This is a genomic window from Pseudomonas sp. RIT-To-2, from assembly GCF_029623465.1.
Taxonomy (GTDB): Bacteria; Pseudomonadota; Gammaproteobacteria; order Pseudomonadales; family Pseudomonadaceae; genus Aquipseudomonas; species Aquipseudomonas silvicola.
Genome location: NZ_JAPYKM010000005.1, coordinates 166666 through 223030, shown reverse-complemented (window position 1 = coordinate 223030; position 56365 = coordinate 166666). Strand labels below are relative to the sequence as shown.

56 protein-coding genes (2 of these 56 running past the window's edge) are annotated in these 56365 nt (G+C 63.0%); 19 read left to right on the top strand and 37 right to left on the bottom strand.

Annotation, left to right across the window (positions count from 1 at the left end; genetic code table 11):
• A protein-coding gene (locus QBK88_RS07035) for a TonB-dependent siderophore receptor (RefSeq protein ID WP_277961477.1) crosses the window boundary here: on the top strand, positions 1 to 1051 show its end. It extends 1430 nt beyond the left edge of the window; only the last 1051 of its 2481 coding nucleotides appear in the window; its start codon lies beyond the left edge, outside the window; the stop codon is at positions 1049 to 1051.
• 71 nt (positions 1052 to 1122) lie between these two features.
• Here the strand turns inward: QBK88_RS07035 and QBK88_RS07030 are convergent, their stop codons facing one another.
• Together QBK88_RS07030 and QBK88_RS07025 are read right to left on the bottom strand one after the other, a co-directional pair.
• On the bottom strand, positions 1123 to 1761 hold the full coding sequence (locus tag QBK88_RS07030) for an NADH:ubiquinone oxidoreductase subunit N (protein ID WP_277961476.1): 639 nt from the start codon (positions 1759 to 1761) through the stop codon (positions 1123 to 1125).
• Between the two features lie 173 nt (positions 1762 to 1934).
• On the bottom strand, positions 1935 to 2174 hold the full coding sequence (locus QBK88_RS07025; protein WP_277961475.1) for a DUF2789 domain-containing protein: 240 nt from the start codon (positions 2172 to 2174) through the stop codon (positions 1935 to 1937).
• Positions 2175 to 2255: 81 nt separating this feature from the next.
• Here QBK88_RS07025 and QBK88_RS07020 point away from each other — a divergent pair, with 81 nt between their 5' ends.
• Both QBK88_RS07020 and QBK88_RS07015 read left to right on the top strand, forming a co-directional pair.
• Positions 2256 to 2741 carry an NfeD family protein gene (locus tag QBK88_RS07020; protein WP_277961474.1) on the top strand — a complete coding sequence of 162 codons (486 nt, stop codon included), beginning with the start codon at positions 2256 to 2258 and terminating at the stop codon, positions 2739 to 2741.
• A gap of 3 nt (positions 2742 to 2744) precedes the next feature.
• On the top strand, positions 2745 to 3503 hold the full coding sequence (locus QBK88_RS07015; RefSeq protein WP_268147072.1) for a slipin family protein: 759 nt from the start codon (positions 2745 to 2747) through the stop codon (positions 3501 to 3503).
• Positions 3504 to 3510: 7 nt separating this feature from the next.
• Here QBK88_RS07015 and QBK88_RS07010 read toward each other — a convergent pair whose 3' ends face one another.
• The 15 genes from QBK88_RS07010 to QBK88_RS06940 form a co-directional block, all read right to left on the bottom strand.
• Positions 3511 to 4938, bottom strand: coding sequence for an efflux transporter outer membrane subunit (locus QBK88_RS07010; protein ID WP_277961473.1), 1428 nt, complete (start codon positions 4936 to 4938; stop codon positions 3511 to 3513).
• Complete coding sequence (locus QBK88_RS07005; RefSeq protein ID WP_445764904.1) at positions 4935 to 5909, bottom strand: efflux RND transporter periplasmic adaptor subunit; 975 nt, start codon at positions 5907 to 5909, stop codon at positions 4935 to 4937. Before QBK88_RS07005 ends, QBK88_RS07010 begins: the two co-directional genes overlap by 4 nt.
• Positions 5825 to 6034, bottom strand: a complete 210-nt coding sequence (locus tag QBK88_RS07000) for a DUF1656 domain-containing protein (protein WP_158152773.1) — start codon at positions 6032 to 6034, stop codon at positions 5825 to 5827. Before QBK88_RS07000 ends, QBK88_RS07005 begins: the two co-directional genes overlap by 85 nt.
• On the bottom strand, positions 6031 to 8118 hold the full coding sequence (locus tag QBK88_RS06995) for an FUSC family protein (protein ID WP_277961472.1): 2088 nt from the start codon (positions 8116 to 8118) through the stop codon (positions 6031 to 6033). Before QBK88_RS06995 ends, QBK88_RS07000 begins: the two co-directional genes overlap by 4 nt.
• Positions 8115 to 8567 carry a MarR family transcriptional regulator gene (locus tag QBK88_RS06990; protein WP_277961471.1) on the bottom strand — a complete coding sequence of 151 codons (453 nt, stop codon included), beginning with the start codon at positions 8565 to 8567 and terminating at the stop codon, positions 8115 to 8117. Before QBK88_RS06990 ends, QBK88_RS06995 begins: the two co-directional genes overlap by 4 nt.
• 223 nt (positions 8568 to 8790) lie before the next feature.
• A complete protein-coding gene (locus tag QBK88_RS06985) occupies positions 8791 to 9801 on the bottom strand; it encodes a Gfo/Idh/MocA family protein (RefSeq protein ID WP_277961470.1) in 1011 nt (336 codons plus the stop codon).
• Positions 9802 to 9908: 107 nt separating this feature from the next.
• Positions 9909 to 13385 carry a cellulose synthase complex outer membrane protein BcsC gene (gene bcsC / locus QBK88_RS06980; protein WP_277961469.1) on the bottom strand — a complete coding sequence of 1159 codons (3477 nt, stop codon included), beginning with the start codon at positions 13383 to 13385 and terminating at the stop codon, positions 9909 to 9911.
• Positions 13373 to 14479 (bottom strand): cellulose synthase complex periplasmic endoglucanase BcsZ, encoded by a 1107-nt coding sequence (bcsZ, locus tag QBK88_RS06975; protein ID WP_277961468.1) that lies wholly within the window; start codon positions 14477 to 14479, stop codon positions 13373 to 13375. Before bcsZ ends, bcsC begins: the two co-directional genes overlap by 13 nt.
• A gap of 4 nt (positions 14480 to 14483) precedes the next feature.
• A complete protein-coding gene (bcsB, locus tag QBK88_RS06970) occupies positions 14484 to 16760 on the bottom strand; it encodes a cellulose biosynthesis cyclic di-GMP-binding regulatory protein BcsB (RefSeq protein WP_277961467.1) in 2277 nt (758 codons plus the stop codon).
• On the bottom strand, positions 16757 to 19351 hold the full coding sequence (gene bcsA / locus QBK88_RS06965) for a UDP-forming cellulose synthase catalytic subunit (RefSeq protein WP_277961466.1): 2595 nt from the start codon (positions 19349 to 19351) through the stop codon (positions 16757 to 16759). The genes bcsB and bcsA overlap by 4 nt, the downstream gene beginning before the upstream one ends.
• Positions 19348 to 20070, bottom strand: a complete 723-nt coding sequence (gene bcsQ, locus QBK88_RS06960; protein WP_277961465.1) for a cellulose biosynthesis protein BcsQ — start codon at positions 20068 to 20070, stop codon at positions 19348 to 19350. Before bcsQ ends, bcsA begins: the two co-directional genes overlap by 4 nt.
• Entirely contained in the window at positions 20067 to 20309 is a 243-nt protein-coding gene (bcsR, locus tag QBK88_RS06955; protein WP_268147046.1) for a cellulose biosynthesis protein BcsR, read from the bottom strand. The genes bcsQ and bcsR overlap by 4 nt, the downstream gene beginning before the upstream one ends.
• Positions 20279 to 21904: a cellulose biosynthesis protein BcsG gene (bcsG, locus tag QBK88_RS06950; protein WP_277961464.1), complete on the bottom strand. Its 1626-nt coding sequence runs from the start codon at positions 21902 to 21904 to the stop codon at positions 20279 to 20281. The genes bcsR and bcsG overlap by 31 nt, the downstream gene beginning before the upstream one ends.
• On the bottom strand, positions 21901 to 22083 hold the full coding sequence (gene bcsF / locus QBK88_RS06945) for a cellulose biosynthesis protein BcsF (RefSeq protein ID WP_268147042.1): 183 nt from the start codon (positions 22081 to 22083) through the stop codon (positions 21901 to 21903). Before bcsF ends, bcsG begins: the two co-directional genes overlap by 4 nt.
• On the bottom strand, positions 22080 to 23621 hold the full coding sequence (locus QBK88_RS06940; protein WP_277961463.1) for a BcsE family c-di-GMP-binding protein: 1542 nt from the start codon (positions 23619 to 23621) through the stop codon (positions 22080 to 22082). Before QBK88_RS06940 ends, bcsF begins: the two co-directional genes overlap by 4 nt.
• A 431-nt stretch (positions 23622 to 24052) precedes the next feature.
• On the opposite strand from QBK88_RS06940, the gene QBK88_RS06935 reads away from it, so the two are divergent.
• Positions 24053 to 24391 carry a tryptophan synthase subunit beta gene (locus QBK88_RS06935; protein ID WP_277961462.1) on the top strand — a complete coding sequence of 113 codons (339 nt, stop codon included), beginning with the start codon at positions 24053 to 24055 and terminating at the stop codon, positions 24389 to 24391.
• A 71-nt stretch (positions 24392 to 24462) separates the two neighbouring features.
• Here the strand turns inward: QBK88_RS06935 and QBK88_RS06930 are convergent, their stop codons facing one another.
• From QBK88_RS06930 to QBK88_RS06920, 3 genes are all read right to left on the bottom strand, one after another.
• Positions 24463 to 24738 carry an HU family DNA-binding protein gene (locus tag QBK88_RS06930; RefSeq protein ID WP_158152762.1) on the bottom strand — a complete coding sequence of 92 codons (276 nt, stop codon included), beginning with the start codon at positions 24736 to 24738 and terminating at the stop codon, positions 24463 to 24465.
• A 188-nt stretch (positions 24739 to 24926) separates the two neighbouring features.
• A complete protein-coding gene (locus QBK88_RS06925) occupies positions 24927 to 26075 on the bottom strand; it encodes an FAD-dependent oxidoreductase (protein ID WP_277961461.1) in 1149 nt (382 codons plus the stop codon).
• Positions 26076 to 26103: 28 nt separating this feature from the next.
• Complete coding sequence (locus QBK88_RS06920) at positions 26104 to 26271, bottom strand: rubredoxin (RefSeq protein ID WP_027616797.1); 168 nt, start codon at positions 26269 to 26271, stop codon at positions 26104 to 26106.
• Between the two features lie 111 nt (positions 26272 to 26382).
• On the opposite strand from QBK88_RS06920, the gene QBK88_RS06915 reads away from it, so the two are divergent.
• The gene (locus tag QBK88_RS06915) at positions 26383 to 26988 is read left to right on the top strand and encodes a chorismate--pyruvate lyase family protein (RefSeq protein ID WP_445764901.1); all 606 of its coding nucleotides are present in this window, start codon (positions 26383 to 26385) and stop codon (positions 26986 to 26988) included.
• Entirely contained in the window at positions 26988 to 27878 is an 891-nt protein-coding gene (ubiA, locus tag QBK88_RS06910) for a 4-hydroxybenzoate octaprenyltransferase (protein ID WP_277961459.1), read from the top strand. Before QBK88_RS06915 ends, ubiA begins: the two co-directional genes overlap by 1 nt.
• Positions 27879 to 27882: 4 nt before the next feature.
• On the opposite strand, the gene QBK88_RS06905 is transcribed toward ubiA, so the two are convergent.
• Complete coding sequence (locus QBK88_RS06905; protein WP_277961458.1) at positions 27883 to 28275, bottom strand: hypothetical protein; 393 nt, start codon at positions 28273 to 28275, stop codon at positions 27883 to 27885.
• A 149-nt stretch (positions 28276 to 28424) separates the two neighbouring features.
• Between QBK88_RS06905 and phoB the strand changes: the two genes are divergently transcribed.
• The 3 genes from phoB (at position 28425) to QBK88_RS06890 (ending at position 31932) form a co-directional block, all read left to right on the top strand.
• On the top strand, positions 28425 to 29114 hold the full coding sequence (gene phoB, locus QBK88_RS06900) for a phosphate regulon transcriptional regulator PhoB (protein ID WP_158152756.1): 690 nt from the start codon (positions 28425 to 28427) through the stop codon (positions 29112 to 29114).
• 42 nt (positions 29115 to 29156) lie between these two features.
• On the top strand, positions 29157 to 30491 hold the full coding sequence (gene phoR / locus QBK88_RS06895; protein ID WP_277961457.1) for a phosphate regulon sensor histidine kinase PhoR: 1335 nt from the start codon (positions 29157 to 29159) through the stop codon (positions 30489 to 30491).
• A 100-nt stretch (positions 30492 to 30591) separates the two neighbouring features.
• The gene (locus QBK88_RS06890; RefSeq protein WP_268147024.1) at positions 30592 to 31932 is read left to right on the top strand and encodes a hemolysin family protein; all 1341 of its coding nucleotides are present in this window, start codon (positions 30592 to 30594) and stop codon (positions 31930 to 31932) included.
• 92 nt (positions 31933 to 32024) lie between these two features.
• Here the strand turns inward: QBK88_RS06890 and QBK88_RS06885 are convergent, their stop codons facing one another.
• The 9 genes from QBK88_RS06885 to QBK88_RS06845 form a co-directional block, all read right to left on the bottom strand.
• Positions 32025 to 32927, bottom strand: coding sequence for a M23 family metallopeptidase (locus tag QBK88_RS06885; RefSeq protein ID WP_277961456.1), 903 nt, complete (start codon positions 32925 to 32927; stop codon positions 32025 to 32027).
• A 33-nt stretch (positions 32928 to 32960) separates the two neighbouring features.
• Positions 32961 to 33302 carry a hypothetical protein gene (locus QBK88_RS06880; RefSeq protein ID WP_277961455.1) on the bottom strand — a complete coding sequence of 114 codons (342 nt, stop codon included), beginning with the start codon at positions 33300 to 33302 and terminating at the stop codon, positions 32961 to 32963.
• 216 nt (positions 33303 to 33518) lie between these two features.
• Positions 33519 to 34433, bottom strand: coding sequence for a response regulator (locus tag QBK88_RS06875; RefSeq protein ID WP_277961454.1), 915 nt, complete (start codon positions 34431 to 34433; stop codon positions 33519 to 33521).
• A 161-nt stretch (positions 34434 to 34594) separates the two neighbouring features.
• Positions 34595 to 35356, bottom strand: coding sequence for a phosphate signaling complex protein PhoU (gene phoU, locus QBK88_RS06870; RefSeq protein WP_268147016.1), 762 nt, complete (start codon positions 35354 to 35356; stop codon positions 34595 to 34597).
• 117 nt (positions 35357 to 35473) lie between these two features.
• Positions 35474 to 36307: a phosphate ABC transporter ATP-binding protein PstB gene (gene pstB, locus QBK88_RS06865; protein ID WP_277961453.1), complete on the bottom strand. Its 834-nt coding sequence runs from the start codon at positions 36305 to 36307 to the stop codon at positions 35474 to 35476.
• A gap of 18 nt (positions 36308 to 36325) precedes the next feature.
• The gene (gene pstA / locus QBK88_RS06860) at positions 36326 to 37996 is read right to left on the bottom strand and encodes a phosphate ABC transporter permease PstA (protein ID WP_277961452.1); all 1671 of its coding nucleotides are present in this window, start codon (positions 37994 to 37996) and stop codon (positions 36326 to 36328) included.
• A 17-nt stretch (positions 37997 to 38013) separates the two neighbouring features.
• Entirely contained in the window at positions 38014 to 40299 is a 2286-nt protein-coding gene (locus tag QBK88_RS06855; protein WP_277961451.1) for an ABC transporter permease subunit, read from the bottom strand.
• Positions 40300 to 40439: 140 nt separating this feature from the next.
• Entirely contained in the window at positions 40440 to 41426 is a 987-nt protein-coding gene (locus tag QBK88_RS06850; protein WP_277961450.1) for a phosphate ABC transporter substrate-binding protein PstS, read from the bottom strand.
• A gap of 204 nt (positions 41427 to 41630) precedes the next feature.
• Positions 41631 to 42920 carry an MFS transporter gene (locus tag QBK88_RS06845; RefSeq protein ID WP_268147006.1) on the bottom strand — a complete coding sequence of 430 codons (1290 nt, stop codon included), beginning with the start codon at positions 42918 to 42920 and terminating at the stop codon, positions 41631 to 41633.
• Between the two features lie 369 nt (positions 42921 to 43289).
• On the opposite strand from QBK88_RS06845, the gene QBK88_RS06840 reads away from it, so the two are divergent.
• A complete protein-coding gene (locus tag QBK88_RS06840) occupies positions 43290 to 43691 on the top strand; it encodes an acyl-CoA thioesterase (protein WP_008366910.1) in 402 nt (133 codons plus the stop codon).
• A gap of 74 nt (positions 43692 to 43765) precedes the next feature.
• Positions 43766 to 44668: a D-hexose-6-phosphate mutarotase gene (locus tag QBK88_RS06835; protein WP_277961449.1), complete on the top strand. Its 903-nt coding sequence runs from the start codon at positions 43766 to 43768 to the stop codon at positions 44666 to 44668.
• A gap of 68 nt (positions 44669 to 44736) precedes the next feature.
• Here QBK88_RS06835 and QBK88_RS06830 read toward each other — a convergent pair whose 3' ends face one another.
• The 7 genes from QBK88_RS06830 to QBK88_RS06800 all read right to left on the bottom strand — a co-directional run bounded on the left by QBK88_RS06830 (position 44737) and on the right by QBK88_RS06800 (position 49163).
• Entirely contained in the window at positions 44737 to 45276 is a 540-nt protein-coding gene (locus QBK88_RS06830) for a DUF3299 domain-containing protein (RefSeq protein ID WP_277961448.1), read from the bottom strand.
• A gap of 76 nt (positions 45277 to 45352) precedes the next feature.
• Complete coding sequence (locus tag QBK88_RS06825) at positions 45353 to 45598, bottom strand: GlsB/YeaQ/YmgE family stress response membrane protein (RefSeq protein WP_158152742.1); 246 nt, start codon at positions 45596 to 45598, stop codon at positions 45353 to 45355.
• Between the two features lie 91 nt (positions 45599 to 45689).
• A complete protein-coding gene (locus QBK88_RS06820; RefSeq protein ID WP_277961447.1) occupies positions 45690 to 46772 on the bottom strand; it encodes a 5-(carboxyamino)imidazole ribonucleotide synthase in 1083 nt (360 codons plus the stop codon).
• Positions 46773 to 46781: 9 nt separating this feature from the next.
• Positions 46782 to 47273: a 5-(carboxyamino)imidazole ribonucleotide mutase gene (gene purE, locus QBK88_RS06815; protein ID WP_158152740.1), complete on the bottom strand. Its 492-nt coding sequence runs from the start codon at positions 47271 to 47273 to the stop codon at positions 46782 to 46784.
• Between the two features lie 308 nt (positions 47274 to 47581).
• Complete coding sequence (locus tag QBK88_RS06810; RefSeq protein ID WP_277961446.1) at positions 47582 to 47749, bottom strand: hypothetical protein; 168 nt, start codon at positions 47747 to 47749, stop codon at positions 47582 to 47584.
• On the bottom strand, positions 47746 to 48171 hold the full coding sequence (locus QBK88_RS06805) for a hypothetical protein (protein WP_277961445.1): 426 nt from the start codon (positions 48169 to 48171) through the stop codon (positions 47746 to 47748). Before QBK88_RS06805 ends, QBK88_RS06810 begins: the two co-directional genes overlap by 4 nt.
• Positions 48172 to 48242: 71 nt before the next feature.
• Positions 48243 to 49163, bottom strand: coding sequence for a LysR substrate-binding domain-containing protein (locus QBK88_RS06800; protein WP_277961444.1), 921 nt, complete (start codon positions 49161 to 49163; stop codon positions 48243 to 48245).
• Positions 49164 to 49331: 168 nt separating this feature from the next.
• Between QBK88_RS06800 and QBK88_RS06795 the strand changes: the two genes are divergently transcribed.
• The 8 genes from QBK88_RS06795 to QBK88_RS06760 all read left to right on the top strand — a co-directional run.
• Positions 49332 to 50756, top strand: a complete 1425-nt coding sequence (locus QBK88_RS06795) for an aspartate ammonia-lyase (RefSeq protein ID WP_277961443.1) — start codon at positions 49332 to 49334, stop codon at positions 50754 to 50756.
• A gap of 464 nt (positions 50757 to 51220) precedes the next feature.
• Complete coding sequence (locus QBK88_RS06790) at positions 51221 to 52057, top strand: ABC transporter ATP-binding protein (RefSeq protein ID WP_277961442.1); 837 nt, start codon at positions 51221 to 51223, stop codon at positions 52055 to 52057.
• Positions 52058 to 52095: 38 nt separating this feature from the next.
• On the top strand, positions 52096 to 53082 hold the full coding sequence (locus QBK88_RS06785) for an ABC transporter substrate-binding protein (RefSeq protein ID WP_268146991.1): 987 nt from the start codon (positions 52096 to 52098) through the stop codon (positions 53080 to 53082).
• Positions 53083 to 53111: 29 nt separating this feature from the next.
• Positions 53112 to 53888, top strand: coding sequence for an ABC transporter permease (locus QBK88_RS06780; protein WP_268146990.1), 777 nt, complete (start codon positions 53112 to 53114; stop codon positions 53886 to 53888).
• Positions 53888 to 54652, top strand: a complete 765-nt coding sequence (locus QBK88_RS06775; protein WP_277961511.1) for an SDR family oxidoreductase — start codon at positions 53888 to 53890, stop codon at positions 54650 to 54652. The genes QBK88_RS06780 and QBK88_RS06775 overlap by 1 nt, the downstream gene beginning before the upstream one ends.
• A gap of 13 nt (positions 54653 to 54665) precedes the next feature.
• Positions 54666 to 55205, top strand: a complete 540-nt coding sequence (locus tag QBK88_RS06770) for a cupin domain-containing protein (protein ID WP_158152734.1) — start codon at positions 54666 to 54668, stop codon at positions 55203 to 55205.
• Between the two features lie 6 nt (positions 55206 to 55211).
• Positions 55212 to 56084 carry an alpha/beta fold hydrolase gene (locus tag QBK88_RS06765; RefSeq protein ID WP_277961441.1) on the top strand — a complete coding sequence of 291 codons (873 nt, stop codon included), beginning with the start codon at positions 55212 to 55214 and terminating at the stop codon, positions 56082 to 56084.
• On the top strand, positions 56081 to 56365 hold the 5' end (the start) of the coding sequence (locus tag QBK88_RS06760) for an IclR family transcriptional regulator (RefSeq protein ID WP_268146984.1). The gene runs 540 nt beyond the window's last position; only the first 285 of its 825 coding nucleotides appear in the window; it begins with the start codon at positions 56081 to 56083; its stop codon lies beyond the right edge, outside the window. The genes QBK88_RS06765 and QBK88_RS06760 overlap by 4 nt, the downstream gene beginning before the upstream one ends.

Below are 56365 nucleotides of genomic sequence, written 5' to 3'. Positions count from 1 at the left end.
CACCCTGCTAGGCGTGGATTACCAGCGGCGCAAGACGGTGGTGGACTGGACCAGTGGCTCACTGGCACCCATCGATGCCTTCAACCCGGTGTACGGCAATTCGGCCATCAGCTATTACAGCCCCACCAGCTACCTTCGCCGCCTGCAGCAGACCGGCGTATACCTGCAAGACCTGATCAAGCTGGACAAATGGCGCTTCTCACTGGGCGTGCGCCAGGACTGGGTGAAGACCTCGGACGAGAACCGCATCGCCGAATACAACCGCCCCCTCGGCACTACCATCAGCGACCAGCGCAGCAAGCTGACCAGCCGCGCGGGCGTGCTGTACCTGTTCGACAACGGCTTGGCGCCCTACATCAGCTACTCGGAGTCGTTCAACCCCAACTCCTACTCCGATGCCAGCGGCAATCCCTTGCCGCCTACTGATGGCAAGCAATGGGAAGCGGGGCTGAAGTACCAGCCACCAGGCTCGGAGAACCTCTACACGGCTTCGGTGTTCCGCATCGACCAGGAGAACCTGGCCACCAAGTTGCCGCAGGAAAACTTCTACCGTGCCGTCGGCGCGGTGCGTTCCCAGGGTGTGGAGCTGGAGGCCCACCTGCAAGTCACCGACAACCTGAAACTGCTGGGCAGCTACACCTTCACCGACCTGAAATACTCGAAGTCGATGGTCAGTACCCTGAGTACCGCCGACAACATCATCGAGAACAAAGGCAACTCACCCACCCAGGCGCCACGCCAGATGGCCTCCATGTGGGCGGACTACAAATTCAGCAGCGGTGCGCTTGACGGCCTGCGCCTAGGCGCGGGCGTGCGCTACGTGGGTTACAGCTGGGCGGATGCCGAGAATACCGAGAAAGTGCCGGCCTATACCCTGTACGACGCGTCGGTGGGCTACGACCTGGGCAAGCTGGGCCTCAAGGGCCTGGACCTGCGCATCAATGCCAACAACGTGACCAACGAACACTACGTGGCCACCTGTGCCAGCTTGAACTTCTGCTACGTGGGCGAAGAGCGCAACGTCGCCGCTACCTTGAGCTACCAGTTCTGACGGGGAGTTGTGACGCGGTCAGGTCCGCTATAAAGCAGCGGACCTGACCGCGCCAGGGCCAACGCCGATGTTCAGACGTTGTACTCGGTCTCCAGCGCATCCAGTTGGTGGTCAAAGGCTCGCAAGCGGGTCGACCAGGTGTACACCAGCACTTCCATCTCCCGGTCGACCCCTGCGCTGGCCTTGATGCTGGTGCGCGGGTCGCAGAAGTCCAGCAGGTAGCGCTGGCGTGCCAGGGCCGTGGCCACGCTGGAGAGCTCGCGGGCATCGTCCAGCCAGTGCCATTGGCTGTCGTGAATCTCGTCATCCAGTACCTGGCATTGCAGCTTCAATGCTTCAAGGGATTTCTCCAGGGGCGTGCCCGCCAGGTCGCCCATCACCTCCTGGAAGGTACGCCCCGGTTGCCAGTAATTGCCCCAGAAATAGCGGTCGAACACGGTTTCGACCTTGCGCAGGGCAACCTTGGTGTCCCAGATGCGGACCAGGGTATGGCCCTGGGTTTGCCGTCGCCGTTTCAATAGCGCGTTTTCATGGGCGGACCAGGCCAGCACGGCGAGCGCCAGCACGCCGATCAACCACAGTGCGCTATTGAAGAAGACCAGGGCACGTTCGATCTGATGGGCCTCGATGACCCCATAGAAGTAGGTGGCAGTGATCAAGCCGAGCGCCGAGGTGGCGCACCAGAAGCCAGGAGCATAGGAATCTTTCATAGTTATTATCATCCCATTGACCCGGGGCCAGTGATGACTGAAAGAATCCGCGTGAATGCCGCCGCGCGGTCTTGGGCAGACCACATGAACCCCATGAATCAGAGCATAGGACAGGCTGCGGCAATTGCTGGCAACGCCATTGAAATCGGGGGGGCAACGGATAAGCGGCAGGGTCAGCCCACCTTGTGCAGCAGCTCGTTGAGCTGGTCGATCACTACAGCCCAATCGGCGTCCTCAAGAATCTCATCACGCAGGAAAGCCGCCTGGCTGGGTGTCCAGAAGAAAGCTTCGTCCAGTTTGAGGCCAGGCTTGAGGGGCGAATGGCTGGTGACGAATTTTTCGATCCCCACCGGGTCGGACGCCAGGCCCAACTGTTGGAACAGCGCCGGCAGGCTGTGGTTTGGCGATTCCATGTGGGTACCCTCGTCGTCAACTAAACTTTCAGTAAAGGAAACTTTGGCACATACGTCGAGGGCAATCCCCCGGAGGTGAAAGTGGGCACAGTGATCGTGCTGACCGTGAACCAGGCTGCTGTCGGCCTGATCCTGTTCGGCCTGGTGATGCTGGCCATCGAAGCGCTGCTGCCCTCATACGGCGTGCTGGGCGTGGTGGGGCTGATCGTGCTGTTGCTGGGCGTGGTGACCCTGGTCGATGCCCAAGGCCCGAACATCATGGTGTCCGGCTCGCTGTTGCTGGCGGTCGCGGCGGTGGCCGGAGTGCTGATCGTCACCATGCTGGCCATGGCCATCAGCGCGGCGCGGCGACGGCCGGTGGGCGGTGACAGCGAACTGGTGGGCAAGGTCACCGCGGTGTCTGCGTTGCAGTCGGACAACCCCTGCGCCGGCTGGGTGCAGTTGCAGGGGGAGCAATGGCAGGTGCGCTGCGATGCACCGCTGCAGGAAGGCGAACAGGTCAAAGTCGTGGCACGCCGGGGCGTGCAATTGGAAGTCGCTGCGGCGCAACCGCCGTCAGGAGCCTGAACCATGTTCATCGAAGTCGGTTACACCGCGGCAGTCGTGGTGCTGGTACTGGTCGCCCTGTCGACGTTTCGCATCCTGCGTGAATACGAACGTGGCGTGGTGTTTCAGCTGGGCCGCTTCTGGCAGGTCAAAGGGCCTGGGCTGATCATCCTGATTCCCGTGGTACAGCAAATGGTGCGGGTAGACCTGCGCACCATTGTCCTCGATGTCCCCCCACAGGACGTGATCACCCGCGATAACGTCTCGGTCAAGGTCAACGCCGTGCTCTACTTTCGCGTGCTTGACCCGCAGAAAGCGATCATTCAGGTTGAAGACTTCCTCATGGCCACCAGCCAGCTGGCGCAGACCACCCTGCGGGCAGTGCTGGGCAAGCATGAGCTGGACGAGCTGCTGGCCGAGCGCGAGCGCCTGAACATGGACATCCAGCAAGTGCTGGATGCCCAGACCGATGTATGGGGTATCAAGGTGGCGAACGTGGAGATCAAGCATGTGGACCTGAACGAGTCCATGGTGCGGGCCATCGCCAAACAGGCCGAGGCCGAGCGTGAACGGCGGGCCAAGGTGATTCATGCCGAGGGCGAGTTGCAGGCTTCGGAAAAGCTCACCCAGGCAGCTGAAATGCTGGGCCGCCAGCCAGGGGCGATGCAGCTGCGCTACATGCAGACGCTTTCCAGCATCGCCGGGGACAAGAGTTCGACCATTGTCTTTCCGCTGCCCATCGAGTTGCTCAAGGGCATGGCAGACCTTTCCACCAAGCCTTGAGCCACCATCAAGGCGTGCGCCCGCTCTCCCAACCACCGCCCAACGCCAGGAACACATTGATCTGCTGCATGGCCACCTGGGTGTTGGCCGCCGACAGTTGGGCAGTCACGTCGGTGTAGGTCTTGGTCGCTTGCAGGTCAGCCAGGAAGGATTCGCGCCCCGCCATGTAGAACCGGTGGGTCTGGTCGGCTGCCTGGCGGGCCGACTCTTCGGCTTCGGCCAGGGCATCACGGCGCTCCAGTAGCGCGGTGTACTGGGCAAGGCCAGTCTGGGCTTCGCGCACGGCATTGAGCACCACGCCATCGAAGTGCGCCAAGGCTGCCTGGGTGGACACTTCGGCTTCACGGACCCGCGCACGCGCCTGGTTACCCGGTATGGTCCAACTGATCATCGGGCCAAAGCCCCAGCGGTTGGCGGTGTCTTCACCCAGGTCTTTGAGGAAGCCCACCGAACCCACGGTGGCGCCAATACTGATGTTCGGGTATAGCTGACCGGTGGCGACGCCGATTTCAGCGGTGGCGGCCGCCAGCTTGCGTTCGGCCTGGCGCACGTCGGGACGGCGCTTGAGCAAGGCCGCGCCGTCACCCACCGGCATCACCTGAGCGATTTTCGGCAGTTCAGCACAGTCGCTGGTACCGGCCGGCAACTGGTTCACCGGCTTGGCCAGCAGCATGGCGAGCTTGTACAGCCCGGCCTGGCGTTCAGCTTCGAATTTGGGGAGGTCGGCGCGCAACGACTTGAACTGCGTCTGAGTGCGCGTCACTTGAGTTTCATCACCCCGGCCTGCGTCACGCAAACGCTGGGTCAGCTTTACACCCTGCATTTGCAGGTCCAGCGACTTCTCGGCGATGTGGCGCTCTTCGTTGGCGGCGCAGATTTGCGTATACGAGCGCACCACCTCGGCCACCAGGGTGATGCGCGCCGTGTCGGCAGCAGCCTGGGCGGCGTCGGCATTGGCCTGAGACGCCTCGACACCGCGCTGCAACGTGCCCCACAGGTCAAATTGATACGAAGTAGTCAACGACAGGTTGCCGACGTTGGCCACCGGGATCTTCTCGCCTTGCAAGTAGGACTCCGCCGATTCCTGCAGGCGCTGCGCGCCCGCCTCGGCCTTGGTGGTGAAACCACCGGCGTGCTCGGCTTCCTCGATCTGCACACGGGCGCGGTTGAGGTTCGCCGCTGCCACCCGCAGGTCGGTACTGGACACCAGGGCCTGGCTCACCAGCTGGTCCAGGCGCGGGTCGTTGTACAGTTTCCACCAGTCCTGTGGCACTGGCGCGGACACCACGTTGCTATCGCCAGTGGCCAGGCTGCCTTGCAGGTCCGGGCGGTTGGCCGCACCGTCCTTGGGCCGGTGGTAGTCCGGCCCGACCAACTGGCAAGCCGACAGCAACAGCCCCAGGGCTATGGCCGAAAGACGTACACAGTGGTTCATCGAGCGGTCTCCACAGGCTTGCCGGTCTCATCGATGATCGACACGGTGGCCGTGCGCCCGGCGATCATGCGGAAGTGCTCAGGCACGTCGTCGAAGGCAATGCGCACCGGAATCCGCTGAGCCAGGCGCACCCAGCTGAAGGCCGGGTTGATGTTGGGCAACAGGTTGGAGCCGCTGCTGCGGTCGCGGTCTTCGATGCCCGCGACGATGCTCTGTACATGCCCGGTCAGGCGGGCGTTGTCGCCCATTACGCGGATGTCCACTTTCTGGCCAATTTCGATCATCGGCAGCTTGGTTTCCTCGAAGTAGCCATCGACGTGGAACGAGGTGCTGTCCACCACCGACAGCACTGGGTGGCCGGCGGCCACGAACTCATGGGCACGCGGCGCCCGGTCGTTGAGGTAGCCATCCACCGGGCTCTTGATCACCGAGCGGTCCAGGTTCAGCTGGGCGGTGTCCACGGCCACCTGGGCCTCGGCCAGGGCGGCCTGGGCGCGGGCCAGTTTGGAGTCGCTTTCTTCCAACTGCTCCTTGGCCACCAGGTTGCCCAGGCCACGGTTACGCTTGGCCTCGCGCTGGGCCTGGGCCATGGTTTCCTGCCGGTCGGCCAGCGCCGCCTTGGCCTGGCGCAACGCCAGGCTGAAACGGTCCTGGTCGATGGTGAACAGCACCTGGCCACGCTTGACCACTTCGTTGTCACGTACCGCCACGTCCTGGATCAGCCCGGAAACGTCCGGCGACACCTGAATCACGTCGGCACGGATATGGCCGTCACGGGTCCAGGGGGCGAACATGTAGTACATCACCATGCGGTAGACCACGACGCTGGCCAGCGCCACCACCAGCAAGGTCAGAACAAGGCGGCCAAAGGTCAACAAAGGTTTTTTCATGTCATCAGGTTTCGGCAGAGTGCGTCCACCGCGCCCAGCAGCAGCGCGTACAGACCGACGTTGAACAAGGCCCGGTGCCAGACCAGGCGGTAGAAATGCAGGCGGTTGAGTACGCCATGCAGCAACAGAAACAGCACATAGGTGATGGCCATCATCACCAGCAATGTCGGCAGGAAGATCCCGCTTACATCAATTTCACCGATCATAGAGGGGCTCCATCCAAACCGTGGCTTGGCAGCTCGGGGGCATCACTGGGCTCGATCACCACTTCCACCCCAGGCAGCAAGGCCAGGCGCAGGCCGCTGAGGGAGTGCAGCATCTGCACCCGCGCCTCGGTTTCGTCACCCATGTGCTGCTGGGCCAGGGCCCGGCGTGCGCGGTCCATGGTCATGAGGATAGTCATCGGCGCCGGCAGCCGTTCACGGGCCTTCAGGCACGCCTTGAAATAAGCGCCTACCTCGTCCACCACCTGGCGTACCTGGGCGCGTGGGCCCACCGGGATACGCGGCATGTAGGCCAGCAGGTCGAGCATGTTCAGCGCCACCCGCAGGTCGCGCAGGGCCGAGCCTGTGTCCTGGCCGGTCTGCAACAGACGCGGCAGGTGCTGCATCAGGCGGTCGAGCATCTGCACGCCCATGGCCCGGTGTTCAGCCAGGGTAGCCTGCTCGCTCAGGCTGACGATGTCGCGCCAGCTGAAGCGGGTGAGGCGCTTGGCAGCAAGGTCGGTGCCGAAGGGGCGCATGATCAGCGTCCAGCAAAAGGCGAACAGCAAGCCCATGGGCCCGGCGATGTTGGAATTCAGGAAGGCCAGGAAATTGGCGTCGTAGGCGGTGTCCAGGCTGATGAAGGTAGCGCCGTTGACCAGTGTCAGCATCATGCCCAGGTTGAATCGCGGCTGCAGGGTAAGGGTAGCGGCGGTAATGAACGGCACCGCGAACGCCAGCACCAGCATGGGGAAATCATGCAGGTTGGGCAGGATCAGGAACAGGTACAGGCTGGACATCACCACGGCGATCAGGGTCCAGAAGAAGAACCGGTAGATCTGTGGCGCCGGGTCGTCCATGGCGGCGAAGAAACTGCAGGCCACGGCTGCGAGAATCACCCCGCCCCCGCCATCGGCCCAGCCGGTAAAGATCCAGATCAGCGAAGCGACGACGATGGCCGAGATGGTCGAGAACGCCGAATACATCATCATGCCGCGGTCAAAGAATGGCGACAGGCGGCCCAGGCGCCAATGGCGGTACACCGCGCGCCACTGTGACTGGTCTTCGGTTTCGATGGCCAATTGCAGGGTGCGCATGTCCTGCCACAGGTCTACCCACTCGCCCAGGCGGTACAAGACGTTGGACAGCAGCAACTGGCGCCGGTCATCCAGTGCTTCCGGTGCCGGTTGCAGCGCCTGCAGGCACCCATGCAGCTCGGTCCACAGCTGCGTGGGGGCGCCGGCCGCGGTTTCCTTCAGCCACTGGCGCGTCTGCTCCAGCACCGGGGCGATCGCCGGCACCAGGTCGGTACGACGTTCCAGCGCAATCAGGGCATCGTCCAGGGCATCAATGGTGGGTAGCAGGTGAATCATGCGCCCACGCAGTTCCTTGATGTTGCGCACGGTCTGGGGCAGCGCACCCTCGTGGGGTATCTGGCCGATCATCAATTCCAGGGAGTTGAAGGTAGCGACCATCGAGGCGCGCAGCGTGCCCACCTCTGCGGCGGTGATTTCCCGGGACAGGAAGCGGTCGCAGTAGGTGTTGGCCTCCACGAACCATTTGCGCGTGGCATCGCCCAGTACCGGGGCCAGGCGGCGGGGCCAGAAGATGGCACCGATCACGGCGGCGCTGATCAGGCCCAGGCAAATCTCCTGGAACCGCGCCGAGGCGATGTCGAAGACGTTCAGTGGGCTGTCCACCACCGGCAGGGCGATCAGCGGCATGGTGTAGCCGGCCAGCATCAGCGCGTAGCTATTGGCGGTGCGCAGGTGCAGCGACAGGAACAGCAGTGTACCGGTCCAGGCCGCGACGATGATCACCAGCAGCGCCGGGGTCTGCACGAACATGGGCACGAACAGCACAGCGGCGGCCGCGCCCACGAAGGTGCCGATACCCCGGTACAGGGCCTTGGAAGTGGTAGGGCCGACAAAGGGGCTGGACACGATGTAGACGGTGGCCATGGCCCAGTACGGGCGCGGCATTTCCAGTTTCATCGCGACGTACAAAGCCACCATCGAGGCAATGAAGGTACGCAGGCCGTAAAACCAGTCCCGCAGCGGCGGAACATCACTGAAGAAGGCTTTCAAGGCGCCAGCACCGCCGTGCCCTGCCCCGCCTCTTCGAAGGCCCGCACTACACGCAGCGCGGCTTCCAGGTCGGCGGGTGCGATGTCGTTCAGCACTTCACGGCGCAGGCGCACCAGTTCACCTTCGATGGCTTCGGCCAGCTCGCGGCCGGTAGCCGTCAGGCTCAGGGCCTTGGCACGGCGGTCGGTGGGGTCTTCGGTGCGAATGACAAAGCCCGACGAACACAGCTGATCCAGCAGGCGTACCAGCGATGGGCTTTCCAGGCCAGCAGCATGGGCCACGGTGACCTGCCGCACGCCATCACCCAGGCGCACGATGATCAGCAGCGGCACCGCGCAGGCTTCGGAAATACCGTAGTTGGCCAGCGTCGTCTGGCAAATGCGCCGCCAGTGACGGGCAGCAGTCACCATGCCGGTGCTGATATTGAGGTGGAGCTTGTCGAGGTTCATTGAACAGGAACGCACCGATATTCATAGTTTGCTAACTATCTATATTCCGGCAACGCATCACCTGCCGTCAATAGTGGCTGCGAGACATTTCACCCAGGAATGCAAACGGCCGTGGCCAGTTTGTTATAGACGCAAAGAACCGGGCCTGCGCAGCGCCCGGTTCTTGCCTGAACAGAAAAAGTCAGCGCAGCGTATGTTCTCGATCCGTGCAGGCGCTGGCGGGTCAGTTGTAGAACGCGGGGCGCGCAGGCAGTTCAATAGGCTCGATGCGCCCACTGACCTGGGCCAGGTTGCAAGCGTCGGCAGCGACGGCGGCGGCATAGCCGTTCCAGGCGGAGGGCCCGGAGAGCTGGCCGTCGGTGACGCCCTTGATGAAGGCCTGCAACTCCACGTCGTAGGCATCGATGAAGCGGTCTTTCCAGTCCATGAGGATGCCGGTGGACAGCTTGGCGGCACTGCGCAACTGCACACTGGAAGGCTCGGGTAAACGGGCGATGCCCTCCTCGCCCACGACTTCGCATTGGATGTCGTAGCCATATTTGCAGTTGACGAACACTTCGACGTCGATGCGCACGCCCTTGGCGGTTTCCAGCAGCACGATCTGCGGGTCGCGCAACTGCGCGTGGGTGTGGCGGGTGGCGCGGGGGAACACGACCTGCGCCGAGACGTAATCGTCATCGATCAACCAGCGCAGCACGTCCAGCTCATGGATCAGGGTATCGGTAATGGCCATGCCGGTGCCGTAGGCGTCGGACACATGAGGGTTGCGGTGAGCACAGTGCAGCATGAGCGGCGTCCCTATTTCGCCGCTGTCGATCACCGCTTTCAGCGCCCGATAACCCTGGTCGAACGGGCGCATGAAACCGACCTGAACCAGGCGCTTGCCAGCGGCGATTTCCGCGTCGACGATGCGACGGCAGCCTTCGGCGGTGACGGCCAGGGGCTTTTCACAGAACACCGGCTTGCCGGCAGCGATGGCCGCCAGCACGAATTCCTCGTGGCTGGGGCCCCAGGAGGTGACCAGCACCGCATGGACATTGCCGGCATTGATCAATGCCTGACCACTGGCATAGACCTCCGCTTCGATCCCCAATTGCGTGACCACATCGCGCGCCTGTTCGGCATTGATGTCGTTGACCGCCACCACCCGCGCGCCTGATAGCGCGAAGCTGAGGCGACGGATGTGGTCCCGACCGATGGCGCCGGTCCCGATGACACCGATGTTCAAAGTCATGATGGCTCCTGATTTGTTGTTGTAGGCCTTGGAATCTCAGGCTAGAACGGCATCAGGCGTAAATCAATTATTTTTCCATTAAATTTATTTTGGAATTTTTATTTTATTCAACGCATGTCCGCGTAAGGGCTGATCGGCTCTACCGGCAACGGCAGGTTGCCTTGCCACGGGTCGAAGGTATAACGCAGGTACAACAGCGCGCGGCTCGGGGCATAGCCTTCGCTGTGCTGCCAGGTCACCCCGCCGCCCAACACCAGGTTATCGGACAAGCGGCGCTCCAGCAGGCCCTGCACCCGAAAGTTGATACCGTTGCTGCTACTGCCGCTCTTGGTCAGCGTCGGGTCCGTCACCAGGGTATGGCCTGACTGCGCCAGCAAGTTCTCCAGGTCGCTGGCGCTGCTGTCCTTGGGGTAAAGGTCGCTGGCACTGGTCTTGGCAAACGACCAGCCTGCCGAGCTTTCCAGAAAGGCCGACCAATTGGCGTTGCGCCAGGCAAAATTGACCGGGACGCTGACCGAATAGTACTGCTGCGGGCTGTAGTAGCCACCCTGCCCCAGGGTCGACTCGCTGAGGTCCTTGTCGTAACCCATGTACATCAGCGTCAGGCCGGTGCGCACGCGCTCATCGGCGCGCTCCACCAGGCGGTAGTAGTAGCCGCCCATGGCACTGCGGCGCTGGTTGTTCTCGACGTTCTGGCCCACCAGCCAGTGGCTGCTCAGGCTGGCCCAGACACCGTCCTTGCCGCCTTCGTCGTGGCTCAGGCCCAGGGTGAAACCGTTGGCGGTGACACCACCGAACCGAGTGCCGGTGACCGGATCGACCGCGCCCGCGTAGGACACCAGCGAGTTGGTCAGCGGCCGGCGCGAGGCTGTCAGGCGGTAACCGATGTCCTCCCAATCGCCACTGTAAGTGACCCCACCCACCCAGTTGGAAACCGTGAATTCCTGAGGCGTATGGCCTACGTCAAACGCCCACTTGTCATCGTGCCAGCCCATGCCGAGCAGGGTGCCGCTGACGCTTTGCGCGCCACTGGCACAGCCGCCCTGCACCACGGCGCACAACCCGAACTGGTCGTTGCTGGCAAAGCTGCTGACATCCAGCTGCACGTCTTCGGCCTGCACAAAGGCCTGGCCTTGGGCCAACGGCGTGTCGATGCGCAAGATGGTGGTCTGGGTGGTCAAGTCCGAGACGCCCGAGGCGCTGTTATCGGTGCGCCAGGCGAAGTCGTGGTACAGGTTAACCGTCGGGTTCTGCTTCTGGTACAGCGTGTCCACATCGCTGCGAATGCTGCGGGCCAGCCAGTCATCACTGTCTGCGGCACGGCTGGCCTGCGTGACGGCGCGGTCGTCACGCGGGGTGGCCTGCCCCGGGGAAATCAGCTTCGCCGCTGCCATGGCATGCGCATAGTCATCCAGCGCGTGCCGTGGCTGTTCGGTGGAAAGCAAACGTGCTTCATCGCGGTACGCGAGGGGATCCTGGCGTGGGGTGCTGAGCAATTCGGCGAACAGTGCCTTGGCGCGTGCCTTGTCTCCCACCGCCGCCCAGGCATTGGCCAGGCGCCGCTGGAAGCTGACGTCCAGCGGTACCGGGGGCGTGATGGCCGACAGGCCGGCCTTGGCAGGTTGCAACTGATGGCTGGTGATCAAGACTTCGCTCAGGCCCAGTTGCGCTTCGGGATTATGCGGTTCGCTGGCCAGTACCTTGCGGTAACGGTTCTGGGCGGCAGCCAGGTCCCCACGCTGCTGCGCCCAGTCGGCCAGCGTCAGGTAGTCATCGGTGGCCGGCGCACGCAGCAGCAGCGCTTCGGCCTGGTCTTCATGGTGACCGGCGCGCAAGGCCTCGGCCTTGGCCAGCATCTGCCGGCGCTGCAGGCGGGCCCACAACTGGTTCATGTTGTCGCTCCAGCCGGCACGCGGAATCTGCTGCAGGCTGCCCATGGCGTCGGTGTCACGCTCGCCGTCGGCCAGGAAAAGACCATGGGCGTAACGTGCCTCGGGGTTCTGGCCCTGGCGTTGCAGCAGCAGGCTGAAGCTGTGGTCGGCGTCAGCGGCGCGGCCCAACTGCCGTTGGGCGTTGGCCAACCGGTAGACCAGCCAGGGGTTGTCCGGGTCCAGCTCACGGGCCTTGCTCAGGTGTTGCACCACCTGGCCCCAATCACTGCGCCGGGTGGCGTCATCGGCCTGGGCGTTCAGGCGGTCCGAAGCCAGGCCCAGGCGCACGCTCTTGAACTCGACCTTCTGGGCAGGCGTCAGGCTGTCCAGGTACTGCTCGGCCTTGTCGGCCGACTGCGCCTGGTACAGGCGCACCATGGCCCGCACCACGCTGGCATTGCCGGGCTCCAGCTTGCGCGCCTGCAGCAGCAGGGCCTCGGCGGCGATATCGTCTGACTCGCCCCGGGCCACGTAGGACAGGCCAATCAGGGCACTGGCATCCTTGGGCTGGGCTATGCGCGCCTGCTGGTAAAAGCGTTTGGCCTGTGGGTAATCCTTGCGCTCCAGCGCCTGGTCACCCTTTTGCAGCAGCATCCACTGGTAGTTGGCGACCTTGAGGTCTTGCCACTTGGTCATCCAGTAGGTGTCCTGCTCGATGGCCGAGGCCTTGACGAACGTGTTGTAGGCGTCCTCATGCTTGTTCTGGCGCATCAAGGCAACACCCAGCGCACCCAGCAGGCTGGAATCCTTGGGGTAAGCCTTGAGTGCCCGGCGCAGCTGCGCTTCGGCGCCGACGCTGTCGCCCGCGTCCAGCAGCGCCTTGCCCCTGACCCCGGCTTGCCAGCTGGGGTCGGCCAGCAGGTGCTCTTGCGCCTGCAGTTGCAAGGTGGCGTCGGCCCGATACGGGGTAGACGGGTACACCTTGAGGAACGTCTGCCAGGCCTGGGCGGTTTCCCGTCCCACGGGCTGCTTGAGCAAGTAGTTGTACTCGCGTTCGGCAGCGTTGGCCGCGGCGTTGGCGTCACCCGCCAACTGGTGCAGTACCGCCAGTGCCTCGGCATCGCGTTGTTCGGCGAACAGCAGGCCCACCAGGGTCTGGCGCAAGCCGGCGTTACCTGGGTACTGGCTGTCCAGCGCCCGCAACTGGTCGATGACTTGCGCACGCTGCTCCTTGATACCACTGCGCACGGTCAGGTATTCCAGGGCGATGGCGAAGTCCGGCATATCGTCGCCGAACATCTGCCGGTAAGCCTGCAAGGCATCGTCGTAACGGCCGGCGGTGGCCAGCAGGCGAGCCTCCTGCAGGTCTTTCTGGCCCGCACTGCTATGCAGTTTCAGCAAGCTCTGGGCCTGGCGGGACTCGGCACTGCCCGGAGCCTGACGGCCCAGCTCGGCCGCCAGCCGCTCGGCCTCCGGGGTGTTGTTCTGCAACAACGCCTGGCGGACTTCGGCGACTTTCACCTGGGGGTTATCGGGTGCGATCAATTCCAGGCGTGCCAGCGAATCGTGCACCAGGTCTTCGCGGTAAAGCGCCTGGCCTACGCGAATCTGTTCGAGCAACCATTGCTGTTGCTCGGGCGCGCTCAGGGGTTGAGCGAGGGCTACCCCGCAGACGCTGCTCAACAGCAGCCCCAAACCGGTCAATCTTTGCATGCGGCAGTCCAGTTCGGCACGAGGCGTCCGTCTTTATCAAAGCGGTAGCGTTGCTGGTCCCAGCCTTGGCCGAACAGCACCAGGGACTGGTTGTAATAGGCGTCGGCCAGGGGCGGTTGCTGTTTCAGGCGCTCGCGCTGCGCCGCCAGCGCCACGGCGTTGCCTGACAGCAGCGGCAACAGTGCCGCGCTGAAACCCACGGGCCCGGTACCGGTATCAACGGCAGTGGCAGCGTCGACTTTTTCCGGGACAAAGCCCCGCTCGGCCACCCGCTGCACCATGGGCTGCAGATGCTCGACCAGTGCCGAACGCCCCGGGGCGTCCTTGGCAAGCATGCCAGCCCACAGGTAGACACGAACGGCGTCATAGCTGCCTACAGCGCCTTTCTGGCTGTCCACAGCCCAGCCTTGACCGGTTTTCCACACTTGCCAGTCGGGCACCAGGCCCTTGGGCGAGCCCTCGGTCAGCAAGCGTTGGGTATTGCTGGCCAGTTCCGCCCATATGGGTGCCTCTGCGGCAAAGCGGGCCAGCAATTGCGGCGGCAGGTAACTGGCATTCAGGCGCCAGCCTTCGGCATTTTCGAAGCCGACATCCCCTGGCAGCAGCATCAGGCCCATGCCCGGCAGCTTGCGCAAGCTCTGGGCGGCGGTACGCCATAGCAGGTTGCGCCCCAGCGACTGGTAATCGGCGCGGTGCCACAGCCGCCCGGCTTCGAGCAGGCTGTAGGCTATCCACAAGTCGGCGTCGGAAGCATTGTTGCTGTCCAGTACCTGCCACTGCCCTTGCTTGTCCTGGCCCCACTGCCAGGCTGGCAATTGGCGGTTGAGGTCGCCAGCCGCCAGGTTGTCCTGGGTCCAGCGCAGCAGCTTGGCGAAGCTGTCGCGGTCATTGCCCAGCAGTGCGAAGAACAAGCCATAGGCCTGCCCTTCGGACGTGGTGGTCATGCCGGGCGTGGACCGGTCGATCACCCGCCCGTCCGCGCTGACCAGCGCCTGGCGATAATGCGCCCACGCCGGCCAGGCACACTCGCCGGCTTCGGCCAGGCCCGGTACCGCGAAAACACCGGCCAGTACCAGGGCCGCGACGGTTTTCATCGGCTTACTCCTGGCCAACCAGACGGCGCCGCGCCATCCAGCGCAGGCCACGCCACAGCAGGAAGGCTGTGAGCAAAACACTGATGGTGGCCAGCGCCGCCAGCAGCACCGGGTGCTCGGACAACTGGTACCAGAGCAACAGCCACCATGGCAGGTGCCCGACAAAGTACTGCTGCCCTACCCAACTGCTGCTGACACCGCTATCGCGGATCAGCGCGACGGAACCGGCCACGGCTTCCAGCTTGCCGCTGTCGGCCAGGGTGTCGCGCAGCAATTGATAGTCAGCGTCATCGGAGGCCAGCAGGGCGACGATGCTGCGCTGCTCATGGTACGGCGACTGCAAGCCGACGATAGCCGCGATGGGCGCCTGGGCACTGACGGCCACACGGTTGGCGCCCAGGTCGCGGGCATCGTTGAACTGCCCTGCACGGGCCGATTTGCCGCTGTCTTCGTTGGCGGGCGTGAGCAGCCAGTCGCGGGTCTTGGCCAGTACCAGGTTGGCATCGTCGCCCTTGCCCACCGAAGCGGCCAGGTTGCCAAACACCAACAGGTCGTTATCCGCCTTGGCGTCATTCCAGTCGTTCGACAGGCGCAGGCCGAAGGCCGGCAGGCCCGAACGCGCGGAAATGGCGCCCAGGGTTTCGAACAAGGTGCTCAACTGCACCGGCGTGCTCTGGGCCGGCACCATGACCAGGGTCTGCGACAGATCGGCCATTCGGCTGAACGGGAAACCACCACGGGCGAAGGCACGCAGGTCCGGCATGGCCAGGTAGTGGTAGTAACCTGACAGGTCCACGGTCGACTCTTCGTCGATCACCGCCTGGTTGTTCACCGGCAGGGTGGTCTGGCAGTGGTCGCGCTGAGCGCTGCCGTAGGTGCTGGCGAAATTGAAGTCAAAGCGCAGGGTGTTGCGGTCGCCAATCTTCAACGCCGGCACCAGCAGCTTGTCGGTGACGTTGGCGGTTTCATCGGACATGACCGCCAGGCGCATCTGCTCCAGCTGGCTGTTGGTCTTGCTGTGCAACGGCAGGCTGGTGATGAACTGGTTGTTCAGGCTGATGGTCAGGCTCGACGCATCATCAGCGGCCGGCTGGGTGTAGCGGAACTTGGTCTGCAGTGGGATGCCCTGGTTGCGCCAGACGAACAAGTCCGGCGGCAGGTTCACGTCCAGGGTGATGGAGCGCGGCAGCAGGCCGTTGGCCTGAAGTTGTTCGGGGTACTTGATCAATTCGGCGAAACGCACCGGGCGGTCGGTGCGCATCCAGTTCGGGGCGTCGTAGGGTTCACGCGGCTTGAGTTGCTGCACACCCTCCACGCTCACCCGTGGCCCACGGAACAGGTCACTGCCCAGCGCCAGTGCCTGGGCGGCAACCGCCAGGTCATCGTCGTTGCGGCCCAGCACCAGCAGCACCTTGCTGTAGGGGTCCTGCGGGTTGTCGATCATCTGCACCACAGGTGCGTCGACCGCCGGGAACTGGTTCTTGTCGGCCAGGAACGCAGGACGGTGGTCGTTGGTGGCGAATACGATGGCAGGCTTGGCGCGGTGCTGGTCATCAAGGGCCGGCAACTGGTCGAACTGCACCGGGAACCGCGCGCCTCGCCAACCGGCCTTGCTGCCGAAGTAGGAGGCCAGGATACCCGCGGCACGCTGTTCGCCCAGGGTCGGCGCATTGGCGAACACCAGGTCGATGGAAGGCTTGTCCTGCCCACGCGCATCGAAGAAAGGCATGGGGAAATAGGCCAGGTCGTTCTTCATTGCCAGTGCCTGTTCCTGCAACTGGATCTGGCTGTCGCGGCCAACGCTCAGCCACAAGGCGCTGTTGGCGGGGTCTTCGCAAACGTCGGCGTAGTGGCCGACAAACTCCATGCGCACGCGGTTGAAGTCGGCGATCAGGTGCGGGTCCAGCGCCACGGACTGCGTGACACGCTTGCCCAACTGGTCCTTCTCGATCGGTACCACGCTCATCAACACATCATTGAGGTAGATGCGGATATGCGAAACCTGGGGCAGCAGCGACGGCGAAGGGGTGTATTGCAATTGCAGCCGGGCATCACTGGCGATGCGGTCACGGCGCAGGCTGAACTCGATCTGGTCGCTGGTATGAATGCCCAGCAACAGGCTGTCGGCCGGGCGCCCCAGCTGTTCGAAGCTGTGGGTGCTGCTCCAGGCAGGCACCGGCGCCGACGCTGGCGCCGCAGGAGTAGTGACGGCAGCCTGGGCGCAGCCGACGGCCAGCAGCGCCAGGCTGGCAACCAGGGTTTTGTTGAAAAAGCGGCTCATCGTGCGCTCACTGATCGGGAAGTGGAAATAGGGGTGGCCACGGGTCTGCGCGGCAGGAAACTGCACAGCCAGCGCAGCAGGTGCAAGGGTGGGCCGGCGATGTAGCGCACCCAGGCAGGCAGGTATTGGTACAGGCGGTAGTAGCCGACGGCGCCCAGGCGCAGGATGTCCATGAAGCTGTGCAGGGGGCGGTCGGGGGCGAAGTTGTCACCCCAGTTCAGCCACGCATCGGCACGGGCGAAGGTGCACTGCACGAAGTCGATCTTCTGCTGGCCCTTCAGTTCGCCCAGGTTGATGCCCACGAATGTCCTGTGGCTGCGGGTCACGTAGCCGGGGAACAGGAATTCACGGTCGCCGCGCTGCAGCATCAGCGAGATACGCCCGCCCACCGGCAACGACAGCGAGGTGTCGAGCTCGATGCCCGCGCCACCGTCGGAATAGTCCTGCAGCATGCCTGGATAGCAGTGGCCATTCTCCAGGCGAACGGCGGCGGGCATCTTCACCTGTACACGGTGGGTCTGGCGTACCTGGCGGACTTCCGCCGCCACCGCTACTGCCGCGCCGACGATCAGCAGGTTGTAAACCACCCAGAGGCTGCTGACCAACACCGTGATGATCTCGGTAGTGGGACCACACACCAGCCGCCAGGCGGCAAAGCCCAGGCCTGCAAGGTTGATCAGGGCCAGCAGCAGGTAGGGTTGGGCGATCTTCCAGTCGAACTGGTTATCCTCCATCAGGCCGCCCTTGGCCGTGACGTTGAACTTGCCTTTCTTGGGGTTGAACAGCGCCACGGTGGTCGGCCGCGCGATGTACCAGGCCAGCACCGTTTCATACACCTCGCCCCAGAACGTCTGGCGGTAGGCGCCCTGCATACGGGAGTTGGTCAGGCTGGCGTGAATCATGTGGGGCAGCACGTACAACAGAATCATCATTGCCGGGGCGTAGATGATGTAGGCGTGCAGCACCAGGAAGGCCAGCGGCGCGGTGAGGAACACCAGGCGCGGCAGGCCCGCCAGGAAGTGAATCATGGCATTGGCGTAACAGATGCGCTGGAACAGTGTCAGGCCGCGGCCCAGCAACGGGTTGTCGGTACGGAAGATCTGCGCCATGCCCCGGGCCCAGCGAATACGCTGGCCGATGTGGGCCGACAGGCTTTCGGTGGCCAGGCCGGCAGCCTGGGGGACCTTGATGTAAGCCGAATTCCAGCCACTGCGGTGCAGGCGCAAGGCCGTATGGGCGTCTTCCGTCACTGTTTCCACGGCGAAGCCGCCGATGGCATCGATGGCCGTGCGCCGCAATACGGCGCAGGAGCCGCAGAAGAACGCCGCGTTCCACATGTCGTTGCCGTCCTGGACCAGGCCATAGAACAACTCGCCCTCGTTGGGACGTTCGCGAAACACATTGAGGTTGCGCTCGAACGGGTCGGGCGACAGGAAATGGTGCGGGGTCTGCACCAGCGCCAGCTTCGGGTCGCTGAGGAAACCACCCGTTGTCAGTTGCAGGAAAGAGCGAACGGGCACGTGGTCGCAGTCAAAGATAGCGACCAGTTCGCTATCGATCAGCGTCAGTGCGTGGTTCAGGTTACCCGCCTTGGCATGGCGGTTATCGGTGCGGGCGATGTAGCCCACACCCACTTCAGCGGCGAACTGGCGGAAGCTTTCACGCTTGCCGTCGTCGAGGATGTAGATGTTCAGTTTCTCGGCGGGCCAGTCCAGCCCCATCGCCGCGTAGACCGTACCGCGCACGATGGACAGATCTTCGTTGTAGGTGGGAATCAGCAGGTCGACGCTGGGCCACAGGCTGAGGTCGCGCGGCAGCGGCTTGGGTTTGCGCCCCAGCGGCCAGCAGGTCTGGATGTAACCCAGAATCAGCACCACCCAGGAATAGGTCTCGGCCACCAGCAGGATCGAGCCGCAGGCCAGGTCCAGCGGCTGGTTCCAGTTCAGCGTGGCGGTGTAGCGCCACCACAGGTAACGGCAGGAGACGATGACCGACAACACCACCATCAGCAAGGTCGGGAAGCGCCCGGGCACTCGGCGCACCAGCATGGCCAGGCCCCACAACAGCAGTACGAAGACCAACTGCGCGACATAGCTGAACGGTTCGGTAATGCACAACAGGGTCAACAGGAAGGCCACGGTGCCGATACTGATGTTAACCAGGCGCTGGCTGCGACGGTCCAGGCCTTTCCACCAGTGGCTGCTCTTGCGGATCTGCGAGCTGGTTTCGGCGCGCTGCGGCAACTCTTCCAGTTCCGCTCCTACCCGTTCCCATGCGCGCAGGTACAGCGCCCCCAGGGCCTTGAGCCAGCGGGGCGCGCGCAACGACCAGGTGCGTGTCGGGGCCGGCTTGACCGCCAGCAACCACAGGCTCTGCACCACATAGCGCAGCGGGTCGCCCAGGCGCGGCGGCTTGTCGGCCAATTGCGGGTACCAGCGGTGCGGGTGCTGCAGCAGGTTGCGCCACTGCGTCGACTCCAGCCGCAGGCACACCCAGGCCAGGGCACAGAGGCTGGCCAGCAGCAAGGCCAGCGGCGGCGTGCAACCGTGGCGCTGGCGCAGGCGGGTGTAGGGGAAGACCTTGGCGATCATAGGGTCTCCAGGCGCCGAGTCAGGCACCAGGTGGTCAGGCTCTGGATGTCCTGAGCCGCCAGGCTGGCCTGGGCATAGGCGCCCACCGGCTTCTTGAAGGCCAGGGCTTCACGCATGGCCTCGTCCTGGTGGATATTGAGCGGCAACAGGCGCTCGCCGTACTGCTTGCGCCAGATCAGCAACAGGTCGCGCTGCAACTGGCTGGCCGGGTCAAACCGGTTGATCAGCAAATGCTCGCTACTATCCTCTTGCTGCTGCAACAGCACATGGCAGGCGGCATCCGCTTCCACCACCTGCAAGCGCAAGGCACAGGGGCCCACACGGGCATGGCCAGGCAGGCGCAGCGGCACGTCGAACAGAATCCAGTCGAAGTGCGCCGCCAGGCTGGCCTGGCGCCGCCGCCATAGCTCGGGCTCGTTGCGCAGCCGCTGCTCGATCTGGTCCTGCTCTGCCCATTTCAGGCGGCCATACGGCAGCAGGCTCAAGCCTGGCTCCACACTCCATGCCTGAGCATTCCAGTCGAGCCCATCGACCATGGCCCGCGCCCAACCACCGCGTTCGCCAACATCCACGTTGAAATGCAGGCGCAGCAGGTTTTCCGGGCACATGTCGACCAGCAGCACGCGTTCGCCCAGGTCATGCAACGCATGCCCGGTGGCCACCAGCAGCGAACTGGTCCCCACACCACCGCGCAGGCCGCGAAGGCTGAGCGCTGTCACGACAGCAACTCCAGCTCCGAGGGACGCGCCGGGGCCAGCACCTTGGGTTGCAGGCGCTCCATTTCGGCCAGCAGGGGCCAGCGGTGCAGGGCTTTCTGCAGCTCCAACTGCGCGGAAATATCCACGTAGTCCAGCTCAGGCAGCGCCAGTTCCTGTTTCAGGCGGGCGATGTCGTCGGCACGGTCGGCCCGCGACTGCACCTTGGCCTTCACTTGAACCGCTGTGGGTACGGGAGCCATTGGCCTTTCTCCTTGATGCGCACATAAGGTTTACCGGCGTAGTCGACGACCACCGTGCCAGCGTTTTCGGAGACCGCCGCGGTCTGTGGCAGGTCGGTCAACAGCGTCTGCCAGCTGGGCGCCAGGCCCTCACCCTGAGGCTGGGCGGTGTACAGCCGGCTGATGATTTCCGACAGGGCCAGGAAGCTGCTTGGCGCGGTAACGTGCAGCGGCTCGGTACTGGGGTTGCTGCCCATGTTCACCAGCTTGATGCCCACCGGCACATGGGTGATCGACGGGCTCGGGATCTCGCGCATGCCGGAAATCTGCATGCGGTCGCCGTGCAGTGCCGCCCCATGCTCGGGAACGATGACCACCACCACGCGCCGGCCACTGGCCTGCAACTGCTTGATGAAACCGGTCAGGTCGTCGATCAGGGCCTGCGCACGGGGCTTGTAGTCGGCGCTCTTGGTGCCGCCATCGGCGGTGAGCGCGCGGTTGCCGTCGTGCAGGGTGGTGGTGTTGTAGAACAGCGCCACCCGGTCGTTCTGCTCGTCGACGCGGTGTTTCCACCAACTGGCCAGTACCTGGCCGTCACGCAGGATCGGCGTGCCGTCGAAGCCCACCAGGGCCCGTGGCAGGTTGCTGGTGCTGATGGCCGGCGGTGGCAGCGCGCCTTGGGAGCGCACTTCGTCCAGGAAGCCTTCGAACTGCCCGGTATGGTTGAGCATCACCTCATCGGCGAAACCCAGCTTCTTCAGGTCGTCCATCAGCAGGCACTGCTCGGGGGCTGTACCGTAGAGTTTGCTGTGGGGGCTCTGGCCGCAACTGGCGCGCAGCAGGCGAATGGCTGCGGGGCCGCTGTAGGAGGTGGCCGAGTTGAAATTGTCGAACACCACGTCCATCTGCTGGAACAGCGCGTTGTCGCGCAGGCCCACGGTCTCCAGGTCATCCCAGGCCATGGAGCAGATATTGATCAGCAGCAGGTCGAATGGCTGCGCAGCCGAGGTCGACGGCTTGAATTCAACCTGGCGACTTGCTTCGGTGGTGTAGAACTTCTGCAGGTACGCTTCAAGAGTGGCGTTGTCCGGCTCGCCGGCGCTGGCCGCCGCCACCGCTGTGCTACCAGCGGCAACAGCAGGTGTGCTGCTGGGGTGCAAGGCCAGCACATTGGCGCTGGCCAGCCAGGCCAGGCCCAGCACGCTGACGGTGGTCAGGCGCAGCCAATGGCGAGCGAAGGCATAGATCACCACCAGCACCGCCAATAGCGCGCACAGGTTCCAGTCAATGAAGCGGCCCATCAATTCGAGCAGGTAAGCGCCGGTGAAGTCCAGCACCCCTGGCTGTGCCAGCAGGCGGCTGAAGGGGGGCAGCCATGTATCCTGATACAGCAGCGCCACCCCCACCGGAACGGCGATGACGGTGCGCAGCACGCGCAGGTAGCGATGGGGCAACGGCACCAGCAATGCCGCCGCGAATACCACATTGGGCAACACCTGCACATTCAGGTAGCCGGCCCACAGCAAGACGAACTTGAGAATGAAATACAGGTTCCACAGCCCCAGGCCCGGCCACTCGCGTACACGCGTCGGCTGGATGACTTCAAACTGACTCATGGGGCTTCACTCTTGGCGGGGGCGCGTCGGCGCACGCCCTTGGGCTTCAGGTAACGTGGGGGCAGCAGGGCTTGCACCACCGCCAGCAGGTGACGGCCAAAGCGCGTCAGCGCAACGATCAGGGCAAGGGTCAGCAGGGCGCTGAGGCCAATGACCTGGATCAGTTCGGCAAAATTCATGGGCAAACGTCCGAGATAGGCAGGGTGAAACGCGCAGGGGCATAGGCGCCACGTTCGGCCACCTGGGCGGAACTGCCGGCAGTACGCTCTTCGGCCAGGTGGAAGCTGGGCGGCAACTCGGCCGCGTTCAGGAAAATGTCCCGGGGCAAGGCATCGACACCCGGCAGAATCTGGAATGCGCTGAACAGGTCTCGCCAGGCCAGCCGGCAGATATTGCCCAACGCAGGCTCAAGGCCATCGGCGCGGCAAGCAAACAGGAACAGGTAGAAGTCGCCGTTTACCACGCAGGCAATGTCGCCAAAACGGCGCAGGCTGATCTGGTTCAGGTACTGCTCGATATCCAGCGCGCCGCGCGGGGTAAGCTTGAGCAACTGGTGGCTGATTTCGCCTGAGGCACCGCCGTAGATACGCGTGACGGTGCTGAGGAATTCGGCGGGCATCATCAGGCCGCGTTCGGCAGGTGGCCGCAGGCGCTCGAACAGCGACTGGAAGTCGGTCTGGCGGCTGTGGCGCCAGGTTTGCCCCTGTACGCTATCGATGATGCTGAAGAAATACGCAAGGGTGGTGCCGTAGGGGACCGTGATGTTGGCGCCGCAGGAGACCAGCAAACGCTCGTCGCGGTAGCGAAGGCACGGCTCGACTTCCCGCACGATGATTTTCAGGCCGCTGCCGCAGCGCTCGCGCAACTCATGCAGCTGACGCGCCAGCCCTTCTACCTGCTGGTTGCTGTCGATGGCAACGATCACGCTGGCGGCCCGCGCGTGGCGCGCCTGAAGCAGCAGGTCATCACGGTCTTCGAACAGGCGCCACTGATCAGACAGTGCCGGCGAGCCTTCAAGTACCGAGCGCTGGGTCAGGTAGATGCGCTGGTCGTCAGTGTGGGTCAGTTGCGGGTTGGCTTGCTCGGTGGCGGACAAGATGAAGCCCTGCTCACCCAGTTCCAACTCCAGCTCCTGACCACTGCACACCCCCAGTTCGCTGTGCCAATAGTGCAACTGGTAACGAATACCCCCGTCGCGACGATACAACTGCGCCAGGCCCGACAGTGTTTCGTTCAGGCGCAGCAGGCGTTCGTGCAACTGGGGCGCCTGGCCGTGGCAGATGATCAGCAAGGTGGACTGGCGCCGCGCCAGCCACCCACTCAGCGTCTGGCACCATTGGCGCAGCGCGGGGGCGGCCTCGCTCTGCCAGGCGCTGGCCGGCAGCATCAGCACTATCACGTTGCCCGGCGCCGCCACGGCGCGGGTCAGTTCGCCCACCATGGCCTTGAGCGCCAGGCCCATGGCAGGTTCCGCGATATCGAAGAGTGTCAGCTCGCCCGGGCCTTGGTCGGCCGGCAGCGCCTGGGCCAGCGCCTGGCTTGAATGGCCGCAGCACAGCAGTGTCGCCTTGGCCTGCGCAGGCATGGAAGCCAGGCATTGACTCGCCAGTGCCGCCGCGTCGCCAGCCAGGTCCGCCGCTACCCAATAAAGACCGCCCTGGCGCAAATACATCTGCTCGTCACGTAAATGACCAATGGCTAAGCTGACCTGACTCACTGCATACCCCCGCCGGAACCACGGCGTGCCTGATCAGGCAAACCCTGATACGTCTCAAAAAGGAGTCATTAGTCTGGCGGCGATAGCCGTCGCTCGGCCAAGGCCGAGGCGGGTAAGCGACAGAGCAAACAGGTTGGCGCACAACGATACGAAAGCCGAAGCTTCGCGACGGAAGACTGCTGAAAGCAGCATGAAGCGCTCTAGATCAAGGGTTTTAACCCTACAGGCCGTCGGACTCTCTGTTTACCTCGACAGCGCGGCGGCCATTATTCTGATACTGCCCCTGGGGCGTCAATTAATTATTGTATCGAGAGTCAATTAGGTGCCAAACGGCGCATGCTCGATAACTGGCGGTCTTTTCTGACGCCTGTTTATGATCGCGTGGCCTATGCTGCTTGTTGAAGTTCTGGCCAATCCCAAGGAGGCCCTCGATGTACTACGTGCAACGCAATGCACTCGGACACGTCATCCGCGCCGACAAGACATCCTACCCGGAGGCGGAGGATTTTCTGGTTGAAGACCACCCTGACATCCTCGCATGGCTGGCGCGCGGCACCATCGAGGGGCGCCTGCAGCAGCTGCGCCAGAGCGACATGGAGATGGTCCGCGTACTCGATGACCTTATTCAGGTGTTGACCAGCAAAGGGCTGATTCGCATCACTGACCTGCCCGAGGCGGCGCTGGCCAAGCTCAAGACCCGCGATGCGGTACGGGGCGAGTTGGGCGGCCTGGACCATCTGGTGGACGACCAGGATGACCGGTTGATCTGATGGCCACCAATCGCACTGCTGCCAGAAAACAAGAAAGGGCCGCTCAGGGCCCTTTCTGTTTGCGCCACCGCTTATGGGTTGACGCTGTCTTTCAGGAACTTGCCAGGCTTGAATGATACGGTGTTGCTGGCCTTGATCTTCACGGGCTCGCCGGTCTGCGGGTTTTTGCCGGTGCGGGCACCACGGTGGCGTTGCAGGAAGGTGCCGAAGCCCACCAGGGTCACGCTGTCCTTGCGGTGCAAGGCGTTGGTGATTTCTTCCAGCACAGCGTTGAGCACGCGGTTGGCTTGCTCCTTGGTCAGATCAGCTTTTTCGGCAATAGCAGCGGCCAGTTCTGGTTTGCGCATAGTGAAGCCCCTTTTGACGGATTTTTGTTTTTATGCCAGTGCCGCACATTCAGAACGGGGCACCAGGCGCCGCAGGCTCTACGCTGCGGCAGACGGAGTGAGAATGGCACGGCACACGAGGCTGCGCCAGTCTCCACCCCGGCTTTGTTGGGGCAAAAACCGGGTTATTCCGACAGAAAGACCGTTATTTACGCCAGTAACGCCGGCAACTGCTTATTGAGTGCCAGCTTGTCCGCCACGGCCGCCCCCGTGAGGGCATATCCCAACAGGTTGCCGCCCTCATCACGGCACAACGCCTTGACGTCCGCCCCCTGCCCTTCCACCTGCCACTGCCCCTCAAGGCCGCGGGGAACGGGGGACACCACCAGCGGGCAAACCGGGGTCTTGACCGTGATCGGCATAGGGCCGTAGCTCACTGACGTCGGGTTGCCTGCCAGGGTCTGCGCCAGGGCGCGGGCACAGCTCATCAGCGGCATCACGTACAGCAGGTTGAGCCCGTCGACCTCGGCGCAATCGCCCAGGGCGTAGATATTGGCATGGGACGTCTTGAGGGTGCGGTCCACCACCACGCCACGGTTGGTCTCAAGCCCCGCGGCGGCGGCAAGGTCCACGCGTGGGCGCAGGCCGATGGCTGAAACCACCAGGTCGCAGGCCAGTACCGTGCCGTCGGACAGGTGAGCGTCAAGGCCCTCGCCCACCCGCTCCAGGCGGTTGAGCACCGGCCCCAGATGGAAACGCGCACCCAGGCCTTCCAGGCCGGCCTGCACCGCCGCGGCTGCGGCCGGGTGCAGCAAGGTTGGCATCACCTGCTCACAGGGCGCCACCAACTGTACTTCATACCCGCCCATGATCAGGTCATTGGCGAACTCGCAGCCGATCAGGCCTGCGCCCAGCAACAGCACGCGTTGCTTGCCTTGCGCGGCGGCTCGAAAGCGGGCGTAGTCTTCCAGGTCGTTGATGGGGAATACCGCATCACTACCGTCACCCTGCACGGGCACGGTTACGGTCTGGGCGCCCCAGGCCAGGACCAGGTCGCGGTAGGGCACCGCCTCCTCGCCTATCCACAGCTGCTTGTGGCCAGGGTCGATACCCGTCACCCGGGTATGGGTACGAATTTCGGCCTTGAGCTGGTCAGCCATGGCGCCTGGCTCTGCCATGCTCAGGCCGTCGGCATCCTTGTTCTTGCCAAAGCCGGTGGACAGCATCGGCTTGGAATAGGAACGGCCATCATCGGCGGTGATCAGCAACAACGGCGTGTCGCCGTCCAGCTTGCGAAACTCTCGGGCCAGGTTGTAACCGGCCAGGCCGGTGCCTACGATCACCACGGGTGCTGTCATGTGTCCGTTCCTTGAGTTGAAAATTCGATCAGGCGATTTCGATCATTTCGAAGTCCATCTTGCCCACACCGCAGTCAGGGCACAGCCAGTCTTCCGGCACGTCTTGCCAAAGGGTACCCGGCGCGATGCCGTCGTCCGGCCAGCCATCGGCTTCGTTGTAGATCAGACCGCATACCACGCATTGCCACTTTTTCATTTAACGGTGTCCTCGATGCTCAGGCTGTTGGCTCGGGCGATCATTGATTGATGCGTTGTCGACCGGCTCGACAGGTTTTGTACTGGGGGTTGTGCACAGATGCAAGCCTGAATGCATGCTAAGCTCGCCGGCCAACCTGCTTGCCGAACGTTGCCGACCGTGACCCACGCCTCTTCCTCTGCCACAGCGCCCGCCTGGCTGGCGCTGGCGCCCACCGATGCCGATGCCTTTACCTGCGACTGGTTGTTCGACCAGGGGTCCCTGACCCGACGCCTCACCCGCCTGGCCGACGGGCACTTCAGCGTCACGCCTCTGCTCGAACAATGGCAGGTGCTGCGCGAGGATGAATGCGCCTCGCTAGGCCTGGCGCCGGGCAGCAGCGGCTGGGTACGCGAAGTCTACCTGCGTGGGCACGGCACACCCTGGGTGTACGCCCGCAGCGTGGCCGGGCGCCAGGCGCTGGAGGCCGATGGCCTGGCGCTGGCGGCACTGGGCAGCCGGTCGCTGGGTGAGTTGCTGTTCACTACTCCAGCGTTCGTGCGCCAGCCCATCGAAGTGTGCCGGTACCCGGCCACTTGGCTGCCTGCCGACCACGCCCACGATGGCCTGTGGGCCCGACGTTCACGCTTCGACCGTGGCGCCTTGCGCATTCTGGTCGCGGAAGCCTTCCTGCCGGGCCTGTGGCCCGCCGCTCAACTCGCTGCGGAGAACCCTTGATGTACCAAAGCCTGCTCAAATCCATGAACCGGCTGCACCCGCGCGCCTGGGACTTTGTTCAACTGACCCGCATGGACAAGCCCATCGGCATCTACCTGCTGCTGTGGCCCACCCTGTGGGCGCTGTGGGTAGCCGGTGAGGGCCGACCGTCGCTGGCCAACGTGTTCATCTTCGTGCTGGGCGTGGTGTTGATGCGCGGTGCCGGTTGCGTTATCAACGACTTCGCCGACCGCAAGGTCGATGGCCACGTCAAGCGTACCGAACAGCGACCGCTGGTCAGCGGGCGCATCAGCTCACGCGAGGCGCTGGTGTTTTTCGCGGTGCTGATCGCCATCAGCTTCGCCCTGGTGCTGTGCACCAACGCCACCACCATCTGGTTGTCGTTCGGCGGCCTCGCGCTCGCCGCTACCTACCCGTTCATGAAACGCTACACCTATTACCCCCAGGTGGTACTGGGTGCCGCGTTTTCCTGGGGCATGCCCATGGCCTTCACCGCGGAAACCGGGCACCTGCCGGCCGCCGCGTGGCTGTTGTACATCGCCAACCTGCTGTGGACCGTGGGCTATGACACCTATTACGCCATGACCGACCGCGATGACGACCTGCGCATCGGGGTCAAGTCCACCGCCATTCTGTTTGGCGAGGCCGACCGGGTGATCATAGTCACACTGCAGGGGCTGGCGCTGGTGTGCCTGTGGCTGGCGGGCCTGAACTTCGGCCTGGGTGGGTGGTTCCACCTCGGGCTGCTGGGGGCCGCGGCGTGCTTTGCCTGGCAATGGCACAGCACCCGCGACCGGGAACGCATGAAATGTTTCAAGGCGTTCCTGCACAACCACTGGGCGGGGTTGATCATTTTCGTCGGTATCGTCGCGGACTACGCCTTTCGCTGATACCTCAGTCGGCATCCGCGTCGGTGGGTATCACGTGCCAGACATCCATCTTGCCGTCGCCCATCTTGTCACCGGCTTTCTTGTCACCTTTGAAGGTGTAAACAGGCTTGGTCTCGTAGGCCCACTGCTTCTTGCCGTCATCGCGGGTCACCACTGACCAGTCGCCATCGTCCTTGGCCATGCTGTCGGCCATCAACGGCGGCCAGTTCTCGGCGCACTTGTCGTTGCAATTGGACTTGCCATCACCGTCCTTGTCGTAGGTGTACAAGGTCATGCCGTGGTGGTCCACCAGCATGCCATCTTTGGCCATGGCAGGGTCCGCGGCCTGGGAAACCGCCGGGGCGGCAAGGGCGAAAACCCCCACCAGGGCCATCCAGTTCAGCGTATGTCGTGTCATTGGATCTACCTCTTGGTTATTCTTGGCAACGAAATTACAGCTTAGCCCACCGCCCGTAAGTTGATAGGCTGGCAACGACCTGTCACACGACTGCAATAATTCCGTTATCTAATGCGCCCCAAGACACTTCAATGACAAGAGGTTTGAGCATGGTTGGCAGGAACATTCTGATCGTTGACGACGAAGCGCCCATTCGCGAGATGATCGCCGTCGCGTTGGAAATGGCTGGCTATGACTGCCTCGAGGCAGAAAACTCCCAGCAAGCCCACGCCATCATTGTCGACCGCAAGCCTGACCTCATTCTGCTGGACTGGATGCTGCCCGGCACCTCGGGTATCGAACTGGCCCGGCGCCTCAAGCGCGACGAGCTGACCGGTGACATCCCGATCATCATGCTCACCGCCAAGGGCGAGGAAGACAACAAGATCCAGGGCCTTGAAGTGGGCGCCGACGATTACATCACCAAGCCGTTCTCCCCCCGCGAGCTGGTGGCGCGGCTCAAGGCCGTGCTGCGTCGCGCTGGCCCGACCGACGGCGAAGCGCCGATCGAAGTGGGCGGCCTGTTGCTGGACCCTATCAGCCACCGCGTGACCATCGATGGCCGCCCGGCGGAAATGGGGCCCACCGAATACCGCCTGCTGCAATTCTTCATGACCCACCAGGAGCGCGCCTACACCCGTGGCCAATTGCTGGACCAGGTGTGGGGCGGCAACGTCTATGTCGAGGAGCGTACTGTCGATGTGCACATTCGGCGCCTGCGCAAGGCGCTCGGCATTGCCTACGAGAATCTGGTACAAACCGTGCGCGGCACCGGCTACCGCTTTTCCACCAAGAGCTGAAGCCCGCCCGCCACGGCATGACTCGAAAGGACGCGACGTTAATTGAACCAGAACTGGCACAGCATCCTGATCAGGCACATGCTGATATTGGTCACGCTTTGCCTCCTGGCAGGGCTGGTCAGCGGCTATTACGGCTGGTGCCTGGCCGTGGGCCTGGGCCTGTACCTGGGCTGGACCCTGAAGCAGTTGCTGCGCCTGCACCACTGGCTCAACAAGCACCAGCCTGATGAAGCACCGCCCGATGGCTACGGGCTGTGGGGCGACGTGTTCGATAGCATCTACCACCTGCAGCGGCGCGATCAGCGCGTGCGGGGGCGGCTGCAGGCAGTGATCGACCGGGTGCAGGAGTCCACCGCGGCTCTGCGCGATGCGGTCATCATGCTCGACAGCGACGGCAACCTGGAATGGTGGAACCGCGCCGCCGAAACCCTGCTGGGCCTCAAGACACCCCAGGACAGCGGCCAACCGGTGACCAACCTGGTGCGCCACCCGCGCTTCAAGGAATATTTCGAAGCCGAAAATTACGCCGAACCGCTGGAAATTCCCTCGCCGATCAACGACCGCCTGCGCGTGCAGATGCTCATCACCCGCTATGGCAACAACGAACACCTGATGCTGGTGCGCGACGTGACCCGCATCCACCAGCTGGAACAGATGCGCAAGGACTTCATCGCCAACGTCTCCCACGAGCTGCGCACACCGCTCACGGTGATCACCGGGTACCTGGAAACCCTGCTGGACAACGTCGAGGAAGTGAACCCGCGCTGGGCTCGCGCCCTGCAGCAAATGCAGCAACAGGGCGGGCGCATGCAGACGCTGCTCAACGACCTGCTGTTGCTGGCCAAGCTGGAGGCCACCGATTACCCCTCCGACAACCAGCCGGTGGCGGTGTACGCCCTGTTGCAATCGATCAAGAGCGATGCCCAGGCCCTGTCCGGCTCGCGCAACCAGCGCATCACCCTGGAGGCCGACGACAGCATTCGCCTCAAGGGCAGCGAATCGGAGCTGCGCAGTGCCTTCTCGAACCTGGTGTTCAACGCGGTGAAATACACCCCGGCCGAGGGCAATATCCACATCCGCTGGTGGGGCGACGGCAAGATGGCCTACATGAGCGTGCAGGACTCGGGCATCGGCATTGATGCCAAACACCTCCCCCGCCTGACCGAACGCTTTTACCGGGTGGACTCCAGCCGCGCTTCGGCGACCGGCGGCACGGGCCTGGGGCTGGCAATCGCCAAGCACGTGCTGCTGCGCCACCGCGGGCACCTTGAGGTGAGCAGCGTCCCGGGCCATGGCAGCACCTTCACCTGTATCTTTGCCCCCCAGCAACTGGTCATGGAACCGCCCAGCGGCAGGTCACTGCGCTCCAACCCCTAGGCAAGCGCACCGTCACCCGCTACATTGATAGTCTTGTGCCTGCATTTCAGGCGCCTCAGTTCTCCTCACCTTCTGAAGACGGAACCCGTAAAACTCCATCATGGACCCTTCCCCTGGCTTTACCCTCGCTTCACTCTTCGCCGATTTCGGCATGATCCTTTTCGCTGTGCTACTGGTGTTTCTCAACGGCTTCTTCGTGGCCGCCGAGTTCGCCATGGTCAAGCTGCGCTCCACCCGCGTGGAGTCCATCGCCGAGAAAAACGGCTGGCGCGGGCAGATCCTGCGCACGGTGCACAGCCAGCTCGATGCTTACCTCTCCGCCTGCCAACTGGGTATCACCCTCGCCTCCCTGGGCCTTGGCTGGGTGGGTGAACCGGCCTTCGCGCACCTGCTGGAGCCGCTGCTGGAAGCCGTGGGCGTTCAATCGCCGGAAGTGGCCAAGGGCATTTCGTTCTTCAGCGCCTTCTTCGTTATTTCCTACCTGCACATCGTGGTCGGCGAGCTGGCACCCAAGTCCTGGGCCATCCGCAAGCCCGAGCTGCTGTCCATGTGGACGGCGGTGCCGCTGTACCTGTTCTATTGGGCCATGTACCCGGCCATCTACCTGCTCAACGCCAGCGCCAACGCCATTCTGCGCATCGCCGGGCAAGGCGAGCCTGGGCCGCACCATGAACACCACTACAGCCGCGATGAACTTAAGCTGATCCTGCACTCCAGCCGGGGCCAGGACCCCAGCGACCAGGGCATGCGCGTGCTGGCTTCGGCGGTGGAAATGGGCGAACTGGAGGTGGTCGACTGGGCCAACTCCCGCGAAGACCTGGTGAGCCTGGACTTCAAGGCGCCGCTGAAGGAAATCCTGGCGATGTTCCGCCGGCACAAATTCAGCCGTTACCCGGTGTACGACGCCGAACGCAACGAATTCGTCGGTTTGCTGCACATCAAGGACCTGCTGCTGGAGCTGGCCGACCTGGACCACATTCCCGAGTCGTTCAACCTCGCCGAGCTGACCCGCCCGCTGGAGCGCGTGTCCCGACACATGCCGCTGTCGCGCTTGCTGGAGCAGTTCCGCAAGGGTGGCGCGCACTTCGCGCTGGTGGAGGAAGCCGACGGCAAGGTCATTGGCTACCTGACCATGGAAGACGTGCTGGAAGTGCTGGTGGGCGACATTCAGGACGAACACCGCAAGGCCGAGCGCGGCATCCTCGCCTACCAGCCCGGCAAACTGCTGGTGCGCGGTGACACGCCATTGTTCAAGGTCGAGCGGCTGCTGGGCGTGGACCTGGACCACATCGAGGCCGAAACCCTGGCCGGCCTGATCTACGACACGCTCAAGCGCGTACCGGAAGATGAGGAAGTGCTGGAAGTCGAAGGCCTGCGCATCATCATCAAGAAGATGAAAGGCCCCAAGATCATTCTGGCCAAGGTGCTGCGCCTGGAATAACCCCCTGTAGCAACTGCTGTGATCTGCGGGGGCTGGCTTGCCAGCTCCCGCAACAGCCCGTTGCGGCGACACGGGTAGGGTTGGCGCAGTGACTATTTATTGCCCAACGCAAAGTTGGGCAGGCTGCCCACCGGTTGGTTGAACTGGAACGGGATCGACTCAAGCCCCAGCCCCGCGTTGCGTTGCACCACGAAATGCAGGTGGGGGCCGGTGCTGTTGCCCGTGTTCCCCGAGCGTGCCAGTGGCGTGCCCACCGCCACATGCTGACCTTCGCGCACGCTGACCGAGCCCTGCATCAGGTGCAGGTAGACGCCCATGGTGCCGTCGTCATGCAGAATGCGCACAAAATTACCTGACGGGCTGGCCCCACCACTGCCCTGCTCATTCTCCACCTTGACCACCGTGCCGCCACGAGCGGCGATGATCGGCGTGCCCACCGGCATGGCGATGTCCATGGCAAAGCGGCTTCGGGGGCCGAAATGGCTGAATGTGCCGTTGGGGCCCTGGGTCAGGCGAAAGGGCCCGCCTACCCAGGGCAGCGGGTACTGGTAGCCCATTAGGGGCGCGGTTGAAGGGTTGCCGAGCGAATAGCGAAACTTCTGGGAAAACCGCAGGTTTTGCCCGGGCCTCTGCGCCACCAGAGTGGCCAGGGTCAGCGTCGAGCGCGCCGGCAATACCCGCCGCACCAGCGACGGCGCCCCCGGGCGCACGTTACCCAGGTTGGCCAGGCGCAGCTCCACCTCGACCGGCGCATACAGCTCGTTGCGAGCAGAAAAGGTGGTGATCCCGGCCTGCCTGTTCACATCCAGGTGCACTTGCTGGTCCAGGCGCTCGTTCATGCGGTCGGCGAACACCAGCACCTTGGCCCCGTGGGTGGGCCGGTCGGTGTAGGACGTTACCCCGTACGCATCCGTGTACTTGTAGATGGTGGTGGCACTGGCGTGGCCCCAGCTCAAGGCCAGGACACAGCAGCACAAAAGGGGTCGTAGCTGCATGATGGCATTCTGGAATAGTGGACTGGCCAAAGATTAGCAGCTGCGCGCAGGCCTTGCGCACGCCGCATGGCGGATCACCGGGTAAGGCGGCTCGCAGGGTACCAGACGGTAAGTACCGGGCTCCAGGCGTACCAGTTCGTACCTCATGCTGGCGTCCGGGTCGATGCGCTGCAGCGCTACCCAGGGCTGGCCCCAGGCATCGAAGTGGTCGATGCGCCAGGCCAGTCGGGCGTCTCGCAGCAGCCGGTAGCCCCGCAGGTCCAGGTCCGCCAGGCTGGACGGAAGCTCGGTGACCCACACGGTATGGTCGAGCCAGACCAGCTCATCGCCTGAATTGAGGGGTTCGTGCAGCGGCAGACAGAGTTCGCAGGGCATCGTGGCACAGGCCTCCAGAGGGAAGCCCGGATGATGCGCGCATTGGCCGAGGACCGGCAGAGTAACGATTCCCAAAGTTGTGTAGGAAGCGATACCCCTATGGAAATGCAATGCCCTGCACACAAGGCTCACAATGCGGTGGGCCAGGCCATGGCATGAGGCACCGGCGTTGTCAGCCCTGCGTGACCGAGTCCGGAGTTTTATCGTGCCCGGTTTTCAGGCGCCAGGGATGAAATGCTTCTGCGCGGTGCCGCGGGCGATCAGCCGCGAAATGTAGTCGAGCTTCTGGGCGTCCTGGTCGACGAAACGGAAGGTCAGTTGCAACCAGTCGCTATCCGGCTTGGGTTCATGGGCGACGATGGCGTGCAGGTAACCATTGAGGCGGGCCACTTCGGCGCTGTCGCCCTGCTCCAGGTCGAGTACGGCGTTTTCCAGTACCTGGGGCAGGACTTCGCCACGGCGCACCACCAGCAGCGCCTCCTTGAGGCTCAGGGCCTTGATCACGCACTGCTGGTTGCCGCTGGACAGGCGCAGCTGGCCCTGGCCACGACTGCCCGTGGTGGGCGCGCCGGAAGCCGCCGCCGGGCGCGGGGCATTGTTCAGCAAGCCGGCTCGGGCCGCAGGGGCCGGCGCAGGAGCGGCGGCCGGGCGCACGGCTTCCGCCTTGCCGCCGGTCAGGGCATTGAGCGAGTCGTTGGCAAAAGCCGACGTAGCGCGGGTCGGCGCGCTGGCCATCAGCGCGTCCAGCTTGCCGACCTTGGTCAGCGCCTTTTTTACCTTGGTCAGCAACTGCTCGTTGGTGAAGGGCTTGCCGACAAAGTCGGAAACGCCGGCCTGAATGGCCTGCACCACGTTTTCCTTGTCGCCACGGCTGGTCACCATGATGAAGGGCATGGCCTTGAGGGCTTCCTGCTCGCGGCACCAGGTCAACAGCTCCAGGCCGGACATCTCCGGCATCTCCCAGTCGCACAGTACCAGGTCGAAGCTGTCTTTCATCAGCATCGCCTGGGCCTTGCGGCCGTTCACGGCGTCTTCAGTGACGATACCCGGAAAGTAGTTGCGCAAGCATTTCTTCACCAGGTCACGAATGAACGGAGCGTCATCCACAACCAGCACACTGACCTTACTCATTGACCACTCCTAAGATTACCCGGCAAGCATAGCGCTGACTGATGGCCATTTGCCAAAACTTATTAGTCACGCCGGGACTCTTCGTTCACGGGTGCCTTGAAATTGGTGCACCACAAACGAAAATGCCCGGCGCTAGGCCGGGCATTTGTAGTCGGGCAGTCTTACTTATCGTCAGCGGCGCCCGGAACATTAGCCCGATCGGCGGCCCGGCCCTGGACTTCCTCGCGCATGCGCGCCAGGCCCAGGTGCCGTACGTCGGTGCCGCGCACCAGGTAGATCACCAGTTCGGAGATATTGCGTGCGTGGTCGCCGATGCGTTCCAGCGAGCGCAGGGCCCAGATCACGTTCAGTACCCGCGAAATCGACCGCGGGTCTTCCATCATGTAGGTCACCAGCTCGCGCAGCGCGGTCTTGTATTCGCGGTCGATGGTCTTGTCGTACTGGGCCACCGACAGCGCCAGGTCGGCGTCGAAGCGGGCAAAGGCATCGAGCGCATCACGCACCATGCTGCGCACCTGGTCACCGATGTGGCGCACTTCCACGTAGCCACGCGGTGATTCGCCTTCTTCACACAGCTGGATGGCACGGCGGGCGATCTTGGTGGACTCGTCACCAATACGCTCCAGGTCGATCACCGACTTGGAAATGCTGATGATCAGGCGCAGGTCCGAAGCCGCGGGCTGGCGCCGGGCAAGGATGCGCACGCATTCCTCGTCGATGTTGCGCTCCATCTGGTTGATCTGCACGTCCACGTCCCGCACCTGCTGGGCCAGGCCCGAGTCGGCCTCGATCAGCGCGGTAACCGCGTCGTTGACCTGCTTCTCCACCAGGCCACCCATGGCCAGCAAGTGGCTGCGGACTTCTTCCAGCTCGGCGTTGAACTGCTGGGAGATGTGGTGCGTAAGGCTATCTTTATCAATCATGGTATCGCTCCGCGACAGCTACAAGCTTCAAGCTGAAAGCTGCAAGTGGTTAAGTGGTGATCCAGAACTGCGCGCCGCATCCGCTTGCAGCTTGTGGCTGCAAGCGTGCAGCTTTAACTAGCCATAGCGACCGGTGATGTAGTCCTCGGTCTGCCGTTTCGCGGGGTTGGTAAACAGGGTATCGGTGTCCCCGAACTCCACCAGCTTGCCCATGTGCATGAACGCCGTGTAATCGGATACCCGCGCAGCCTGCTGCATGTTGTGGGTCACGATCACAATGGTGTATTTGGATTTCAGTTCGTAGATCAGCTCCTCGACTTTCAACGTGGAAATGGGGTCCAGTGCCGAACATGGTTCGTCGAGCAGCAAGACCTCAGGTTCCACTGCCACGGTACGCGCAATGACCAGGCGCTGCTGCTGGCCACCGGAGAGGCCCAGGGCCGACTCGTGCAGGCGGTCCTTGACCTCATCCCACAGGGCCGAGGCCTTCAGCGCCCATTCCACGGCCTCGTCGAGCACCCGTTTCTTGTTGATGCCCTGAATGCGCAGGCCATACACCACGTTTTCATAGATGGTCTTGGGGAACGGGTTGGGCTTCTGGAACACCATGCCCACCCGGCGGCGCAGCTCGGCCACGTCCTCGCCCTTGCTGTAGATGTTGTGGCCTTCCAGGTTGATCTCGCCGTCCACCCGGCAGCCATCCACCAGGTCATTCATGCGGTTGAAGGTACGCAACAGGGTCGACTTGCCGCAGCCCGAGGGGCCGATGAACGCCGTGACGCGCTGCTTGGGGATGTCCAACTTGACGTCGAACAGCGCCTGCTTGTCGCCATAGAACAGATTAAGGCCTGGTACCTGGATGGCCAGCTTCTCGTTGGCCATGTTCAGGCCCTGGCGCATGCGGCCGATGGCCGAAAGGCTGATACCGGCGGGTTTGTTCGGGTCTTGCATGTAGTGCTCCCTACCCTATCAGTTGTCCAGCGCCTTGTATTTCTCGCGCAGGTGGTTACGAATGGCGACGGCCGACAGGTTCAGCGCGGCGATCACCAGCACCAGGAGCAGCGCCGTGGCATACACCACCGGGCGCGCGGCCTCGACGTTGGGGCTCTGGAAGCCGACGTCATAGATGTGAAAGCCCAGGTGCATGATTTTCTGGTCCAGGTGCAGGTAGGGGTAGTTGCCGTCCACCGGCAGGGCTGGGGCCATCTTCACCACGCCCACCAGCATCAGCGGCGCCACCTCGCCAGCAGCCCGGGCCACGGCCAGGATCATGCCGGTGATCATCGCCGGGCTGGCCATGGGCAGCACTACCTTCCACAAGGTCTCGGCCTTTGTAGCCCCCAGCGCCAGCGAACCCTCTCGCAGGCTCAGGGGAATACGCGCCAAGCCTTCCTCGGTGGCCACGATCACCACCGGAACCGCCAGCAAGGCCAGGGTCAACGACGCCCACATCAGCCCTGGCGTGCCGAAGGTAGGCGCCGGCAAGGCTTCAGGGAAGAACAGGCGGTCGATGGAGCCACCGAGCACGTAGACGAAAAAGCCCAGGCCGAACACCCCATAGACGATGGCCGGCACACCGGCCAGGTTGTTCACGGCGATACGGATGAGCCGGGTCATGGGGCCCTGACGGGCGTATTCACGCAGGTAAACCGCCGCCAGCACGCCGAATGGGGTCACGATCATCGCCATGATCAACGTCATCATGACGGTGCCGAAGATGGCCGGAAATACGCCCCCCTCGGTGTTGGCCTCACGGGGGTCGTCGCTGAGAAATTCCCAGACCTTGCCAAAGTAGAACCCGGTTTTCTTCAACACGCCCATGGCGTTGGGCTGATAGGCATGGACCACCTTGCCCATGCTGATCTCGATTTCCTGGCCGTTGACGTCCCGCACGGTGAGGCTGTCGCGGTCGATGGCCTGGTGCAGGTCGCCGAGCTGTGCTTCGATGCTCTCGTACTGGCCCTTCAGCGCCGCGCGTTCGGTGTCCATGTCGGCCTGGGCCGCGGCGTCGAGCTGATGGTTGAGCTCCAGCTTGCGGGCGTGCAGGCGGATGCGTTCCAGGCGCGCATTGATCGAGCCAATCTCGGTTTTTTCCAGGCGGTTGAGCTGGCGCGCCAGGTCTTTCACCCGGTCAATGCGCGGGTACAGCTGGCTGAATACCGCATCGCCCTCACCCACCACCTGACCATTTTCCTTGATGTTGACCAGGTAGCCGTAGAAATTGCCCCACTCGCGGCGCTCCACCGTCACCAGTTCCTCGGGCTTGTGCTGGTCCTGCAGCCATTCGCCCACCACCCAGACGAAATCGGGGTGGCCCAGGTCGCGGTTACCCACCTTGATCAGCTCCCGCGTCATGAATTCCGGGCCAGTGGCGGGTACCGGCAGGCCAGCGCCAGCCAGCTGGGCACGGGGCACCTGGTCTTTTTCGACGATTTCACCGATCAGTTGCTGCGCAGGCTGGCCCGGCACGTTGTAGCTGGCACGCACCAGGTCGGCGGGCCAGAAATGGCCCAGGCCGCGCACGGCCAGCACCGCCAGCAGGCCGATGGTCATGATCACGGCGACGGACACAGCGCCGCCACTGAGCCAGACACCCGGCGAACCACTGCGGAACCAGCCTTTGAATGAAGCGTTTTTCACGGATCGCTACCTTTGCACTAAAGCGACGAGTATTTTTTGCGAAGACGCTGGCGGATCACTTCGGCCAGGGTATTCATCACGAAGGTGAACAGCAGCAGTACCAGCGCGGCCAGGAACAGCACGCGGTAGTGGCTGCCACCCACCTCCGACTCGGGCATTTCCACCGCCACGTTGGCGGCCAGGGTGCGCATCCCCTCGAACAGGTTCATTTCCATCACCGGCGTATTGCCGGTGGCCATCAGCACAATCATGGTCTCGCCCACGGCGCGGCCCAGGCCGATCATCAGCGCCGAGAAGATACCCGGGCTGGCGGTCAGCAGTACCACGCGGGTCAGGGTCTGCCAAGGCGTGGCGCCCAGCGCCAGGGAGCCCAGGGTCAGGCTGCGCGGCACGCTGAACACCGCGTCTTCGGCGATGGAATAGATGTTGGGGATGACGGCGAAGCCCATGGCCAGGCCTACCACCAGCGCATTGCGCTGGTCATAAGTGATGCCCAGGTCGTTGGTTATCCACAGGCGCATGTCACCGCCGAAGAACCAGTTTTCCAGGTGCGGGCTCATGGCCAGGGCGAACCAGCCCACCAGCAGGATCACCGGGATCAGGATGATGCTCTCCCACCCCTCCGGTACCCGCAGGCGAATGGCCTCGGGCAGGCGGCTCCAACCGAAGCCGGCCACCAGGATACCAATGGGAGTCAATAGCAGCAGGCTGAAGATCCCCGGCAGGTGGCCTTCCAGGTAAGGGGCCAGGAACAGGCCGGCGAAGAAGCCCAGGATCACCGTGGGCATGGCCTCCATCAGCTCGATCACCGGCTTGACCTTGCGGCGCAGCCCGGGTGCCATGAAGTAAGCGGTGTAGATGGCGGCGGCAACAGCCAGTGGCGCGGCCAGGAACATGGCGTAGAACGCTGCTTTCAGGGTGCCGAAGGTCAGGGGCGACAGGCTCAGCTTGGGCTCGAAGTCCGACGTGGCGGCCGTCGACTGCCAGACATACTTGGGCTCATCGTAGTTTTCATACCAGACCTTGTCCCACAACGCGCTCCACGACACTTCCGGGTGCGGGTTGACCAACGTCATGGGTAGCAGCCGGCCACCCTGCTCCATCACGATGCGGTTTGCCCGGGGTGACAGGGCCAACACGCCTGGGCCCTGGGCCACTTGCTGAACCAGCAGGGTACGGTGAGCGGTACTGTGGAAAATACCCATCTGCCCCGCGGCATTGACGGCAAGGAAGCCCTTGCGACGCTGCTCGGCGGTAATGTCGACAATGGGCGTGCTACCCATCTGGAAATCGCGGATATGCCGAAGGCGCTGTTCGCCATCGGTATCGCGGGCCATGAACCACTGGGACAGGCCACCCTTGGAGGTACCCACGATCAGCGAAATCCCCCCTACCAACTGGGTAGTAGCGGTTACTTCGGCGCTGGCATCCTCAAGCAGCTTGTAGCGACCGTTCAGGCTCTTGTCCCGCAGGCTGAAAACGTCGGCCTGAGCCCGGCCATTGATCACGTACAACCATTGCTGGCGCGGGTCCACGAAGATGGCCTTGACCTGCTCCGTCATCTGCGGCAATTCGATGGCCACCTGAGAGGTGTCGGTCGCGCCGGTCAGCAGGTTCTCTTCCCTGGTGATCGAGAGCACATGCAACTGCGGGCCGGTGGAGCCTGCCACGATCAGTGCATCATCCGTGGCGCTGAGGTTAACGTGCTCCAGCGCCCGCCCCTCTTCGTCCAGGGTCAGCGGCGCCTCGCCATAGGGAAATTCCAGGGCGGTATTGATGGTCTTGTGACCGTCCGGGTAAGTCACCTTGTAGGTGTGGCGGAAAATCATCGCCTGGCCGTTGGACAGGCCCAGCATCACCAGTGAGCTGCCGGGCTGCTCCTCACCAATGGAAACCACTTTGGCCCCGGCCGGTAGCGGCAGGTCGATGCGCTTGAGCTCACGGCCGTCCCTGGTGCTGAAGAACAGCGCCTGGCCAGCATCGGAGACCCGCAGGCCTACCTGGTTCTGCTCTTCCAGCGAAAGCATCAGCGGTTTGCCGGCGTCCTGCAGCCAGGCGGGGGTCAACGGTGCCTTGACGGTGAGCTCCGCGCCCTTGAACAGCGGCAACACCACATACAGCAGGTAAAAGAAAATCAGGGTAATGGCAGCCAGCACGGCAAGCCCGCCCACCAGTACATACCAGCGGGTCAGGCGGTCCTTGAGCGCACGAAGCTTGCGCCTGCGTACCAGTTCCGGCGTGTTGAAGTCGATGCGCGCGGGTGGTTTGCGGGGAATGTTTGCAGAGTTGGCCAGATCATTCATGGGCACACCCTAGCGACCTCGTATGACAGAAACGTGACAGTGAGTTGACGCAACGAGGTCTGCCGCCTGGGAAGACCGGGCAGCAAACCTGGGTGCAGCTATAAGCAAGCCCTCTGGAACGGTCCTGCCAGCCATTGTACTTACTTTGAGCCTTCACTCAGCCCCAGGTCGGCAAGGGCTTTGGCTGCCACTTTCGCCGGGAGGGGGATGTAACCATCTTTTACCACGATCTGCTGACCGGATTGTGACAGCACCAGTTTCACGAACTCGGCTTCAAGCGGTGCGAGCGGCTTGTTCGGGGCCTTGTTCACATACAGGTAGAGGAACCGCGACAGTGGGTATTTCCCGTTCAGGGTGTTCTCTTCGGTCTCTTCGACAAAGGTAGTGCTGCCTTTTTTCGCCAGTGCCACGGTTTTCACACTGGCGGTCTTGTAACCGATACCCGAATACCCGATGCCATTGAGCGAGCTGCTGATCGACTGCACGACCGAGGCGGAGCCGGGCTGCTCGTTGACGTTGGGCTTGTAGTCACCTTTGCACAACGCCGCTTCCTTGAAGTAACCATAGGTACCGGACACCGAGTTGCGACCAAACAACTGCACCGGCTTGTTGGCCAGGTCGCCGGTCACGCCCAGGTCGCCCCAGGTCTTGACCTCGGCCTTGGCCCCGCACAGGCGGGTCGCAGAGAAAATCGCGTCCACCTGCTCCATCGTCAGGTGCTGGATGGGGTTGTCCTTGTGCACGAACACTGCCAGGGCGTCCACGGCCACAGGCACGGCCGTGGGCCGGTAGCCATACTTCTGCTCGAAGGCCTGCAGCTCAACGTCCTTCATCTTGCGGCTCATGGGCCCCAGGTTGGCGGTGCCTTCGGTCAGCGCGGGTGGCGCGGTGGACGACCCGGCGGCCTGTACCTGGATATTGACGTTGGGGTATTCCTTTTTATACGCCTCGGCCCACAGGGTCATGAGGTTGGCGAGGGTATCGGAGCCGACGCTGGACAGGTTGCCCGACACGCCCGTGGTCTTCACATAGCCGGGGATGGTGGGGTCTACAGCGGCGGTGGCGTGAACACTGGCAATACCCGCGACGGCCACGCTGATCGCGGCCATCAAACGCTTGAAATTCATGCCTGACTCCAGGAATAGGGGTTGTTCGGATGGGTCGGGCGCCAGTATTGATAGCCCATGTGAACATTCTATGTATGGATTGTGACAGAAGGATGAATGGCCATTACGGGATATTGCCGCCACTATGGGGTGGGCGTGAGGCCGCGTCGGACGTCGTATGGTGCGTGCACGTCCAACGCGGCCTACCGGATGTTCAATGCGCGCTCAACGCTTCTTCGCGAGCAGATACAGCCCCACCGCCAGGCCGATCATGCAAATCCCTGCAACATAATAAGCTGGCCCCATCGGGTCGGATTTGAGCAGCAGGGTCACGATCATCGGCGTCAGCCCGCCAAAGATGGCGTACGCCAGGTTGTAGGAGAACGACAAGCCGGTGAAACGCACCACCGCGGGGAAAGCCTTGACCATCACGTACGGTACAGCGCCGATGGTGCCCACGAACAGACCGGTCAGCGCGTACAGCGGGAACAGCCAGTCGGGGTGGGCATGCAGGCTGTGGTAGAACACCCACGAGCTGACCAGCAGGGCCAGGCTGCCCCCTACGAAGACTCGCCCCGCGCCGAGACGGTCGGCCAGCGCGCCAGCGCATACACAACCAATACTGAGAAAGACGATGGCCAGGCTGTTGGCCTGCAAGGCCACCGAGGGGCTGAAGCCGTAGACGGTCTGCAGCACCGTGGGGGTCATGAGGATAACCACGACGATACCCGCCGACAGCAACCATGTGAGCAGCATCGACACAGCGATGGCGCCGCGGTGGTCACGCAGCACGGCGCGCAGAGGGATCTCGTCCGCCAGCGCCTTGCGCTGCTGCAACTCGGCGAACACCGGGGTTTCATGCAGCCAGCGGCGCAGGTACACCGACATCAGGCCGAACACCCCGCCCAGCAGGAAAGGAATGCGCCAGGCGTAGTCGGACACCTCGGTAGCGCTGTAAATACTGTTCACCAACGTCGCGACCAGGGAACCGAGCAGGATCCCCGCCGTCAAACCCGACGTCAGCGTGCCGCAGGCATAGCCTACATGGCGCGCCGGCACGTGTTCGGACACGAATACCCAGGCTCCGGGTACCTCGCCACCAATGGCGGCGCCCTGAATCACCCGCATCAACAGCAACAGCAAGGGCGCCCACAGGCCGATCTGCGCGTAGGTTGGCAACAGCCCCATGATCAGGGTCGGCACAGCCATCATGAAGATGCTCAGGGTGAACATTTTCTTGCGCCCCAGCAGGTCACCGAAATGCGCCATGACGATGCCGCCCAGGGGACGCGCCAAGTAGCCGGCGGCGAAAATTCCGAAGGTCTGCATCAGCCGTAGCCACTCGGGCATGTCGGCCGGGAAGAACAATTTTCCGACCACGGTGGCGAAGAACACGAAAATGATGAAATCGTAGAACTCCAGCGCTCCACCCAGGGCGGAAAGCGACAGGGTCTTGTAGTCATTGCGGGTCAGAGGCCGCGCCGGTTGCGCGTGACTCGAGGGGACGGACGTCATGGTGTGATTTCTCTTATAGGCAAAACGGCAACCCTCACCAGGGCTGCTTGCGGCTTGGCAGGTGGGGCACGATAGCAAATTGCTTGAAAAAGCACATGGATTGTGATTTTCAGCCGATTAATTGCGTGCCCGACCGTCGTCGCACCCGTTATCGCCCTATATACTGCGCGTCTGTAGGAATTTTCTGGTTGGATACAGGGTGTTTGTGCGAAAGCGTCGCTATAAGCGCTAGCCGATTTCGCAGAGTTACCCTTGGAGCGTCTCTAGCGGCGAAAGCAGCGTAGTATGAAGCTGAATCGTTTTATATGAGGCGTCATTACCCGTTCCGCCAACCCTATCTGAGAGTTTTGGGTCAGAGGCACCCCGAGCATGATTGAACTCGAACAAGAAGATCCTATTCCCCAAGGCGACCTGGCCTTGCAGATCACCGCGCTACCGCGCGAAACCAACGGCTTCGGCGATATCTTCGGCGGCTGGCTGGTGGCGCAGATGGACCTGGCCGGCACGGCCATGGCCAGCAAGGTGGCGGGCGGGCGCGTGGCTACCGTGGCCATCGACCGCATGGCGTTCCTGGTGCCGGTTGCCGTGGGCGCACAGCTGTCTTTCTATACCCAGACCCTGGAAATCGGGCGCAGCTCGATCCAGATGATGGTTGAAGTATGGAGCGACGACCCGCTGTCCAGCGAATGGCGCAAGGTTACCGAAGCTGTATTCGTATTTGTTGCCATCGACGGCAGCGGTCGCACCCGTTCCGTACCGCCACGGCGCTGATTTGCCGGCAAACTTGGCGGCGGTTTGCGGGTCAAACTGCAATATATCTATTGGATTGGAAGCGAGAACTGCGCATGTCTACCCCCCAGGTCGAGTCGGTCAAACTGGATGAACTGAACTGCTGGCGCATCAGCCACGGCGGTGCCGAGCTGCTGGTGGCCCAACAGGGCGCCCAGATTCTCAGCTACCAGCGCGAAGGCGAGCAGCCACTGATCTGGCTCAATGACCAGGCGGTGTTCAAACACGGCACCCCAGTGCGCGCAGGCGTACCGGTCTGCTGGCCGTGGTTTGGCGTGTTTGCCCGCAACCCGGAGCCTGTGCAAGCCATGCTCGCTTCCCCCGCGGAGGCCGGCAGCCACGGCCTGGTGCGGGCCATGGACTGGCAACTGCAGGCCATCGACAGCTCCACCGATGACAACCTGCGTATCGACTTCACCCTGCCGGAAGCCGAAGGCAAGCTGCCCGGCTGGCCGCACAAAGTCGCGTTGAAGCTGAGCATCATCCTCGGCGACCACCTGAGCGTAAGCCTCACCACTACCAACCTGGGTGATGACGACGTTGCCCTCAGCCAGGCGCTGCACAGCTACTTTGCAGTGAGTGATGTACGCGATGTGCATGTGGAAGGCGTGGCCGGGCTGAAGTACATCGAGACCCTGGATGACTGGAAAGTGGTTGAGCAAGCCAACGAACTGCGCTTCGCCGGCGAAACCGACCGAATCTACAAGGGCGTCCCGGCGCAGCTGACCATCGTGGACCCGGTGTGGAAACGTCGTGTACGCCTGACCAGCAGTGGCGCCAATGCCGCGGTGATCTGGAACCCGTGGATCGACCGCGCCGCGCAACTCAGCGACATGGCCGACGATGGCTGGCAGCGCATGCTGTGCATCGAGACGGCCAACGTGATGGATGACATCGTGGTGCTGCTGCCGGGTGCCGAGCACACCCTGGGCGTGACCATCGTCAGCGAGCCGCTCTGACGCCGACAGCGATTCATCTGTGTGGGGCCGAGCTTCGGTCGGTCCCACCACGCAAAGCCGCAGCAGGGTTACAAGTCAGACTCGACCACTACCCGCACCTTCGAGGCATCCATGGCATAGGCGGCATCCGCCATGTCATTGCTGACCTTCTCGATCTTCAGCGTGCCAATCGCCCACAGCGGCGTATAGATATCGTCCAGCTTCAACCCCTTGGGGTAGCGAATCAGGATCATCTGGTTCGGCGGCGGTGGCGGCACGTGGATGCACGCACCCGGGTACGGCACCAGGAAGAACGCTGTGGCGCGCCCCTTGGCATCGGTCTCCAGCGGCACCGGGTAACCACCAATACGGATATCCTTGCCATCGAGTTCCGGCACGGTCTTGGTCGAATACATCACTGCCGGCAAGCCCTTGCTCTGTTTCAAGCCACCCTTGTGGGTAAAGTTACCGTCACCCTCGGGGGTGTTGTGGGTGATTTCCGGCATGGCTTCCAGCGCCTTCTGGTCCGACTTGGGCATCAAGGACAGCCAGTCGGTTTCCGGGAGCTTTTCAGCGGCATGAACGAGGCCGCTGCAGATTAGCAAGGTGGCAAAAAGAATACGGCGCATGAAGGGCCTCGACACAAAATGAGTCGGGCATTCTAGCCCTCTCTGCACGCCAGCAGAGAGGGCCGTTGGGCGAATGTCAGTCTTTTTTGATCATGCCGTACAGCACCAGCAGCACGATGGCGCCTACCAATGCACCGAGGAAACCGGCGGTTTGCCCAGCCTGGTAGATGCCCAGCGCCTGGCCACCATAGGTTGCGGCCAGCGAGCCGCCGATACCCAGCAGGATAGTCATGATCCAGCCCATGCTGTCGTCGCCAGGTTTGAGGAAACGTGCCAGCAAGCCAACGATCAGGCCGATGAAGATGGTACCGATAATACCCATGTGAAACCCTCTGATTGACTGCATAAGCCAAAGCCTAGTCGTGCTTTGGCATCCTGCCATCAGAGGGCCTCACCGCCTGGATGGTTCCCTGTCAGGCGCCGATCAGGGCTTCCACGGTCTTGATCTGCTGTTTCAGCGTGGCCATGTCGGCGCTGCGCAGCGTGGCATGACCCACCTTGCGGCCCACCTTGAACGCCTTGCCATAGTGATGCAGGTGGCAATCGGCGACGGAGACTACCTTGTCCACCGGCGGTACTTCGCCAATGAAGTTGAGCATGGCGCTTTCGCCCACCTTGGCGGTGGAACCCAGCGGCAGGCCGGCTACGGCGCGCAAGTGATTTTCGAACTGGCTGCACTCGGCGCCTTCGATGGTCCAGTGCCCGGAGTTATGCACCCGCGGGGCGATCTCGTTGGCCTTGAGGCCACCGTCCACTTCAAAGAACTCGAATGCCAGCACGCCCACGTAGTCCAGGTGCTTGAGCACACGCGAGGCGTAGTCTTCGGCCAGGCCTTGCAGCGGGTGGTCGGTGCTGGCCACGGACAAGCGCAGAATGCCGGTTTCGTGGGTGTTGTGCACCAGCGGGTAGAAGCGCGTCTCGCCGTCACGAGCACGCACGGCGATCAGCGACACTTCGCCGGTGAACGGCACGAAGCCTTCCAGCAGGCATGGCACGCTACCCAGCTCGGCGAAGGTACCTTCGACATCAGCCTGGGTGCGCAGCACTTTCTGACCCTTGCCGTCGTAACCCAGGGTACGGGTCTTGAGCACGGCCGGCAGGCCGATGCTGGCGACGGCCGCGTTCAGGTCGGCCTGCGACTGGATGTCGGCGAACGTCGGGGTAGGCACGCCCAGGTCCTTGAACATGCTTTTCTCGAACCAGCGGTCCCGGGCAATGCGCAGGGCATTGGCGCTCGGGTACACCGGTACGAACTGCGACAGGAACGCCACGGTCTCGGCCGGCACGCTTTCGAACTCGAACGTCACCAGGTCGACTTCGTCGGCCAACTGGCGCAGGTGGTCCTGGTCACTGTAGTCCGCGCGCAGGTGCTCGCCCAATGGCGCGGCACAGGCGTCGGGCGCCGGGTCCAGGAATGCGAAGTTCATACCCAGCGGGGTGCCCGCCAGGGCCAACATGCGGCCCAGCTGGCCGCCACCGATAACACCGATCTTCATGAAAGAGCCTCAGGCCTGACGCGGGTCTGGATTATCCAGCACGCTGTCTGTCTGTTCAGTGCGGAATTGCTTGAGCACGGCATGGAACTGCGGGTGCTTGGCGCCCAGGATACTGGCCGACAGCAGCGCTGCGTTGATCGCACCGGCCTTGCCGATGGCCAGGGTAGCCACCGGCACGCCGGCCGGCATCTGCACGATCGACAGCAACGAATCGACACCCGAGAGCATGGAGGACTGCACCGGCACGCCCAGCACCGGCAGGTGGGTCTTGGCCGCGCACATGCCTGGCAGGTGGGCAGCGCCACCGGCGCCGGCGATGATCACTTCGATTCCGCGGCTTTCCGCTTCCTCGGCGTACTGGAACAGCAGGTCGGGAGTACGGTGAGCGGATACCACTTTCACTTCGTACGGAATACCGAGCTTTTCCAGCATATCGGCGGTGTGGCTAAGGGTGGACCAATCGGACTTGGAGCCCATGATCACGCCAACCAGTGCACTCATCGTCGAGCCTCTTCTCTTGGGCGCCCGCAGGCGCGTCAAAAAACAACAAGCCACGCAGGAAAACCGGCGTGGCTTGTTATACGAATTATGGCCGGTAAAACCGACCGAAGGCCGCGCAGTATACCGCAAAGATCGTGGATAAATAGACCTTCTATCTGGGCTGAAAAGGGCGTTTTTACTGACTTTCAAGTCAACCGCGACAGCATCACCAGCCTGCGGTGGGCGCTGGCCCGCCAGCGAGCTTTTCAGCGCTGCACATGTTCGCTGGCAACCCACTGCATACCCATGGAATCTTGCGCACAGCGGGGTCAGGGACGCTTCAACTGGCGGCGCAACCTGAAATTATCGACTGCCAACCCCACCAGCACCACAAGGTTGATCACGGCAAAGCCGTCCGTTCCAAGGAAATGCCAGAAGGTCCAGGCGACCACGGCGATCACCGCGCCGGCAAGCAGCAACAGGCTGGAGTCTTTCATGCGACCACCATCGCTTGGCGATAGTGGTGCTTGCCGAGTACTTCACGCTTATAGATGCCGGGAAACTTGATCAAGCAAGCGCTGAGCCACTGGCGGTCGAGATTGTTGGCACGAGCCATGGACAATACATCGGCAATCGAGGTACCGCCGGACAGTGCGCGCCCAGTGGCGACCGCGATACTGCCAATAACCGCACCCACGTAGAACGCGGCCGAACACGCAGCAATGACACCGAGCTTTTCCAGTCGGGTACCGGCAGTGGCCAGCTCGCCCACCGTGACGGTTTTCCCGAACTTGTCGATCTGAGTCAACAAGGTACTCGCAGTGGCAGTAGCGGCTGACAGGCTGCCAAACAGCGACTCAGGGGCCGGAAGCCCGAGGGCGTCCATGTTTTCCTTGAAATATTCATAGAATTTAGACATTCACTCATTCCCTTGAACACTGGCAAGCCATCTAGCCCGCCAGCCTAAGGGATGAACAAAAAAAGCTCAAATCACAGCACCGGTCCGCCGCTTTGTGCCGCGCCACCTTCAAGCTTGCGCCACAGCAAGCGCACATTGGCCTTCCTCACCAACGCACAGCGATACAGGCGTATTTCCAACGGCACATGCCACTGCGGCCCGCCGCACACCACCAGCTCGCCGCGCTGGAGTTCGGCGATGGCCGACAGGTGCGGTACCCAGGCAATGCCCAGGCCCTGCAGCGCCATGCTTTTGAGGCTGTCCGCCATGGCGGTCTCGTATACCGTGGTGTAACGCAGATTGCGCTGGCGCAGCAGCAGGTTCACCGAGCGGCCCAGGAACGCACCGGCGCTGTAGGCCAGCAACGGGAAACTGATGTCGTGCTCCAGGTCGAACAATGGCTTGCCGTCAGCCCCCACGGCACATACCGGGATCATTTCGGTCTGGCCCAGGTGCAGGGAGGGGAAGATCTCGGCGTCCATCTGCAACGCCGCGTCCGGGTCATAGAACGCCAGCATCAGGTCGCAGCCGCCCTCGCGCAACAAATGCACGGCATCGCCCACGTTGGTGGCCACCAGGCGCGTGGCTATGTTCAAGCCTTCATTGCGCAACTGCGCGATCCAGCTCGGAAAGAACCCCAGCGCCAGCGAGTGGGCAGCGGCCACTTGCATGACCTCGCCCTGCCCGCCTTCCAAGTGATGCAAATGACGCAACACTTCGCCCAGTTGCTCCACCACCGTGCGGGCAGTAACCAGAAACAATTGCCCTGCGGCGGTCAACTCGATGGGCGTGCGCGAGCGGTTGACCAGTTGCAGGCCCAATGCAGCCTCGAGGCTGCGGATCCTGCGGCTGAAAGCCGGCTGGGTGACAAACCGGCGCTCGGCGGCCTGGGAGAAGCTGCGGGTGGCGGCCAGGGCGCTGAAATCCTCCAGCCATTTACTCTCAAGATTCATCAGCGACCTCCGGGGCGCCATACGTTTCGGACGACTCATGCGTCACATGACCCATTATGCCGTTTCTGCATAGGGCAGTGTGCAACAGCATTGGCCGACGATCGGTCACAAGCCTAGCATTGGCAGCGTTCCGGCACATGCCGGGTCCACATTGAGATTATCTCTATCATGTCCTCCGCTGCATCACCGCGCATCGAAAAAGACCTGCTTGGCGTTCTCGAAGTCCCCGCTGAAGCGTACTACGGCATCCAGACCCTGCGAGCGGTAACCAACTTCCGCCTCTCGGGCGTCCCGATCTCGCATTACCCCAAGCTGGTAGTGGGCCTGGCGATGGTCAAACAGGCCGCAGCCGACGCCAACCGCGAGCTGGGCCACCTCAGCGATGCCAAGCACGCCGCTATCAGCGAAGCCTGTGCCCGGTTGATCCGCGGTGACTTCCACGAGCAGTTCGTGGTGGACATGATTCAAGGCGGCGCTGGCACTTCAACCAACATGAATGCCAACGAAGTCATCGCCAACATCGCGCTGGAGGCCATGGGCCACAGCAAGGGCGAATACAAGTACCTGCATCCCAACAACGACGTGAACATGGCGCAGTCGACCAACGACGCCTACCCCACCGCGATCCGCCTGGGTCTGCTGTTGGGCCATGACGCCCTGTTGGCTAGCCTCGACAGCCTGATTCAAGCGTTCGCGGCCAAGGGCCAGGAGTTTGCCCACGTACTGAAGATGGGCCGTACCCAGCTGCAGGACGCGGTACCGATGACCCTGGGCCAGGAATTCCACGCTTTCGCCACCACGCTGACCGAAGACCTCAACCGTCTGCGCAGCCTGGCGCCAGAACTGCTGACCGAAGTGAACCTGGGCGGTACCGCCATTGGTACCGGCATCAATGCCGACCCGCGCTACCAGGCCCTGGCCGTGCAGCGCCTGGCCACCATCAGCGGCCAGCCGCTGGTGCCTGCCGCCGACCTGATCGAAGCCACCTCCGACATGGGCGCCTTCGTGCTGTTCTCCGGCATGCTCAAGCGTACCGCGGTCAAGCTGTCGAAGATCTGCAACGACCTGCGCCTGCTGTCCAGCGGCCCACGCACCGGCATCAACGAGATCAACCTGCCGGCTCGCCAGCCAGGCAGCTCGATCATGCCAGGCAAGGTCAACCCGGTGATCCCGGAGGCAGTGAACATGTGCGCCTTCGAAATCATGGGCAACGACCTGGCGCTGACCATCGCCGCCGAAGGTGGCCAACTGCAGCTGAACGTGATGGAGCCGCTGATCGCCTACAAGATCTTCGACTCGATCCGCCTGCTGCAACGCGCCATGGACATGCTGCGCGAACACTGCATCGTCGGCATCACCGCCAACGAACAACGCTGCCGCGAGCTGGTCGAACATTCCATCGGCCTGGTCACCGCGCTGAACCCGTACATCGGTTACGAGAACGCCACCCGTATCGCCCGCGTAGCCCTGGAAACCGGCCGTGGCGTACTGGAACTGGTACGTGAGGAAGGCCTGCTGGATGAAGCCAGCCTGGAAGACATCCTGCGCCCCGAGAACATGATTGCTCCACGCCTGGTGCCCCTGAAGGCCTGACCTGCGGCACCACGCCAGCTACACCGCTCACCAGGTCGAGGGACTAGACACCTCTCACCTTTTGAGGGCCCCGGGCTTAGCCCCGCGGGCCCTTTTTTTTGCCTGGAATTTATGTCGGCCGCTCCCGAGCTTCGACCGGCAAGTGGTCAACTTATATATAGCCGTCGCCTGTTTCACCCTTAAAACAAACTGGCAAATAGCCGGTGTTCCCGCCGTTACTGCAAAAAGCCCTCTTTTCTCGCAGTTACACAATGTGCGCACAGTGAATGTGCATATCCGTGCCACATAAGAAACTGTGTTTCACCTATAAAACGCTCAACAATTAATCATATATTTATAACGCTTTGATAATTAAGAAGATTATAAATTAATTAGCGGAAGTTTCTTGATGGCATTGTTCATGCACTAAACAGCGTATCACCTATAAAACAGACCAGAGACCTTCCCCAATGGCTGTGAAAGAGATGTACGCAATCGCCCCCCAGTGGCCACAACCCGCGCCCCGGGAAGAACTGGAGCCGACCGAGATCGAGTTTCGCCAGGTCGGCAAAAGCTTCCCGGCCAAGGGCAAGGCAGACGCGCCGTTCGCCATCCGCCACGTCAATTTCAAGATCCGCCGTGGCGAGGTGGTGTCCATCATCGGCCCGTCCGGTTGCGGCAAGAGCACCATCCTCAACATGGGGTCGGGCCTGTACCGCCCCAGCGAAGGCGAAGTGTTCGTCGGCGGTGAAGCGGTGACCGGCCCGGTGCGCAGGGTAGCGTTCATGTTGCAGAAGGACCTGCTGATGCCCTGGCGCAGCATCCGCCGCAATGTGGAGCTGGGCCTGGAAATTCAGGGCATGCCCGCCGCTCAGCGCAAGGTCATCGCCGAAGATCTGCTTAACCGCTGCCACCTGCAAGGTTTTGCCGACCACTACCCCTTCCAGTTGTCTGGCGGCATGCGCCAGCGCGCGGCGCTGGCACGCACCCTGGCCATCGACCCGCAGGTGCTGTTCCTCGATGAGCCATTCTCGGCCCTCGACGCGCAAACCAAGATGATCCTGCAGCAGGACCTGGCGCAGATGCTTTACCAAGAGAAGAAAACCGCGCTGTTCATCACTCACGACCTGGTGGAAGCCATCGCCATGTCCGACCGCCTGCTGGTGATGAGCGCTCGCCCCGGCACCATCGTCGAGGAAATCGTGGTTGACCTGCCCTTTCGCGAGAACCCGCTGGAGCGCCGCAAGCTGCCCGAGATCGGCCCACTGGCCGGGCGGCTGATGGAACTGCTGAAAGTCGGCGAAGACACGGAACTGCATTGATCACCGCCATACGGCCATCAACCGATTCAGGAGCACGCATGTTCAAGTCCCTGTTCAACACCTCGATCCTCGCCTTGGGCCTCGGCCTGGCGGCGCTGGCCCAGGCGCAGACCGACGTCACCTACCTGCTGCCGGCGCCCCCCAATTCGCCTGCTTTCGCACCCTGGGTCATTGCCAAGGAAAAAGGCTATTACAGCAGCAAGGACCTGAACGTTCAGTTCATCGCCGCCAAGGGCGGGGTCGACGTGGCCAAACAGATCGGCGCCGGCAACGCCCTGGTGGGGGGTGCCATCGGCGACACCCCCATCGTCGTGCGGGCCAACGGTATCCCCGTGCGGGCCGTGGCAGTGCTGGGCGCTGGCGGGGTGACCATGATCGCCACCAACGCCGACGCCAATATCCACTCTATCCAGGACCTGAAGGGCAAGACCCTGACCGTGATGTCCTACTCCGACACCACGTACTACGCCCTGTTGGCATCGCTGCGAAAAGCTGGCCTTGGCAAGGACGATGTCAACGTGCAAGCGGCCGGCCCCGCAGGTGTCTGGCAGTTGTTCTCGGCGAAAAAAGCCGAAGCCATGGCCGGCGTGCCGGACTGGGTGGTAGACGCCGAAGATGCTGGCGTGAACGTGAAAATGATTCCCCAGGACCAGGTGTTCGAGAGCATGGCCCAGGCCATCCTGGCCTCCGACGATGCCATCAAGAACCACCCTGACGTAGTGCGCGGTGTCGTGCAGGCCACGCTGCAAGGCATGCGCGACATCATCCAGGACCCGCACGCCGCCGCAGCCACCTTCGCCAAGGCAGTGCCCGCCTATGCCGGCAAGGAAGCGGAGCTGGAACGCACCTTCAAGCTTTACGTCGACAACGTCTACGCCCACCAGGCCGTGCTGGGCCAGATCGACGCCGGGCGCCTGGACAAGGTCCGCCAGTTCTACGTCAGCGAGGGCATCGTCAGCAAGGAGCCCAAGCTCGACGACCTCTACACCAACCAGTTCATCGACACCACGACGGCCGCCAAGTAAGCCGCGCGATAGCCAAAGGTATTGAACCGATGAGAAGCCTGAACCCCTCCATGCTCGGCAGCGTTGCCCTGCTGATCCTGTTCCTGCTGGCCTGGCAATTCGGCCCTGGCCTGTTGGGGATGCCCGAGTTCGTCATGCCCAAACTGAGCCGCGTGGCTCAGGAAACCGTGTCCATGTGGGGCACCAGCGGGTTGCTGAAACATACCTTGATAACCGCCTTTGAAATCATTGTGGGCTTCGGCCTTGGCGCCCTTCTGGGCGTCATGATCGGTGTGTCGCTGGGCCTGTCACCCTCGGCCGAAGCGATGTTGTCGCCGTACATCCTGGCCCTGCAGATCGCCCCCAAGGTCGCCTTCGCGCCGCTGTTCGTGATGTGGCTGGGCTACACCATCTACCCCAAGATCCTGATCGCCATCCTGATCGTGTTCTTCCCGGTGATGATCAACGTGCTGTCGGCGATCCGCACCGTGGACCCGGACATGATCAACCTGGTGCGCACCATGAATGCCAGCCGCTGGCAGATCTTCCGCCTGGTGGAGTTCCCCTCGGCCATGGCTGCCTTGTTCTCCGGCCTGCGCATCGCCTCCACCCTGGCCGTGATCGGCGTCACCGTGGGCGAGCTGGTGGGCGGCAACCAGGGGCTTGGCTTCCTGCTGGTAGACGCCGAAGGCCAGGGCAACACCAGTGGCGTGTTCGTGGCCATCGTCATGCTCACCCTGATCGGTGTGCTCGCCTACGGCGCCGTGGTCTGGGCCGAGAAACGCGTTCTGCACTACCTGCCCAAAGCCATGCTGAGTACCCAATGATGAAGCCCTCCATTCGACTGCTCGAAGGCCGCCGCGTACTCGTCACCGGTGGCGCCCGTGGCCTGGGCTTCGCCTTTGCCGAATCCATCGCCAGGGCCGGCGCCCGAGTGGTGATCGCCGACATCCTCGCCGACCGCGTGCAACAGGCCGCCGCCGAACTGGTGGCCATGGACCTGGATGTGACGGGCCTGGTGGTCGACCTCGCCGACCCCGAGTCCATCGACGCCTGCGTCACCGCTGCCTGCCAATGCCTGGGTGGCCTCGATGGCCTGGTCAATAACGCTTCAGTGACCAACTCTGGCGGCAAGACCTGCGAAGAACTGGACATCGACACCTGGGATACGGTGATGAAAGTCAACGTGCGCGGGACGTGGCTGATGACCAGGGCATGCCTGCCCGCCCTTCGCCAGAGCGGTACCGGCGCGGTTATCAACCTGGCTTCCGACACCCCGCTGTGGGGCGCCACCAACCTGCTTGCCTACGTCGCCAGCAAGGGCGCCGTCATTGCCATGACTCGCAGCCTCGCCCGCGAACTGGGCAAGGACAACATCACCGTCAATGCCATCGCCCCAGGCCTGGTGCTGGTGGAAGCCACCGCCTATGTGCCCGAAGCCCGCCACCGCCTTTACACCGAGCAGCGCGCCATCCAGCGCGCGCAGTTGCCCGAGGATGTCAGCGGCGCAGTGATCTTCGCCCTTTCCGACCTTGCCCGCTTCATTACTGGACAAACCCTGCCGGTCAACGGCGGGTTCGTCATGCCCTGAAAAGGAGATAGCCGTGACTGATCTAGCCGCACAACAACAAGCCCCGAAAAGCTGGGAACGCCCCGAGGGTACCAGCCTTGAAGCCTGGATGCAGACCCGCATCGCACGCTACGAGACCCGTAAATACGACTGGAACGCGCTGAAATTCCAGGCCGACTACGACCCCAAGTATCGCCGTGCGCAAATGCGTTATATCGGCACCGGTGGCACCGGTGTCAGCACCGACATGAACACCATTCCCTCAGAGAACTTCACGTTCTCCACCATGGTGATCCCGGCCGGCCACGAAGGCCCGTCGCACCTGCATACCGACGTGGAAGAAGTGTTCTTCGTGCTGCGCGGCAAGCTCAAGGTGGTGATCGAGAAAGACGGCGAGCGCTACGAAACCATTCTCACCGACCGCGACGTGATCTCGGTGCCGCCAGGCGTTTATCGCGAGGAGATCAACATCGGCGACGAAGATGCGTTGATGTGCGTGATGCTCGGCGCCAAGAAGCCGGTCACCCCGACCTATCCGCCAGAACACCCTCTGGCTTCGATCAAGCGCGGGTAAACCGACATGCACGCCACTGAAAGCCTCGACCCCTGTACCGAACTGCAAACCCTGTTGGCCAACCGCTTCGCCCAGCGCCTGCTGGACGTGGCTGGTGATCAGCAAGCCATTCGCGAAGCCGGCAGCGGCGCCGCCATCGTGCTGTTGCATGGCATCGGTTCGGGCGCCGGCTCGTGGCTGGAAGTGGCGCTGCAACTTGGCCAGCACGCTCGGGTAGTTGCGTGGGATGCCCCGGGGTACGGCGCTTCGACGCCGCTGAGGCCAGCGGCACCCCGTGCCGAGGACTACGCCGAACGCCTGCTCCACACCCTGGATGCATTGAACATCGAACGTTGCGTGCTGGTCGGCCATTCGCTGGGGGCGATCACCGCCGCCGCGTTCAGCCGCCTGCACCCGCAACGCGTCAGCCGCCTGGTGTTGCTGAGCCCCGCCCGCGGCTACGGCGACCCTGCCCGCGAGGTCCAGCGCCAGCAGGTCCGCGGCAAGCGCCTGATAACGCTGGAACAACTGGGCATTGCCCAAATGGCCGCCCAACGCAGCAGCGCCATGCTCTCGGCGCGGTCCACCGCCAAGGCGTTGGCCTGGGTGCACTGGAACATGGCGCGGCTGAACCAACAGGGCTACCGCCAGGCCATCGAACTGCTGTGCGGCGATGACCTGCTTCGCCATGCCCCGCTGCCCGTGCCATGCGAAGTGCACTGCGGCGAAGCCGATGCCATCACCGCGCCCGAGACCTGCCTGACCTTGGCCAAGGCACTGGGCGCCAGCTTCAACCTGATCGCCGATGCAGGGCATGCCAGCCCCATCGAACAACCGCATGTCGTGGCCGGCCGCCTGGCCCATGCCCTCAAGGAATCCCTGACAGGTAGTGCACAATGACCGACACCGATCTGACTAAAGATGCACAGGACAAATACATCGTTCCGGGCCTGGAGCGCGGCTTGTTGCTGCTGTGCGAATTCAGCCGCCAGAACCGCACGCTCACTGCCCCGGAACTGGCCCGCCGTCTGGAACTGCCACGCTCGACCATCTTTCGCCTGCTGACCACCCTGGAAACCATGGGCTTCGTGACCCGCAGCGGCAACGAATACCGCCTGGGCATGTCGGTACTGCGCCTGGGCTTCGAGTACCTGGCTTCGCTGGAGCTGACCGAACTGGGC

Bases quoted from the DNA above. Each gene is read 5' to 3' on its own strand.
- QBK88_RS07030 (WP_277961476.1), bottom strand. From the start codon at position 1,761: ATGAAAGATTCCTATGCTCCTGGCTTCTGGTGCGCCACCTCGGCGCTC.
- QBK88_RS07025 (WP_277961475.1), bottom strand. From the start codon at position 2,174: ATGGAATCGCCAAACCACAGCCTGCCGGCGCTGTTCCAACAGTTGGGC.
- QBK88_RS07015 (WP_268147072.1), top strand. From the start codon at position 2,745: ATGTTCATCGAAGTCGGTTACACCGCGGCAGTCGTGGTGCTGGTACTG.
- QBK88_RS07010 (WP_277961473.1), bottom strand. From the start codon at position 4,938: ATGAACCACTGTGTACGTCTTTCGGCCATAGCCCTGGGGCTGTTGCTG.
- QBK88_RS07000 (WP_158152773.1), bottom strand. From the start codon at position 6,034: ATGATCGGTGAAATTGATGTAAGCGGGATCTTCCTGCCGACATTGCTG.
- QBK88_RS06990 (WP_277961471.1), bottom strand. From the start codon at position 8,567: ATGAACCTCGACAAGCTCCACCTCAATATCAGCACCGGCATGGTGACT.
- QBK88_RS06985 (WP_277961470.1), bottom strand. From the start codon at position 9,801: ATGACTTTGAACATCGGTGTCATCGGGACCGGCGCCATCGGTCGGGAC.
- bcsC (WP_277961469.1), bottom strand. From the start codon at position 13,385: ATGCAAAGATTGACCGGTTTGGGGCTGCTGTTGAGCAGCGTCTGCGGG.
- bcsZ (WP_277961468.1), bottom strand. From the start codon at position 14,479: ATGAAAACCGTCGCGGCCCTGGTACTGGCCGGTGTTTTCGCGGTACCG.
- bcsB (WP_277961467.1), bottom strand. From the start codon at position 16,760: ATGAGCCGCTTTTTCAACAAAACCCTGGTTGCCAGCCTGGCGCTGCTG.
- bcsA (WP_277961466.1), bottom strand. From the start codon at position 19,351: ATGATCGCCAAGGTCTTCCCCTACACCCGCCTGCGCCAGCGCCACGGT.
- bcsR (WP_268147046.1), bottom strand. From the start codon at position 20,309: ATGGCTCCCGTACCCACAGCGGTTCAAGTGAAGGCCAAGGTGCAGTCG.
- bcsG (WP_277961464.1), bottom strand. From the start codon at position 21,904: ATGAGTCAGTTTGAAGTCATCCAGCCGACGCGTGTACGCGAGTGGCCG.
- bcsF (WP_268147042.1), bottom strand. From the start codon at position 22,083: ATGAATTTTGCCGAACTGATCCAGGTCATTGGCCTCAGCGCCCTGCTG.
- QBK88_RS06935 (WP_277961462.1), top strand. From the start codon at position 24,053: ATGTACTACGTGCAACGCAATGCACTCGGACACGTCATCCGCGCCGAC.
- QBK88_RS06930 (WP_158152762.1), bottom strand. From the start codon at position 24,738: ATGCGCAAACCAGAACTGGCCGCTGCTATTGCCGAAAAAGCTGATCTG.
- QBK88_RS06925 (WP_277961461.1), bottom strand. From the start codon at position 26,075: ATGACAGCACCCGTGGTGATCGTAGGCACCGGCCTGGCCGGTTACAAC.
- QBK88_RS06920 (WP_027616797.1), bottom strand. From the start codon at position 26,271: ATGAAAAAGTGGCAATGCGTGGTATGCGGTCTGATCTACAACGAAGCC.
- QBK88_RS06915 (WP_445764901.1), top strand. From the start codon at position 26,383: ATGCATGCTAAGCTCGCCGGCCAACCTGCTTGCCGAACGTTGCCGACC.
- ubiA (WP_277961459.1), top strand. From the start codon at position 26,988: ATGTACCAAAGCCTGCTCAAATCCATGAACCGGCTGCACCCGCGCGCC.
- QBK88_RS06905 (WP_277961458.1), bottom strand. From the start codon at position 28,275: ATGACACGACATACGCTGAACTGGATGGCCCTGGTGGGGGTTTTCGCC.
- phoB (WP_158152756.1), top strand. From the start codon at position 28,425: ATGGTTGGCAGGAACATTCTGATCGTTGACGACGAAGCGCCCATTCGC.
- QBK88_RS06890 (WP_268147024.1), top strand. From the start codon at position 30,592: ATGGACCCTTCCCCTGGCTTTACCCTCGCTTCACTCTTCGCCGATTTC.
- QBK88_RS06885 (WP_277961456.1), bottom strand. From the start codon at position 32,927: ATGCAGCTACGACCCCTTTTGTGCTGCTGTGTCCTGGCCTTGAGCTGG.
- QBK88_RS06880 (WP_277961455.1), bottom strand. From the start codon at position 33,302: ATGCCCTGCGAACTCTGTCTGCCGCTGCACGAACCCCTCAATTCAGGC.
- QBK88_RS06875 (WP_277961454.1), bottom strand. From the start codon at position 34,433: ATGAGTAAGGTCAGTGTGCTGGTTGTGGATGACGCTCCGTTCATTCGT.
- phoU (WP_268147016.1), bottom strand. From the start codon at position 35,356: ATGATTGATAAAGATAGCCTTACGCACCACATCTCCCAGCAGTTCAAC.
- pstB (WP_277961453.1), bottom strand. From the start codon at position 36,307: ATGCAAGACCCGAACAAACCCGCCGGTATCAGCCTTTCGGCCATCGGC.
- QBK88_RS06855 (WP_277961451.1), bottom strand. From the start codon at position 40,299: ATGAATGATCTGGCCAACTCTGCAAACATTCCCCGCAAACCACCCGCG.
- QBK88_RS06850 (WP_277961450.1), bottom strand. From the start codon at position 41,426: ATGAATTTCAAGCGTTTGATGGCCGCGATCAGCGTGGCCGTCGCGGGT.
- QBK88_RS06845 (WP_268147006.1), bottom strand. From the start codon at position 42,920: ATGACGTCCGTCCCCTCGAGTCACGCGCAACCGGCGCGGCCTCTGACC.
- QBK88_RS06840 (WP_008366910.1), top strand. From the start codon at position 43,290: ATGATTGAACTCGAACAAGAAGATCCTATTCCCCAAGGCGACCTGGCC.
- QBK88_RS06835 (WP_277961449.1), top strand. From the start codon at position 43,766: ATGTCTACCCCCCAGGTCGAGTCGGTCAAACTGGATGAACTGAACTGC.
- QBK88_RS06830 (WP_277961448.1), bottom strand. From the start codon at position 45,276: ATGCGCCGTATTCTTTTTGCCACCTTGCTAATCTGCAGCGGCCTCGTT.
- QBK88_RS06825 (WP_158152742.1), bottom strand. From the start codon at position 45,598: ATGGGTATTATCGGTACCATCTTCATCGGCCTGATCGTTGGCTTGCTG.
- QBK88_RS06820 (WP_277961447.1), bottom strand. From the start codon at position 46,772: ATGAAGATCGGTGTTATCGGTGGCGGCCAGCTGGGCCGCATGTTGGCC.
- purE (WP_158152740.1), bottom strand. From the start codon at position 47,273: ATGAGTGCACTGGTTGGCGTGATCATGGGCTCCAAGTCCGATTGGTCC.
- QBK88_RS06810 (WP_277961446.1), bottom strand. From the start codon at position 47,749: ATGAAAGACTCCAGCCTGTTGCTGCTTGCCGGCGCGGTGATCGCCGTG.
- QBK88_RS06805 (WP_277961445.1), bottom strand. From the start codon at position 48,171: ATGTCTAAATTCTATGAATATTTCAAGGAAAACATGGACGCCCTCGGG.
- QBK88_RS06800 (WP_277961444.1), bottom strand. From the start codon at position 49,163: ATGAATCTTGAGAGTAAATGGCTGGAGGATTTCAGCGCCCTGGCCGCC.
- QBK88_RS06795 (WP_277961443.1), top strand. From the start codon at position 49,332: ATGTCCTCCGCTGCATCACCGCGCATCGAAAAAGACCTGCTTGGCGTT.
- QBK88_RS06790 (WP_277961442.1), top strand. From the start codon at position 51,221: ATGTACGCAATCGCCCCCCAGTGGCCACAACCCGCGCCCCGGGAAGAA.
- QBK88_RS06785 (WP_268146991.1), top strand. From the start codon at position 52,096: ATGTTCAAGTCCCTGTTCAACACCTCGATCCTCGCCTTGGGCCTCGGC.
- QBK88_RS06780 (WP_268146990.1), top strand. From the start codon at position 53,112: ATGAGAAGCCTGAACCCCTCCATGCTCGGCAGCGTTGCCCTGCTGATC.
- QBK88_RS06775 (WP_277961511.1), top strand. From the start codon at position 53,888: ATGAAGCCCTCCATTCGACTGCTCGAAGGCCGCCGCGTACTCGTCACC.
- QBK88_RS06765 (WP_277961441.1), top strand. From the start codon at position 55,212: ATGCACGCCACTGAAAGCCTCGACCCCTGTACCGAACTGCAAACCCTG.